At 62.7% G+C, this 52,644-nt stretch carries 51 protein-coding genes and 2 pseudogenes; 36 read left to right on the top strand and 17 right to left on the bottom strand.

What is annotated here, in order from left to right:
• Positions 1–100 precede the first annotated feature (100 nt).
• The 4 genes from ABIE33_RS32445 (at position 101) to ABIE33_RS32430 (ending at position 4,224) form a co-directional block, all read left to right on the top strand.
• Positions 101–1,381, top strand: coding sequence for an AMP-binding protein (locus ABIE33_RS32445; protein WP_429132707.1), 1,281 nt, complete (start codon positions 101–103; stop codon positions 1,379–1,381).
• The gene (locus ABIE33_RS32440; protein WP_429132705.1) at positions 1,378–2,703 is read left to right on the top strand and encodes a DUF6005 family protein; all 1,326 of its coding nucleotides are present in this window, start codon (positions 1,378–1,380) and stop codon (positions 2,701–2,703) included. Before ABIE33_RS32445 ends, ABIE33_RS32440 begins: the two co-directional genes overlap by 4 nt.
• Entirely contained in the window at positions 2,700–3,548 is an 849-nt protein-coding gene (locus tag ABIE33_RS32435; protein WP_429132703.1) for a sugar phosphate isomerase/epimerase family protein, read from the top strand. The genes ABIE33_RS32440 and ABIE33_RS32435 overlap by 4 nt, the downstream gene beginning before the upstream one ends.
• A 514-nt stretch (positions 3,549–4,062) precedes the next feature.
• Positions 4,063–4,224, top strand: a complete 162-nt coding sequence (locus ABIE33_RS32430) for a hypothetical protein (protein WP_202596151.1) — start codon at positions 4,063–4,065, stop codon at positions 4,222–4,224.
• A gap of 71 nt (positions 4,225–4,295) precedes the next feature.
• Here the strand turns inward: ABIE33_RS32430 and ABIE33_RS32425 are convergent, their stop codons facing one another.
• Positions 4,296–4,946: a YceH family protein gene (locus tag ABIE33_RS32425; RefSeq protein ID WP_429132700.1), complete on the bottom strand. Its 651-nt coding sequence runs from the start codon at positions 4,944–4,946 to the stop codon at positions 4,296–4,298.
• A gap of 446 nt (positions 4,947–5,392) precedes the next feature.
• Here ABIE33_RS32425 and ABIE33_RS32420 point away from each other — a divergent pair, with 446 nt between their 5' ends.
• Positions 5,393–6,544, top strand: coding sequence for a hypothetical protein (locus ABIE33_RS32420; protein WP_429132699.1), 1,152 nt, complete (start codon positions 5,393–5,395; stop codon positions 6,542–6,544).
• Positions 6,545–6,858: 314 nt separating this feature from the next.
• Here ABIE33_RS32420 and ABIE33_RS32415 read toward each other — a convergent pair whose 3' ends face one another.
• Positions 6,859–7,068 (bottom strand): hypothetical protein, encoded by a 210-nt coding sequence (locus ABIE33_RS32415; RefSeq protein ID WP_429132697.1) that lies wholly within the window; start codon positions 7,066–7,068, stop codon positions 6,859–6,861.
• Positions 7,069–7,195: 127 nt separating this feature from the next.
• On the opposite strand from ABIE33_RS32415, the gene ABIE33_RS32410 reads away from it, so the two are divergent.
• From ABIE33_RS32410 to ABIE33_RS32390, 5 genes and pseudogenes are all read left to right on the top strand, one after another.
• Positions 7,196–7,900, top strand: a complete 705-nt coding sequence (locus ABIE33_RS32410) for a GntR family transcriptional regulator (protein WP_429132695.1) — start codon at positions 7,196–7,198, stop codon at positions 7,898–7,900.
• Between the two features lie 128 nt (positions 7,901–8,028).
• A complete protein-coding gene (locus ABIE33_RS32405; protein WP_429132693.1) occupies positions 8,029–8,991 on the top strand; it encodes a dihydrodipicolinate synthase family protein in 963 nt (320 codons plus the stop codon).
• Between the two features lie 242 nt (positions 8,992–9,233).
• Positions 9,234–9,548, top strand: a complete 315-nt coding sequence (locus ABIE33_RS32400; RefSeq protein WP_429132691.1) for an ArsR/SmtB family transcription factor — start codon at positions 9,234–9,236, stop codon at positions 9,546–9,548.
• Entirely contained in the window at positions 9,545–9,892 is a 348-nt protein-coding gene (locus tag ABIE33_RS32395) for an SRPBCC family protein (RefSeq protein ID WP_429132689.1), read from the top strand. Before ABIE33_RS32400 ends, ABIE33_RS32395 begins: the two co-directional genes overlap by 4 nt.
• Positions 9,893–9,938: 46 nt before the next feature.
• Positions 9,939–10,549 (top strand): annotated as a pseudogene (locus ABIE33_RS32390) (ATP-dependent Clp protease proteolytic subunit).
• 93 nt (positions 10,550–10,642) lie between these two features.
• Here ABIE33_RS32390 and ABIE33_RS32385 read toward each other — a convergent pair.
• The gene (locus ABIE33_RS32385; protein ID WP_429132687.1) at positions 10,643–11,680 is read right to left on the bottom strand and encodes an Ldh family oxidoreductase; all 1,038 of its coding nucleotides are present in this window, start codon (positions 11,678–11,680) and stop codon (positions 10,643–10,645) included.
• 144 nt (positions 11,681–11,824) lie between these two features.
• Between ABIE33_RS32385 and ABIE33_RS32380 the strand changes: the two genes are divergently transcribed.
• From ABIE33_RS32380 to ABIE33_RS32345, 8 genes and pseudogenes are all read left to right on the top strand, one after another.
• Positions 11,825–13,342, top strand: a complete 1,518-nt coding sequence (locus ABIE33_RS32380; RefSeq protein ID WP_429132685.1) for an aldehyde dehydrogenase (NADP(+)) — start codon at positions 11,825–11,827, stop codon at positions 13,340–13,342.
• Between the two features lie 181 nt (positions 13,343–13,523).
• Positions 13,524–14,330 (top strand): transporter substrate-binding domain-containing protein, encoded by an 807-nt coding sequence (locus ABIE33_RS32375; protein ID WP_429132683.1) that lies wholly within the window; start codon positions 13,524–13,526, stop codon positions 14,328–14,330.
• A 178-nt stretch (positions 14,331–14,508) separates the two neighbouring features.
• A complete protein-coding gene (locus ABIE33_RS32370) occupies positions 14,509–15,174 on the top strand; it encodes an amino acid ABC transporter permease (protein ID WP_429132681.1) in 666 nt (221 codons plus the stop codon).
• A gap of 12 nt (positions 15,175–15,186) precedes the next feature.
• A complete protein-coding gene (locus ABIE33_RS32365; protein ID WP_429132680.1) occupies positions 15,187–15,840 on the top strand; it encodes an amino acid ABC transporter permease in 654 nt (217 codons plus the stop codon).
• On the top strand, positions 15,833–16,555 hold the full coding sequence (locus tag ABIE33_RS32360; protein ID WP_429132678.1) for an amino acid ABC transporter ATP-binding protein: 723 nt from the start codon (positions 15,833–15,835) through the stop codon (positions 16,553–16,555). Before ABIE33_RS32365 ends, ABIE33_RS32360 begins: the two co-directional genes overlap by 8 nt.
• 7 nt (positions 16,556–16,562) lie before the next feature.
• Positions 16,563–17,813 carry an NAD(P)/FAD-dependent oxidoreductase gene (locus ABIE33_RS32355; RefSeq protein ID WP_429132676.1) on the top strand — a complete coding sequence of 417 codons (1,251 nt, stop codon included), beginning with the start codon at positions 16,563–16,565 and terminating at the stop codon, positions 17,811–17,813.
• A gap of 14 nt (positions 17,814–17,827) precedes the next feature.
• The gene (locus tag ABIE33_RS32350) at positions 17,828–18,829 is read left to right on the top strand and encodes a 4-hydroxyproline epimerase (RefSeq protein WP_429132674.1); all 1,002 of its coding nucleotides are present in this window, start codon (positions 17,828–17,830) and stop codon (positions 18,827–18,829) included.
• Positions 18,826–20,524, top strand: a pseudogene (locus tag ABIE33_RS32345) (aconitase X). The gene ABIE33_RS32350 and the pseudogene ABIE33_RS32345 overlap by 4 nt, the downstream one beginning before the upstream one ends.
• An 18-nt stretch (positions 20,525–20,542) precedes the next feature.
• On the opposite strand, the gene ABIE33_RS32340 reads toward ABIE33_RS32345, so the two are convergent.
• The 4 genes from ABIE33_RS32340 to ABIE33_RS32325 all read right to left on the bottom strand — a co-directional run bounded on the left by ABIE33_RS32340 (position 20,543) and on the right by ABIE33_RS32325 (position 25,090).
• Positions 20,543–20,908: a hypothetical protein gene (locus ABIE33_RS32340; RefSeq protein WP_429132672.1), complete on the bottom strand. Its 366-nt coding sequence runs from the start codon at positions 20,906–20,908 to the stop codon at positions 20,543–20,545.
• A gap of 605 nt (positions 20,909–21,513) precedes the next feature.
• The gene (locus ABIE33_RS32335; protein WP_429132670.1) at positions 21,514–23,484 is read right to left on the bottom strand and encodes an iron ABC transporter permease; all 1,971 of its coding nucleotides are present in this window, start codon (positions 23,482–23,484) and stop codon (positions 21,514–21,516) included.
• A complete protein-coding gene (locus tag ABIE33_RS32330; protein WP_429132668.1) occupies positions 23,484–24,347 on the bottom strand; it encodes an ABC transporter ATP-binding protein in 864 nt (287 codons plus the stop codon). Before ABIE33_RS32330 ends, ABIE33_RS32335 begins: the two co-directional genes overlap by 1 nt.
• The gene (locus ABIE33_RS32325; protein ID WP_429132666.1) at positions 24,344–25,090 is read right to left on the bottom strand and encodes an AraC family transcriptional regulator; all 747 of its coding nucleotides are present in this window, start codon (positions 25,088–25,090) and stop codon (positions 24,344–24,346) included. The genes ABIE33_RS32330 and ABIE33_RS32325 overlap by 4 nt, the downstream gene beginning before the upstream one ends.
• Positions 25,091–25,435: 345 nt before the next feature.
• Here ABIE33_RS32325 and ABIE33_RS32320 point away from each other — a divergent pair, with 345 nt between their 5' ends.
• The 4 genes from ABIE33_RS32320 to ABIE33_RS32305 all read left to right on the top strand — a co-directional run bounded on the left by ABIE33_RS32320 (position 25,436) and on the right by ABIE33_RS32305 (position 29,403).
• A complete protein-coding gene (locus ABIE33_RS32320) occupies positions 25,436–27,661 on the top strand; it encodes a TonB-dependent siderophore receptor (RefSeq protein ID WP_429132664.1) in 2,226 nt (741 codons plus the stop codon).
• Positions 27,655–28,533 carry an ABC transporter substrate-binding protein gene (locus ABIE33_RS32315; RefSeq protein ID WP_429132662.1) on the top strand — a complete coding sequence of 293 codons (879 nt, stop codon included), beginning with the start codon at positions 27,655–27,657 and terminating at the stop codon, positions 28,531–28,533. The genes ABIE33_RS32320 and ABIE33_RS32315 overlap by 7 nt, the downstream gene beginning before the upstream one ends.
• Before the next feature lie 280 nt (positions 28,534–28,813).
• Positions 28,814–29,107: a type II toxin-antitoxin system CcdA family antitoxin gene (locus ABIE33_RS32310; protein ID WP_429132660.1), complete on the top strand. Its 294-nt coding sequence runs from the start codon at positions 28,814–28,816 to the stop codon at positions 29,105–29,107.
• Positions 29,107–29,403 carry a CcdB family protein gene (locus tag ABIE33_RS32305; protein ID WP_429132658.1) on the top strand — a complete coding sequence of 99 codons (297 nt, stop codon included), beginning with the start codon at positions 29,107–29,109 and terminating at the stop codon, positions 29,401–29,403. Before ABIE33_RS32310 ends, ABIE33_RS32305 begins: the two co-directional genes overlap by 1 nt.
• A 323-nt stretch (positions 29,404–29,726) precedes the next feature.
• On the opposite strand, the gene ABIE33_RS32300 is transcribed toward ABIE33_RS32305, so the two are convergent.
• The 6 genes from ABIE33_RS32300 to ABIE33_RS32275 form a co-directional block, all read right to left on the bottom strand.
• On the bottom strand, positions 29,727–30,119 hold the full coding sequence (locus ABIE33_RS32300; RefSeq protein WP_429132656.1) for a TPR end-of-group domain-containing protein: 393 nt from the start codon (positions 30,117–30,119) through the stop codon (positions 29,727–29,729).
• Between the two features lie 165 nt (positions 30,120–30,284).
• Positions 30,285–31,142, bottom strand: a complete 858-nt coding sequence (locus ABIE33_RS32295; RefSeq protein ID WP_429132654.1) for a transporter substrate-binding domain-containing protein — start codon at positions 31,140–31,142, stop codon at positions 30,285–30,287.
• Between the two features lie 39 nt (positions 31,143–31,181).
• Positions 31,182–31,964 (bottom strand): ABC transporter ATP-binding protein, encoded by a 783-nt coding sequence (locus ABIE33_RS32290; protein ID WP_429132653.1) that lies wholly within the window; start codon positions 31,962–31,964, stop codon positions 31,182–31,184.
• Positions 31,961–32,686, bottom strand: a complete 726-nt coding sequence (locus ABIE33_RS32285; protein ID WP_429132651.1) for an ABC transporter permease — start codon at positions 32,684–32,686, stop codon at positions 31,961–31,963. Before ABIE33_RS32285 ends, ABIE33_RS32290 begins: the two co-directional genes overlap by 4 nt.
• Entirely contained in the window at positions 32,686–33,405 is a 720-nt protein-coding gene (locus tag ABIE33_RS32280) for an ABC transporter permease (RefSeq protein ID WP_429132649.1), read from the bottom strand. The genes ABIE33_RS32285 and ABIE33_RS32280 overlap by 1 nt, the downstream gene beginning before the upstream one ends.
• A complete protein-coding gene (locus ABIE33_RS32275; RefSeq protein WP_429132647.1) occupies positions 33,402–34,853 on the bottom strand; it encodes a M20 family metallopeptidase in 1,452 nt (483 codons plus the stop codon). Before ABIE33_RS32275 ends, ABIE33_RS32280 begins: the two co-directional genes overlap by 4 nt.
• Before the next feature lie 180 nt (positions 34,854–35,033).
• On the opposite strand from ABIE33_RS32275, the gene ABIE33_RS32270 reads away from it, so the two are divergent.
• Both ABIE33_RS32270 and ABIE33_RS32265 read left to right on the top strand, forming a co-directional pair.
• Positions 35,034–35,711, top strand: a complete 678-nt coding sequence (locus tag ABIE33_RS32270) for a GntR family transcriptional regulator (protein WP_429132645.1) — start codon at positions 35,034–35,036, stop codon at positions 35,709–35,711.
• A 203-nt stretch (positions 35,712–35,914) separates the two neighbouring features.
• Positions 35,915–36,106 carry a hypothetical protein gene (locus tag ABIE33_RS32265; RefSeq protein WP_429132643.1) on the top strand — a complete coding sequence of 64 codons (192 nt, stop codon included), beginning with the start codon at positions 35,915–35,917 and terminating at the stop codon, positions 36,104–36,106.
• 49 nt (positions 36,107–36,155) lie between these two features.
• On the opposite strand, the gene ABIE33_RS32260 is transcribed toward ABIE33_RS32265, so the two are convergent.
• Positions 36,156–37,628: a PLP-dependent aminotransferase family protein gene (locus tag ABIE33_RS32260; protein ID WP_429132642.1), complete on the bottom strand. Its 1,473-nt coding sequence runs from the start codon at positions 37,626–37,628 to the stop codon at positions 36,156–36,158.
• 154 nt (positions 37,629–37,782) lie between these two features.
• Between ABIE33_RS32260 and tauA the strand changes: the two genes are divergently transcribed.
• The 11 genes from tauA to ABIE33_RS32205 all read left to right on the top strand — a co-directional run bounded on the left by tauA (position 37,783) and on the right by ABIE33_RS32205 (position 49,429).
• Complete coding sequence (gene tauA, locus ABIE33_RS32255) at positions 37,783–38,802, top strand: taurine ABC transporter substrate-binding protein (protein WP_429132641.1); 1,020 nt, start codon at positions 37,783–37,785, stop codon at positions 38,800–38,802.
• Between the two features lie 83 nt (positions 38,803–38,885).
• Positions 38,886–39,698 (top strand): taurine ABC transporter ATP-binding protein, encoded by an 813-nt coding sequence (locus ABIE33_RS32250; RefSeq protein WP_429132639.1) that lies wholly within the window; start codon positions 38,886–38,888, stop codon positions 39,696–39,698.
• The gene (locus tag ABIE33_RS32245) at positions 39,691–40,518 is read left to right on the top strand and encodes an ABC transporter permease subunit (protein WP_429132637.1); all 828 of its coding nucleotides are present in this window, start codon (positions 39,691–39,693) and stop codon (positions 40,516–40,518) included. Before ABIE33_RS32250 ends, ABIE33_RS32245 begins: the two co-directional genes overlap by 8 nt.
• 169 nt (positions 40,519–40,687) lie before the next feature.
• Complete coding sequence (locus ABIE33_RS32240; RefSeq protein WP_429132709.1) at positions 40,688–41,074, top strand: nuclear transport factor 2 family protein; 387 nt, start codon at positions 40,688–40,690, stop codon at positions 41,072–41,074.
• 25 nt (positions 41,075–41,099) lie between these two features.
• Complete coding sequence (locus tag ABIE33_RS32235; protein ID WP_429132635.1) at positions 41,100–42,497, top strand: NAD(P)/FAD-dependent oxidoreductase; 1,398 nt, start codon at positions 41,100–41,102, stop codon at positions 42,495–42,497.
• Positions 42,498–42,540: 43 nt separating this feature from the next.
• Positions 42,541–44,316: a sulfoacetaldehyde acetyltransferase gene (xsc, locus tag ABIE33_RS32230; protein ID WP_429132634.1), complete on the top strand. Its 1,776-nt coding sequence runs from the start codon at positions 42,541–42,543 to the stop codon at positions 44,314–44,316.
• A 76-nt stretch (positions 44,317–44,392) separates the two neighbouring features.
• Positions 44,393–45,430: a YeiH family protein gene (locus ABIE33_RS32225; RefSeq protein ID WP_429132632.1), complete on the top strand. Its 1,038-nt coding sequence runs from the start codon at positions 44,393–44,395 to the stop codon at positions 45,428–45,430.
• The gene (gene pta, locus ABIE33_RS32220; protein WP_429132630.1) at positions 45,430–46,428 is read left to right on the top strand and encodes a phosphate acetyltransferase; all 999 of its coding nucleotides are present in this window, start codon (positions 45,430–45,432) and stop codon (positions 46,426–46,428) included. Before ABIE33_RS32225 ends, pta begins: the two co-directional genes overlap by 1 nt.
• Positions 46,429–46,625: 197 nt before the next feature.
• Positions 46,626–48,113 (top strand): nucleobase:cation symporter-2 family protein, encoded by a 1,488-nt coding sequence (locus ABIE33_RS32215; protein ID WP_429132628.1) that lies wholly within the window; start codon positions 46,626–46,628, stop codon positions 48,111–48,113.
• Between the two features lie 214 nt (positions 48,114–48,327).
• On the top strand, positions 48,328–48,714 hold the full coding sequence (locus ABIE33_RS32210; RefSeq protein WP_429132626.1) for a CidA/LrgA family protein: 387 nt from the start codon (positions 48,328–48,330) through the stop codon (positions 48,712–48,714).
• Positions 48,704–49,429, top strand: a complete 726-nt coding sequence (locus ABIE33_RS32205; RefSeq protein ID WP_429132624.1) for an LrgB family protein — start codon at positions 48,704–48,706, stop codon at positions 49,427–49,429. Before ABIE33_RS32210 ends, ABIE33_RS32205 begins: the two co-directional genes overlap by 11 nt.
• A 25-nt stretch (positions 49,430–49,454) precedes the next feature.
• On the opposite strand, the gene ABIE33_RS32200 is transcribed toward ABIE33_RS32205, so the two are convergent.
• Positions 49,455–49,577: a hypothetical protein gene (locus ABIE33_RS32200; protein ID WP_280938650.1), complete on the bottom strand. Its 123-nt coding sequence runs from the start codon at positions 49,575–49,577 to the stop codon at positions 49,455–49,457.
• A 93-nt stretch (positions 49,578–49,670) separates the two neighbouring features.
• Entirely contained in the window at positions 49,671–49,910 is a 240-nt protein-coding gene (locus ABIE33_RS32195) for a hypothetical protein (RefSeq protein WP_429132622.1), read from the bottom strand.
• Positions 49,911–50,392: 482 nt separating this feature from the next.
• Between ABIE33_RS32195 and ABIE33_RS32190 the strand changes: the two genes are divergently transcribed.
• Positions 50,393–51,634 (top strand): alpha/beta hydrolase, encoded by a 1,242-nt coding sequence (locus ABIE33_RS32190; protein ID WP_429132620.1) that lies wholly within the window; start codon positions 50,393–50,395, stop codon positions 51,632–51,634.
• 191 nt (positions 51,635–51,825) lie between these two features.
• Here ABIE33_RS32190 and ABIE33_RS32185 read toward each other — a convergent pair.
• The coding region (locus ABIE33_RS32185) for a Gfo/Idh/MocA family protein (protein ID WP_429132618.1) at positions 51,826–52,644 on the bottom strand (819 nt) is incomplete at its 5' end.

Raw genomic sequence — 52,644 nt, 5'->3', positions numbered from 1 at the left:
GAGCCGATCGGCAAAAAAGCCGGTCAGAACAAAACCGAACCCAAGGAAAGCCGCCAACTCAAGGCGTTCTGCCCCTTGCGTTCTTTCATTGGAGAAAGCCATGATCCGTATCGACGACAGGCTCTATGATCGCGCCTATTTCGATGAGACATCCGCACGCCTGGCCGGGCAGATCGGTCTGAAAGACCGCGACGACGGACGCTATGCGGTTTGCTTTGCCGAAACCGTCGACTGGCTGGCTCTGTTTTTTGCGATCCACAAGGCCGGCGCCAGCGTGTTGCCGATCCATCCGGGAACGCCCTATGCCGCGGCGCGCAAGCTTGCGATCGGCGCCGGCTGCAACCGGTTATTCTACAACAGCCTGACGGCAGAAGTGCTGGAACGACCGGCGAACGCCTTGCCGGTCGGAACGCTGCTCCAGATGAGTTCGGGCACGACAGGGGCGCCGAAATGCGTGGCGCGAAGCTGGGAGGATATCGACGCCGAGATTGAAAGCTATATCGCCACCTTCCGCGAACCGGCGAACATGACCCCGGTCGTCGCCTGCCCGACGACCCATTCCTACGGCCTGATTTGCGGCATCCTCGTGGCGCTCAAGCGGGGCCAGACGCCTGTTGTCGTCAACACCGCCAATCCGAAATACCTCCTGAAGGTCCTGCGCGAAATCGAGCGGCCGCTGCTCTATTCGTCACCGGCGATCCTGCACACGCTTGCCCGGCTCCTGCCGGAAGGCGAGCAGATCCATGCGACGATGACGTCGGGCACGCTGCTGCCGGATCCCTGGTTTGCCCAGATCAGGGCCAAGAGCCGTCACATGTTCCAGCAGTACGGCTGCTCCGAAGCCGGATGCATCGCCATCAATCCGGATGTCACCGCCGCCGGCGACATGGGGTTTGTGCTACCGCATCTTCTCCCCCAAACCGGAAGCAGTGCCGAGGACACGGGCGAGATCGTCGTGACGAAGGACGACGGCATCGCCATCCACACCCGCGATCTCGGCTATCGCCGCGATGACGGCATGCTGGTCTTCGTGTCGCGGATGGACGACATGATCAATGTCTCCGGTCTCAACGTCTATCCCCGGGACGTCGAGGATGCGGTGATGGCCATGGCAGGCGTCAGCGATGCAGTTGCCTTCCGCATGGGCGACCGCTTTGCCGGCGAGCGCGTGGCGCTGCTGTTCAGCGCCAGCGAAACCGTCGCACCGCAGGCGATCCGCGAATGGTGCAGCCAGCACCTCGCCAGCCATCAGCTGCCGATGGATATCCGCCAGGTCGATGCCATCCCCCGCCAGGCCAACGGCAAGATCAGCCGCCGCGAGGTTGCCGCCCGCCACGCCGCCGGCGAGTTCAGCAAACCGATCGCCGGAGCAGCGTCATGACCAGCAACGAAACCCTGGAAGCAATCCACACGGTCCTCAGCGAGCACATGATGCATCCGCATCTCGACGGCTTTGGCCCGGAAGCACGCCTCAACGAGGATCTCTACCTGGATTCCGTCCTGATCCTGCAGATCTTTCTCAATCTGGAGCTGGAATACGGGCTGAGCGTTCCCGAAGAAGCAATCGCCCGGCAGGACGTCCAGACCGTTGCCGATCTCGTCGCACTCTATCAGCCGAAGGTTGCCGCGACAGTCATCCCGTCGTTCCCGTTGACCGGTGGCACGAGCGACGAAGGCGTACACGGCGAGGCCTATTACGACATCAAGGTCCATTGCTTCGTCAGTTGCGTTTGCGACGGGCTGAAGCGGCAGGGCTTGGATCACCGGCCGTTCTATTTCGGTGTCTGGGATGCGAAATTTGCCCTCAGCGACCGCTTTCAGCTCCTCTATCACGCACCCGAAATCAGCCAGGAGTTTTTCCGCAGCTGGTTTCAGCGCCTGTATGGCGTCACCGTTCGCGAATGGTACGACCCGGATATCAGCAAGAGCGACAATCTCGCCGTGATGTTCGATCTGGTCAGCCGGCGCGCAGAAACCGGTTCCGTCATGGTCATGCTCGACATGTTCCATCTGCCGGAGCGCGAGAACAAATTCAACCAGAACCCCTTCCCGCATTACCTCATGCTGCAGGAAACTGGCGATCCCGACACATGGTTCGTGCACGATCCCGATTACCGTTGGGAGGGCGAAATCGCGCGGGACAAGGTGATCCATGCGGTGATGCAGCCGACCGTCGGCGGCGGCTATGTCTTCGACAACGCGGAGGCGCGAGCCCCCGCCGCCGAAGACCTCAAGGCCTATTTCGAGGCTTGCTTCATCCGAGACAATAACCCGCTAGTGGACACCGTTCGCACAATCGTCATGGCTCATCTCGAGGGACGCGGAGGCATCGATCTCTCCGATCTGACGGAGGCCGTCCGCGAAGTGCCTGTCATCACGATCCGCAAATATGCCTACGAGCACGGCTTTGCCTTCTTCTGGCGGGCGCTGAAGCTGCCGGCGGCCGAGTTCGAAGGCTGGTGCGAAGAGATCGAGGCGCTCGTCCAGGCGCTGAAAACGCTGCACTACGATTGCATGAAGCTGAGCCAGACCGGCGACCGCGCATTGGCCGACCCGGTGTTCGGGCGGCTGGCGGAAGCCGACCGGATCGAGACGAAGCTGAAAGGCAAGCTCGCCGAGATCTTCGATCTCTGGTGCGAGCAGAACATTGCCGCTGACATTTCCATGCTGAAGAGGCCCATGCTGAAAAGGGTTGCGCGATGAATATCTCGCTGTGCACGATCACGTTTCGCCATCATCTGATTTCGCTCGGCGAGATCGCAGCCTGGGCGCAGTCCAACGATTTCCAGGGCATCGAGCTTTGGGGCGCGCATGCGCGCAATCTGGCGCAACAACCGGACCGCAATGCCGATTGGCTCGATACCTTTGGGCTGAAAGTGTCGATGATCAGCGACTATCTGCCGCTCGACGGCGATCCGGAGACGCTTAGGCACAAGACCGTCGAACTCTGCAGGCTCGCGCGCCGCTGGCGAACCCGCAAGATCCGCACCTTCGCCGGCAATTGCGGCAGTCTCTCCGTCTCCGACGACGAGCGGCAACGCATCGTCGACAGGCTGAAGGAGATATGCGCGATCACCGCCAGCTACGGCATTCAGCTGCTGGCGGAGACACATCCGAAAACGTTGGCCGATACTGCGGCCTCGACATTGCGTCTCATCGCGGAGGTCGACCACCCCGCCTTCGCGATCAACTTCGATACACTGCACGTCTGGGAGGGCGGCGACGACCCCATCGCCGTGCATCGGCAGATGAAACCGCACATCCGCCACTACCATCTGAAGAACATCCGCGACCGGTCTGACCTCTCGGTCTTCGAACCGGCGAACGTCTATGCCGCCGCCGGCCGACGCGACGGCATGACGCCGTTGTTCGAAGGCACTGTCGATTATGCCGGCTTTCTCCTGGAGATTGGGGGCAACGAACAACTCGATGCATCGCTGGAATGGTTCGGCAATGATTGCCTCGATATCCTGCGTCGCGATCGCAGGCAGGTTCGCCGCGTGATCGAGGGAACTGAACCAGTTCGCAGAACAGTCAAATTTTCGTGATCGCGCTCGACGTTGCCATCGACTCTTGCCGGTGCAGCGCATAAAAAAATGGCCCTGGCTGTACATGCCGGGGCCTATTTTTTGTTTTTGTTTTCGTCTTGCAAATGTCTATCGATATAGTTTCGGAACACTGAAATACTGCCTCGTTCGCATCTTAGTTCATTTTCGACTTGAAGCGGACGAGCTGTGCTCTACCTCGCTACTCTGGCGATCTTGCAGCCGAAAATCAATCAACTTTTATGGGTCTATTTTTCTCCGCGCGACACGGGCGCCTGGGAAATCGTCGCACCTGTTTCAGCACTCCCCAAGGCGGGCAGAAAAACCCAAACATAGCTTGCGCCGGCAGGGATACGGACGGCGTGCATGGCCGCAGCGTGTGCGCCCGATCGATACTCACGTACCGCCTTGCCACCAGCCAACGGTCGCGTCGATCGCTAAAGAATCTGACAGCGGCGCTGCCATGCAGATGGTCTTCTCTGACGGTCGAAACCACGACCAAGAGGAGACGAAGACAATGAGCCAGAAAACCTGTGCGGCCTGCGACTGCGAACTCGATCAGAACAGCATCAAGGTCAAGCTCGGCGGCAAGACGGTGGAAGTCTGCTGCGAAGAATGCGCCGCTGCCATCGGTGAAGCGGAGGCCGCAAGGACGGCTGCGGCATCGGCCGGAAAGTAAGCATGAGGCCGGCCGCCACGGCGGCCGGCCTCCAATCTTAAGGATCGAGGCTGTATTTTCGCAACGACCGTTCAGTGCCCCTTGAGCGCGGCAATTTCAGCTTGGAGCACAGCGACAGTCTCTTCCAGCGTTTGCACGCGTTGTTCCAGCTCGGACAGGTCTGACGTGGCGAAGGACGGCATGCTCGGGGCAGCGGCGACCGTCTGATCGACCTCGCCACACAAAAGATGCGCAAACCGGTCTTCGCGCTGGCCGGCGCCGCGGTTCAGCTGCACGATGAGCGGGGGCCGACGCCCGATCATCAGATCGAGGTTGTCCTTGAGATCCTCTACCGATTGAAACCGCGCCATGCGCTCGCTGCGAGACCAGAGCTCATAGGCCGTCTGCGGACCGCGCAGCAAAAGCAGCCCGAGCACGACGATTTGCGGCGACGTCAGCGAAAAGCGGTTGGCAGCCTGATGTTCATAACGCTCGACGCGCGATGCGAAGGCCTGCCGGACCAATCCCTTCTGGACCAGGGAGTTGAGCGCACGATGCACATCCACCTGTTCCAATGCCATCACCGGATCGCGCGCCGTCTTCTGGTTGGTGGCGGAGTGGAGGGAGTTGAGCGTCAGCGGGTAGACGTCAGGCGTGGTTTCCTTCTTCTCGATCAGGCAGCCAAGGACACGGGCTTCGATCGCATTGAGTTCGGGAAAATCGGTGTCTGGATTGGTGTTCATAAGCTCACTCTTCTCGGCAACGAGTTCAACGGCAACCCCAGGCTCTCCAACCGGATTGATCTGGACCCAGATTTTCCGCCCGTCTTTGGCAGAAAGCCTCGAAATCCCCGGCCGGCCGAACGGCATCCCTCGATAGACCGTTGCACGGCCAAGGCCAAGTTGCTTTCCGGTTTCGAAGTCCGAATATCACCCGCAACAAGCGACTGAAGGCAACCCACTCGACCCCAACCGTCGCCCTGAATTTATTTCATCAGACACGGCCGCAGTCGCTCGTTCGATCACGATTGCGCCGCAGTTCGCATCGATACGGTGCCGGTCAATTTCAAGCTGATTCCACTTCTGCCCTCCCTTGCCTTACGGGGCCAGATGCCCAGCGGTCACCCAATCGGGATCACCGCCGCGTCGCCTGACGGCAACTTTCGAAACCATCATCACAGAAGCCCCCCATGTCCCGTGTTAAAAAGAGGGTCGTACTGCATTTTCCGGGTTTTGAGCCCTTCGACGCGGAGGCGCACCGCCAGCGTTACGCCCGTTCGGCGCGGCAGAGCGCCGAGGTGTGGGGCTTCAAGTCCGATGCCGGTCCTTTGGTGAGCACGGGCGCGGCGACGCATTTCGACGTCGACTGTGCCGGACCAGACTGGCAGACTTCCAGCCGCATCTATGTTTTCGATCACGATGTGCTGGTCGACACCTTGAGCCGCCGAGCGTTCGTTCGCCGGCTGTTCGGGGGATTTGCCAGTGCGCTGGATGTAACGTTCAACGGCGGACTTTGGGGCTATTTTCGCCATGCCTGGCGGTTTGGCCTGTTTTTCCTGTTCCCCTTCCTGCTGGCCGGATTGATGACGGCAATCGCCCTTGTCGTCGCATTCATTCCACAGTGGCTGAGCCTTTCGAGGTGGAACCTGCTGTGGAGCGTGCCGCTGGCTGGCCTCCTGTTGCAACAGATCCTGCTGCCGTTGGCCACGAAGTTCCATACGCTGCATCTGTTTGCCGACTGGGAAATGGCCGTGGCCATGGCGCGACTGGATCGGCCCGATTTCAACCGTTGGCTCGAAAGCTGTGCGGATGCCGCGCGCGAGGCGTTCAGCGAGGAGGCGGATGAATATCTGATCAGTTCGCACAGCATGGGTTCGAGCACCGCCGCGCATGTCATCGGCATGCTGATCGAGCGGCAGCCGGATATTCTCGGGGGCAAACAGGTGGTGTTCGCAACACTTGGCGGCGCGATCCTGCAATGCGCGCTGATGGGGCCGGCACAGGCCCTGCGGGCCCGCGTCGGGACAATCGCCCGCGCCAAGGAGATCCTCTGGTTCGAGGTCCAATGCCTGACGGATGTCGTCAATTTCTACAAGACGCGCGTCGTCGCCCTCGCCGGACATCCGCAGGAAAAGCAGCCATCCATCGCCTATATCAAGGTCAAGCATATGCTGTCACCTGACCGCTACCGGAGGATCAGGCGCAACTTCCTGCGCGTTCATCGCCAGTATGTGCTCGGTCCGGACGTTCGCGCATCCTTCGATTTTACCTTGCTGACTGCAGGACCATTGCCGGCGGCGGCCTTCGCGGATTTTTCGCCAGGCAACATACCGGCGCTTTGACCAGCGACGAGCTATCGCTCGTGTGATGCCGCCGGGTTCAACAGTGCCCGCAAGCCGGCGAGCTGAAAGCGCCAGAAAGTTCGAAGCGGCGATCGAAGGCGCATAGCGTTGACTGGCGAGAATGTCGCCGATCGTGTCGATCGTCCTGTCGAGCGTAAAGAAGAGCAGCGGCGTCAGCGCCTCGTCGCTGTGCCGGTCGGTCACAGGGCGCGACGCAAGCCGCAGCATTTCCCTTGTCATCAGTGGCGGCACATGGGCGTAGCGCGTGCCCTGCGACCCGCGAAGCAGGATGAGAACAGCCAGCCGGTGTTGGGTCAGGAACTGCAGGAAAGCGGGCACGCTCCGATCCCGCTGCATTTGCCGAGGACCCATTGGCCGATACTGCCGAGTTCGCGCACGCGGGCGCGCATCAGCGTCAGCAGTCTTGCCGCCAGCGCCGGCGTGACGATGGCGTGAAACGGCGCATCCTTGTGCTCGACATATTTATGGATGTTGCTCGCGCTCGTTCCGGCCCGCTCAGCCACATCGGCAAGCCGCTGCCGAACGAGGCCAACGCTGGGGAAAGGGTCGCGATCTCGGTCCCCTACCTATGCAGAGTTGATCCCACGGGCGCGGAGAAGTATTTATCGTGTCGACAAAAGGATTCTTAAGATGACCGACACCGATTCCAGCCCCACACTCGAACGCAAGCGCGGTTCCGGCGTGAAGATGGTCTACGACCTTCTGCGCGACGAAATTCTCGATCTGGTGCTGCCGCCGGGCAGCCCGATCGACGAGGTCCAGCTCGCAGAACGCTTCAAGATGTCGCGCACGCCGATCCGCGAAGCGCTGGTGCGGCTGGCCGGCGAAGGTCTGATCGACACGCTGCCGAACCGCTCGACGATGGTTTCAAGCATCGACTTCCTCAATATGCACACGTTCTTCGACGCGCTCGTGCTGATGTACCGCGTCACAACCCGGCTGGCGGCACAGAACCACCGTCCCGAGGACTTGCCGATAATTCGCGGTTTCCACGAAGATTATGCAGCGGCCGTCCAGTCGCGCGACGCGCTGGCGATGATCGCCACCAATGCCGCCTTCCACGCGGCGATCGCAGACGCCGGGCGCAACCCCTATTTCACCGGCCTTTTCCGCCGGCTGCTGGACGAGGGGCGTCGGATCCTGCGGCTCTACTATTTGTCCTACGAGGAGCAGTTCCCACAGCGCTTTGTCGATGAGCACGCAGAAATCATCGCCGCGATCGCAGCGCGCGATCTCGAAGAGGCTGACCGCCTCGGCAAGGCCCATGCTGAGCAGATCGTCCAACAGGTGCAAAAACTGTTCGCCCGGAAAAATCAACTCGACATCGCGCTGTAGCAAGCACTGTATTTTTCTTGTCGACAAATAAAATACAAACAGCTATGTCTACACACAGAGGCACGAAGACGTGCGCCTTGGATGGCGCGTACGCCCGTGCCGAGTGACAAAGCCGAGAGGAGTTTCAGATGAAGGCACAGATTTTCACCGGCGTCATCCCGGCGCTGATGACCCCCTGCAAGGAAGACCGCAGCCCCGATTTCGACGCGCTGGTGCGCAAGGGCAAGGAACTGATCGCCCAGGGCATGTCCGCCGTCGTCTATTGCGGCTCGATGGGTGACTGGCCGCTCCTGACCGACGCGCAGCGCATGGAAGGCGTGGAGCGCCTGGTCAAGGCCGGCATCCCGGTCATCGTCGGCACCGGCGCCGTCAACACCGCGTCTGCCGTCGCCCATGCGGCCCACGCCCAGAAGGTCGGCGCCCAGGGCCTGATGGTCATCCCGCGCGTGCTATCGCGCGGCTCGGTCGTCACCGCCCAGAAGAACCACTTCAAGGCCATTCTTTCGGCCGCTCCGGACCTGCCGGCGGTTATCTACAACAGCCCCTACTATGGCTTTGCCACCCGCGCCGACCTGTTCTTCGCGCTGCGGGCCGAACATCCGAACCTCGTCGGCTTCAAGGAATTCGGCGGCGCTGCCGACATGCGCTATGCGGCCGAGAACATCACCAGCCGTGACGATGGCGTCTCGCTGATGATCGGCGTCGACACGGCGGTATTCCACGGCTTCGTCAACTGCGGCGCGACCGGCGCGATCACCGGCATCGGCTGCGTGCTGCCGAAGGAAGTCATCCACATGTGCAACCTGTCGCGGGCGGCCGCCGAAGGCGACGTCGATGCACGTCTGCGCGCGCTGGAGCTGGAACAGGCACTTGCCGTGCTCTCCTCCTTCGACGAAGGCCCGGATCTGGTTCTCTACTTCAAGCACATGATGGTGCTGAAGGGCGACAAGGAATACACGCTGCACTTCAACGAGAGCGATGCGCTCTCGGACAGCCAGCGCGGGTATGTCGAAGCACAGTTCAAGCTGTTCAACAGCTGGTACGCCGAGTGGAGCAAGCTCCCGGGTGCGGTACAGAAGTACAAGGGCTGATCCCAAGCCTGCCGCAGCATAAAAGGAAGGCCTTCCCGATCGGGAGGGCCTTTTCTTTTGACGAACACAAAAAGCGGCCCGGCGCCCATGAACTTCCATGGAGAATGCCAATACCTGCAGCCGCTCAAATCGGCCGAGACCATCCAAAGCGATCTGACTGACAGCGGCGGTAGAGCGCGGACGTGGTGCTTGCAAGCATGGATCGGCTTGCGAATCGCATAAGTCTATGCTTATGTGACTCCATGACCGAGAATGATATTTTCCGAGCTTTGGCCGACCCTACCCGCCGCGCGATCTTCGAGAAGCTGGCAACGCGCAGCATGAATGCCAGCGCCTTGCGTGAAGGTATGGAGATCAGCCAACCGGCTATGTCCCAGCACCTTTCGGTCTTGCGGAGCGCCGGGCTCGTCAGGGAAGAACGGCAGGGGCGGTTCGTGAATTACGAGGTCGATCCGGCGGGTCTTGCTCTCATTGCACAATGGTTCGCCAAGTATCGCGCCTACTGGCCCACACGCGTTGACGCTCTCAAGGCCTTGTTGAAGGATATGGACCAGTGAGCGACGGAACGACCAACGGCATCGAACTGGAATTTGACGTCGATGAGCCGCCGCACAAGGTCTGGCGAGCAATCAGCATTCCGGAGTTTCGGGAAAGCTGGCTGCCGCAGGGCGCGTTGGCCGATCCGGAGGCGATCACCATCACCCCCGGCCAACAAGTCCGCTATCGCTTGTCTGATGATGCTCCGCCATTCCTGGAAAGCACCGTGACGTTCACGATCGCCCCGAACGAAAGCGGCGGAACCTGCCTTCGGATTATCCACGAACTGACGGATATGCGGATCGATCGGATGACGAGGAATACCGCGAACAACAACGATCCGCCTCTGATGTCGGCCGCCTGACGGGGGCGAGCCTCCCCCCATATCTCTCGAAGACAGGAGTTCGCCAATGCGCGAAGCGATGCAACTCGTCCCTATGGTTATTGAGCAATCCAGCAGAGGGGAGCGATCTTTCGACATCTACTCCCGCCTTCTGCGCGAACGCATCATCTTCCTCAATGGCGAGGTGAACGATACCGTTTCGGCTCTCGTCTGCGCGCAGTTGCTGTTTCTTGAGGCTGAGAACCCGAAGAAGCCGATCAATCTCTACATCAATTCGCCGGGCGGTGTCGTGACAAGCGGCATTGCCATGTACGACACCATGCGCTTTATCCGCGCGCCGGTGCACACGCTTTGTATGGGAACAGCCCGCTCGATGGGGTCCTTCCTGTTGATGGCTGGCGAACCTGGGAGAGAGTTGCGCTGCCCAATGCCAGCATCCTGATCCACCAGCCATCCGGCGGCTTTCAAGGGCAGGCGTCGGACATGTTTATCCACGCCGAGGAAATCCTGAAAACCAAGCAGCGCATGACGCGACTCTACGCAGAGCACTGCGGACGCTCGTACGAAGAGTTTGAACGGGCCATGGATCGAGACCGCTTCATGACCGCGCAAGAGGCGTTGGATTGGGGTCTCATCGACCGCATCTTGCAGGGTCGCGAAGACGCGACGGAACTCTAGGATCGAAGCGCCCGCAACATCCTGTTGCGGGCGCCTGCAAAGGCTATCCACCTGAACCCGATGGGCAATGAGGAGCGATGCCCCCGCTGCATTTTATGCGACAGCATCAAGCCCGAGCGCGAGCAGCCGGTCGAGCTGCTCCATCTCCGCCTTGTTCAGAACAATGCCTTCGGATTCCGACTTGGCACGCGCTGTGAAACGGCGCTGCGAGGGAAGACGGGCGCCCTGCCCGACGATCGCCTCGAACAGCATTTCCGCGCGAGCGAAGGGATTGCCCGGCCGGCCGGCCGCGAATTTCTCCGGGGAGAAAGCAATGATCAGTTCGCCATGGAATGGTGCCAGTGTCGTTGTGCCGAGATAATCGAGCACCTCGGGGCTCGTCAGGTCGCCGATCATGATGCCGGCGAGGAGTTCGACCATCGTGCCGATCGCCGAGCCCTTGTGGCCGCCAAAGGGAAGCATGGCGCCGGCGAGCGCCGCTTCCGGATCGGTCGTCGGGTTGCCCTCAGCATCGATCGCCCAGCCCTCGGGCAAGGGCTTGCCGGCGCGGCGGTGCAGTTCGATCTCGCCGCGAGCAGCAACCGAGGTCGCAAAGTCGAAGACGTAGGGCGGCTTGTTCTCGCGCGGCCAGCCGAAGGCGAACGGGTTGGTGCCGAGCAGCGGCTTATTGCCGCCGGTCGGCGCCACGGTCGCATAGCTCGGGCACATGACAAGACCGGCGAGGCCCTCGCCGGTCAAACCTTCGACCTCCGGCCAGAGCGCCGAAAAATGCGTGCAGTCATTGATGACGAGGGCGGCAAGCCCCAGGGTCCGGGCACGTTCGGCGAGAACTGGCAGGCCAAGCTCGAAGGCCGGATTGGCAAAACCACCCTTGGCATTGACCTTGACGATGGCCGAGCCTTCCTGCGCCAGCAACTCGGGAACCGCGTCCGGCTTGACCTTGCCGGCCTTGACAGTGCGCAGCGCGCCTTCGATACGGTAGATGCCATGCGACTTGCAGGCGTCACGCTCGCCCGCGACGATCACCCGGGCAAGGGCGCCGGCCTGGACGGCATTGAGCCCGCCCTTGCGGAAGATCGCCTCGACCCGCTCCTGAACTGCGGCGATCGTCAGGGTGGTGGTCTCACTCATCTTGTACCTTTCTGGCTGCGTATGACCCTGTTGCGGGCGGTTGAAGTTCTGCATACATAGAGTATACAAAGATCCGACAAGTGCAAATCGGCTCCGAGCTATTCATGCCGAAAGACACCGGTGTTCTCAAGAAAGGATCCGCAGATGGTCTTCACCCCCAAAGGAAAACATCTCGTTGCCGGCGAATGGCTCGACGGCGCAGGCACTTTCGCCTCGACGCCGGCGCACGGCCCGTCGCATGATTTCGCCGTCGGCACCGTCGAACTGGTGAACCGCGCCTGCGAAGCAGCGGAAGAGGCGTTCTGGACCTATGGTTATTCGTCGCGGGCGGAGCGCGCGGCATTTCTGCGCGCCATCGCCGACGAGATCGAGGCGCGGGCCGAAGCGATCACCGCAATCGGCAGCCAGGAGACCGGCCTGCCGGAAGCGCGGCTGCAGGGCGAGCGCGGCCGCACCACCGGCCAGCTCCGGCTGTTTGCCGATCATATCGAGGCGGGCGACTATCTTGATCGCCGCTTCGATGCGGCCCTCCCCGAGCGCCAGCCGGCGCCCCGTCCGGAAATCCGGCTGATCCAGCGGCCGATCGGCCCGGTCGCCGTCTTTGGCGCTTCCAACTTCCCGCTCGCCTTCTCGACCGCTGGCGGCGATACCGCAGCGGCGCTCGCCGCCGGTTGCCCGGTGGTGGTCAAGGGCCATTCGGCCCATCCCGGCACCGGCGAGATCGTGGCCGAGGCCGTCGAAGCCGCCATTCGCAAGACCGGCATTCACCCGGGCGTCTTTTCGCTGATCCAGGGCGGCAGCCGCGACGTCGGCCATGCGCTCGTCAAGCACCCGCTGATCAAGGCTGTCGGCTTCACCGGCTCCCTCGCCGGCGGACGTGCGCTGTTCGATCTGTGCGCCGCCCGCCCCGAACCGATCCCGTTCTTCGGCGAACTCGGCTCGGTTAACCCGATGTTCCTGTTGCCGGAAGCCTTGAAGGCACGCGCCGAGGCGCTCGGACAGGGCTGGGCCGGTTCGCTGACCATGGGCGCCGGCCAGTTCTGCACCAATCCCGGCATTGCCGTGGTGATCGAAGGTGCCGACGCCGACCGCTTCACGGCGGCCGCCGTCGAAGCGCTCGGCAAGGTTGCGCCGCAGACCATGCTGACCGACGGCATCGCCAAGGCTTACCGTGACGGGCAGGAGCGTTTCACAACAAGGAACAGCGTCAAGCCGCTGCTCGAAACCAGCTCGGCGGACCGCGCCGCATCGCCCAATCTGTTCGAAACCACGGGCAGCCAGTTTCTGGCCGACCACGCACTGGGTGAAGAAGTCTTCGGCCCGCTCGGCCTCGTCGTCCGGGTGAATTCTGAGGACGAAATGGAGCAGCTCGCGCGTGGTCTGCAGGGACAGCTGACAGTCACCGTGCACATGGATGCCGGCGATATCGAGCCGGCCCGTCGCCTGCGCCCCATCCTTGAGCGCAAGGCGGGGCGCCTGCTCGTCAACGGCTTCCCGACCGGTGTCGAGGTCGTCGATTCCATGGTGCATGGCGGCCCCTATCCGGCCTCGACAAATTTCGGCGCGACCAGCGTCGGCACCATGTCGATCCGCCGTTTCCTGCGTCCCGTCTCCTATCAGAACCTGCCGGAAGCCCTGCTGCCGGAAGACTTCCTGAACTGATCCGCGACCGATCGCTGCGCGGGGACCCCATTTGGCGAAACAAATGGGATCCCCGCATGCATTTTGCGATAGGTTGATATACTTTTTGTATACTCTTTGTATTTTTAAGTTGATTTACGCTCTCCAACGCGGAATATTGCGCTCGCCGTCAAACGGCGCATCAATTCAGGGAGAGAGAAAAATGAAGACCTCGGTCCTAGCCTTCGGCCTCGTTGCCGCCACCGCTCTGACCAGCCCGGCCCATGCCGACAAGCTGGACGACATCATCGGCTCGGGTACACTGCGTTGCGCAGTGGTTCTCGACTTCCCGCCGATGGGTTCTCGCGACGAGAACAACAATCCGGTCGGCTTTGACGTCGACTACTGCAACGACCTTGCCAAGGCGCTTGGTGTCACGGCCGAGATCGTCGAAACCCCTTTCCCCGAGCGCATTCCCGCATTGATGTCCGGACGCGTTGACGTCGGCGTCGCTTCGACCTCCGACACGCTCGAGCGCGCCAAGACCGTCGGCATGACCGTTCCCTACTTCGCCTTCGAAATGGCCGTCACCGCCAACGACAAGACCGGCATCAAGTCCTTCGAAGACATGAAGGGCAAAGTTGTCGGCGCCACCGCCGGCACCTTCGAAGCCATCGCGCTGGAAAAGCAGGTCAAGGAATGGGGCGCGGGCGAATTCCGTCCTTACCAGACGCAGGCCGACGTGTTCCTGGCGCTCAGCCAGGGCCAGATCGACGCAACGGTGTCGACCTCGACCGTCGCGCAGGCCAACGTGAAGACCGGCAAGTTCGCCGGTATCTCGGTCGTCGGCAAGGCGCCGTTCGACACCGACTACGTGGCTCTCTTCACCAACCGCGAAGAATACGGCTTGATCAACTACCTCAACCTCTTCATCAACCAGCAGGTCCGCACCGGCCGCTATGCCGAGCTCTATGAGAAGTGGGTTGGCGGCGAGCTGCCTTCGCTGGCAGTGAACGGCGTGTACCGCTAATCTGTCCGTTTCTCTGGCGGCGCGAGGCAAACGTCTCGCGCCGTTATACCAACCTGCGCTGATATTGACCGATTGAGTGTGTCCGGCAGACGGCCACCCGAAAGGCCGGGCACTCCGGCGCAAACGGCCAATATCATTGCAGGTTGGTATCGCTCATTTTCGTAAAGGTGAGACGGCGATGTTCAATTACACCTTCCACTGGAACCAGGCGCTGAAAGCATTGCCGCAAATGCTCGACGGCGCGCTGATCACGCTGCAGATCGCGCTGCTGTCCATGCTCATCGGCGTGGTTTGCGCGCTCGCGCTGACGGGGTTCCGCCTGTCCGGCAACCGCTTCCTCAGCGGTTTTGCCACCGCCTGGATCGAGATCGCGCGCAACACGCCCGCGCTGTTCCAGATCTACATGGCCCATTTCGGCCTCGGCAATTTCGGGATCCATTTGAGCCCCTACACGGCGCTGCTCGTCGGGATCGCCTTCAACAATGCGGGCTATCTGGCTGAAAACTTCCGTGGCGCCCTGAAAGCGATACCGGATACCCAAACCCGTGCCGGCCGCTCGCTCGGCATGACGGCGCTGCAGGCGTTTCGGTTCATCGTTCTGCCGCAGATGCTGCGCGTCGCCTTCTTGCCGACCACCAACCAGATGGTCTGGGCAATCCTGATGACCTCTCTCGGCGTCACTGTCGGCATGAACACCGACCTTGCCGGCGTCACCCAGGAACTGAACGCCCGGTCTTTCCGCACCTTCGAATTCTTCGCCCTGGCCGCCGTGATCTACTACGTCATCGCCAAGGCCGTTACCCTCGCTGCCCGAGGCATCGCCTCGCGCATGTTCCGTTACTGAGAGAGGTGAGAGATGTTCAATACCGCCCTCACCTGGAGTGATCTCGCCTTCCTTGCACAGGGTGCGGCGATGACGCTCGCCGTCACCGCCGTCTCGGTCACCGCCGGTACGCTGCTCGGCATCCTCTTCGGGGTGATCCGCGTTCAGGCCGGCCCCTACTGGTCGGCACCGTTGACCTTCGTGCTCGACGTGTTTCGCTCCGTTCCGCTCCTGATCCAGCTGGTGCTCGCCAATGCCTTCCAGTCCATCGCCAAGATGGGTTGGGGTCCGTTTACGACCTCCTGCGTGGTGCTGTCGCTCTACACAGCCGCCTATTGCACCGAGATCGTGCGCGGCGGCATTTCCTCCGTGCCGGCAACCACGCGCCGCGCGTCGCGCTCGCTGGGCATGACGTGGTGGCAGGACATGCGCTACATCGTGGCGCCGCTTGCCACCCGCGTTTCGCTTCCGTCCTGGATCGGCCTCACGCTCGGCGTCATGAAGGACTCCGCACTCGTGCTCTGGCTCGGCCTGATCGAGCTTCTGCGCGCCTCGCAGATCCTCGTCACCCGCCTGCAGGAACCGCTGTTCATTCTCCTGATCTGCGGTGCAATCTATTTCCTCATCAGCTTCCCCATCGCCCGGCTTGGTGGGTATCTCGAAAAACGGTGGTCCCCCAATGATTGAGATTGAAAACGTCCGCAAATCCTTCGGTACGCTGGAAGTTCTGAAAGGCATCGACCTCACCGTGAAGAAGGGGGAAGTCGTCACAGTCATCGGCGGTTCCGGTTCCGGAAAATCGACCCTTCTCACCTGCATCAACGGCCTTGAGCCGATCGATGCCGGCAGGATCAAGATCGACGGCACCGAAGTCCACGCCAAGACCACTAACCTCAACAAGCTGCGTAGCAAGGTCGGCATCGTCTTCCAGCAGTGGAACGCCTTCCCGCATCTGACCGTGCTCGAAAACGTCATGCTTGCCCCGCGCAAGGTGCTGGGCCAGTCCAAGCAGGTAGCCGAGGAGATTGCGGTCAAGCAGCTGACGCATGTGGGCCTCGGCGAGAAGCTTTCGGTCTATCCCAACCGCATGTCGGGCGGCCAGCAGCAACGTATGGCGATCGCCCGCGCACTTGCCATGTCGCCGGAATACATGCTGTTCGACGAAGTGACCTCGGCGCTCGACCCACAGCTCGTCGGCGAAGTGCTCGACACGCTGCGCATGCTCGCCTCCGAAGGCATGACGATGATCTGCGTCACCCACGAGATGAAGTTCGCCCGCGAGGTGTCCGATCGGGTGGCCTTCTTCCACAAGGGCGTGATGGCAGAGATCGCTCCGCCGGAAGCGCTATTCGGCGCGCCGAAGGATCCCGAACTGCAGAAGTTCCTGGCAGCGACGCACTGAGCCGACCATGAAGGATGCAGCTCAGCCTGACGTCATCGTCATCGGTGCCGGCGTTGTCGGCCTTTCCGCCGCGATAGCGGCCCAGGCACGGGGGCTTTCGGTCACCGTGCTCGACCGGGAAGGCCCGGCAGCCGGTGCCTCGGCGGGAAACGCCGGGGCCTTCGCCTTCACCGACATTCTGCCGCTCGCCTCGCCCGGCATCCTCAAGAAGGCGCCAAAGTGGCTGCTGGACCCGCTCGGACCACTGAGCGTCCCGCCCGCCTACGCCGTGCAGATCGCGCCATGGATGTTCCGTTTCTGGCGCGCCTGCTCGCCGAAGCGGGTGGCGCATTCGACGGCTGCCCAGACTGCGATGATGGACCTCTCCAAGGCCGAGCTGGAGCCATTCCTTGCCGCAACCGGCACCCTGCCGATGCTGCGCAAGGAGGGCAATCTTCAGGTCTATGAGAGCGAAGCCGAACTCAGGGCTTCGCTGCCCGGATGGCAGGCACGTGCGAACCATGGCATCGAATTCCGCCATATGGGCGCGGCCGAAATGGCTGAGATCCAGCCGGGGCTGGCACCCCGCTTTACCCATGGCACGTTCACGCCGGGCTGGTACTCGATCGCCGACCCCAAGCTCTATACCCTGGCCTTGGCAGAGCATTTCCGCTCCAGAGGCGGCGTGATCGAGCGCGCCGAGGTCACAGTCCTTGCGCCTGTCGACGACGGCGTCGAAATCCGAACGACAAGCGGCAACACACGGCGGGCGGCACAAGTCGTGCTTGCGGCCGGCGCGTTCTCGCACCGGATTGCCAGATCTCTCGGCGAGACCATCCCGCTCGAAACCGAGCGCGGCTACAACACCACCCTGCCGGCTGACGCCTTCGACCTGCGCACGCAGGTCACCTTCGGCGGTCATGGCTTCGTCGTCACCCGGCTGTCGACCGGTATCCGTGTTGGCGGCGCGGTCGAGCTCGGCGGTTTGACACTGCCGCCGAACTACCGCCGGTCCGAGGCCATGCTGCAGAAGGCGCGAACCTTCCTGCCGGGTCTCAAGCCCGACGGCGGCGTGCAGTGGATGGGCTTTCGCCCGTCGCTGCCCGACAGCCTTCCGGCCATCGGCCGCGCCCGCGCGACGTCGCGGGTCGTCTATGCTTTCGGTCACGGCCATCTCGGCCTGACCCAATCGGCGGGCACCGCCCGGCTTGTCGCAGATTTGCTGACCAGCCAAGTGTCAACGATTGACATCGCCCCCTTCTCGCCTCAACGGTTCTGACAGAGGTTTCGACCATGGCCACCTACACCTTCTCCTGTATTGACGGGCACACCTGCGGCAATCCAGTCCGCCTCGTTTCCGGCGGCGGCCCTCGTCTGGAGGGCGCCAACATGCTGGAAAAACGCGCCCATTTTCTCAGGGAATTCGACTGGATCCGCACTGGCCTGATGTTCGAGCCGCGCGGCCATGACATGATGTCCGGCTCGATCCTCTATCCCCCGACCCGGCCCGATTGCGATGTCGCCGTGCTCTTCATCGAGACCTCCGGCTGCCTGCCGATGTGCGGCCACGGCACCATCGGCACGATCACCATGGCGATCGAGAACGGCCTGATCACACCGCGCGAGCCCGGCAAGTTGTCGATCGACGCGCCGGCCGGCAAGGTCGACATCAGCTATCGCCAGGAGGGTCGCTTCGTCGAGGAAGTGCGCCTGACCAACGTGCCCGGCTTTCTCTATGCGGAGGGCCTGACCGCCGAAGTCGAGGGCCTCGGCGAGATCGTCGTCGACGTCGCCTATGGCGGCAATTTCTACGCCATTGTCGAGCCGCAGAAGAACTTCCGCGACATGGCCGACCACACGGCCGGCGAACTGATCGGCTGGAGCCCGAAACTGCGCGCCGCCTTGAACGCGAAGTACGAGTTCGTCCATCCCGAGCATCCGGAGATCAAGGGGCTCAGCCACATCCAGTGGACGGGCAAGCCGACGCAGGCCGAGGCCCATGCCCGCAATGCCGTGTTCTACGGCGAGAAGGCCATCGACCGCTCGCCTTGCGGCACTGGCACTTCGGCGCGCATGGCGCAGCTTGCCGCCAAGGGCCAGCTGAAGGTGGGCGACGAATTCGTGCATGAATCGATCATCGGCTCGCTGTTCAAGGGCCGGGTCGAGGCGGCGACCAAGGTCGCCGACCGCGATGCCATCATCCCCTCCATCGCCGGATGGGCGCGCATGACCGGTATCAACACGATCTTCATCGACGATCGCGACCCCTTCGCCCACGGCTTCGTCGTAAAATGAAAAACTCGATCTCCGCTCGCAGCATCCTTGGCGGCACCGCCGAGGGACCCATCGTTGCCGCACCGGAAGCGCTGAGCTTCTGGGGTGGCGTCGACCCAGCTACCGGAGCGGTGATCGATGTTCACCACCCGCTGCACGGGACCTGTCTCACAGGCAGCATCCTGATGATGCCATCGAGCCGGGGTTCCTGCACCGGCTCGGGCGTGCTACTCGACCTCGCGCTGACCGGCCGCGCGCCGGCGGCGCTGGTCTTTTCCGAGCCCGAGGATGTGCTGACCCTCGGCGCGCTGATCGCAGCCGAGATGTTCGGCAAACGGCTGCCCGTCCTGCGCCTCTCGTCCGATGCCTTCGCAGCGCTCGCGCAAGCGAAGGACGCGCGCATCACCGATACGGCGCTCGAGGCCGATGGCCTGACGATCGCGATCGCACCGCTGGCGACCGCAGCACTCGACCTTGATGAAGCGGACCTCGCCATGCTGGATGGCCGCGACGGGGTTGCAGTGCAGGTCGCCATGCGCATCATTTGCGCCATGGCGGCGCAGCAGGGCGCCACACGGCTCCTGGACGTGACGCAGGGCCATATCGACGGTTGCATTTACGCCAGCCCCGCCAATCTGACCTTCGCCGAGAAAATGGCAGATATGGGCGCACGGGTCCGGCTGCCGACAACGATGAACGCCATCTCCGTCGACCGCGCCAACTGGCAGGCGCAGGGCGTGCCGACCTCCTTCGGCGACCCGGCCGCACGGCTCGCCGACGCCTATGTCCGCATGGGCTGCCGCCCGACGTTTACCTGTTCGCCCTATCTGCTCGACAGCGCGCCGCAGGCCGGGGAGGCAGTCGCGTGGGCGGAATCCAACGCCGTCATCTACGCCAATACGGTGCTCGGCGCCCGCACGGCGAAGCACCCGGATTTCCTCGACCTCTGCATCGCGCTCACCGGCCGCGCGCCGCGCTCAGGCGTCTATCTCGACGAACACCGCAAGGCGAGCCGCGTGATCGACGTGGATCTGCCTGACGGAGTGGACGACGCTTTCTGGCCGCTCATCGGCTATCTCGCCGGACATGCTGCGCCCGATTGCATCCCGCTTCTGCGTGGACTTGCCGCCGCAAAACCTTCGGCCGACGACCTGAAGGCACTCTGCGCTGCCTTCGGCACCACATCGGCAGCGCCGATGCTACATATCGAAGGCGTCACGCCGGAGGCCGAAGGTGCTGCGACAGGCGAAGTTGGCACTGTTGCAATCACCCGCGCCGAGATGGCTGCCGCCTGGACGCTGTTGAACAAAGGACCGGAGGACGTGGACCTGGTCGCCATCGGCAGCCCGCATGCCTCACTCAACGAATGTCGGGCCTTGGCGACAGCGCTTGCCGGTCGCACCCGGCAAAGGGATGTAGCGGTGATCGTCACGGCCGGCCATCAGGTGATTGCCGCCGCGCGTGCAGACGGAACCCTTGCCAACCTGGAGGCAAGCGGCGTGCAGGTCTTGCCCGACCTCTGTTGGTGCTCGATCTCGGAACCGGTGTTCCCGACGCGAACCCGCGCGTTAATGACCAATTCCGGCAAATATGCCCATTACGGCCCCGGCCTCTCCGGCCGTGCGGTCCGCCTCGGAAACCTTGCCGATTGCGTGACGGCGGCGCTGACCGGGCGAGGCACGGCTGCCGGCGTGGCTGTCGCCGGCAACTCGGTAACGGCAGCCGCAAACACGCCTACAGATCAGGGGCGCGGTCAACAAGAGTTTGAAACAGAACGTTTGCAGCCTCCTGCGGCGTCGAAGCGGCAAACCAGACCGGATCGGTCGTCAGGACGGCATGCTCCCTTCTGGAGGCAGTGTCGTATGCCTCGCACTCGTAGACACCGCAGGCACGGCGCTGCTTGCGGTTGAGGGCGATTTCGAGAATGCCCGAAGGCCGCGCGCCCGGGGTGTCGAAAATCTGCAGGACGTAACCGCGGAACCCGGTTCTGCCACCGTTGGAATCGATCTCGTCGAGAACGGACGGGCAGAGTTCCGCCTGTCCCACGGGAATGGGCCGTGTCCAGAACGGCCCCTGGTCGCCTTGATTTGCGCTTGGCATCTCACTCGCCTCCGTTCCCCGGGAGCCGCCAACTTAGCACCTGATCAACCCGGGTTCAGCCGACCCAAAATAGAATGTGGCCCAACGCTGTGACATGCTGGGTTGCAAAGCGTACCACTTTCGAGTGAGGATCGACTTTGGCGGGTTGTGCTGATCCTGGACCGGCTGCTGCGGGCAGTAGAGTTCGCGACAACCGTCACACCGCAGACGCGGGCCCATGCGATCATTTACCGTGGCCGGCAACATGAGGTTGGAACAATGCGCAGACTCAGCGGACTGTCGGTCGTTGCATTCATGGGATTCACGACATGCATCGGCGCCATGGATGCCGCCGCAGCCGGAACTACGCCCCGACAACGGTCCGCGCCCAATGCCGACGCATCGGGGAAAACCGCCGTTGCTCCAGCGAAAAGCAAACGCTCGACCGCTGTCGTCAACCACCCTCCTCCCAGGAACGGAGCCTACTACAAGGGCATTTTCCGCAACTGATGATGGGTTGCGGAAGGTGCTGGCTGACGAGCTGAACGGCGCTTTCCGACGGGGATAGGCGGCACACATCGGCGGAGCGCCTGCGACAGATGTCGCGCTTTGGCTCATCGCTGCCTTCACGCTCGACGTCGGTTCAGCAGGAGGGCGAACACCGGCGCTCCAACCAATGCCGTCACGATGCCGGCCGGCAATTCGCGCGGCGCAACGATGCTGCGCCCCACCATATCGGCGACGACAACGAGAATGGCGCCAAGTGCCAGCGAGACGGGCAGAAGCCGCGCATGTTTCGGACCGGCGAGGAGCCTTCCAGCGTGCGGCGCCAGAAGGCCGACGAAGCCGATGGCGCCAATGGACGATACCGCGCCGGCGACGAAGGCAGCTGCCATCGCCGCCGCAGCAAAACGGGTTCTGCCGGTCGAAAGCCCCAGGGAACGCGCCGTGTCGTCACCGAGTGCAAGCACGTCCAGCCGCGAGCAGAACGACACCGCCGCGACGAGCAGGAACAGGAGCCAGGGGACAAGTGCGACCGCATCGTCCATGCCGCGGGCATGGGTGGAACCCGCCAGCCAGGACAGGGCTTGCGTTGTCTGCAGCCGCGCTTCGACGACCACGATCGTCCCGCAGGCGCCAAGGCTCGCCGCCAGGGCGATACCGTAAAGCACCAGCCTTTCCGGTGTCCGATGGACCCCGAAGGCGAACAGGCAGAACAGGGCGGCAAAAGAACCCGTCGCCGCAACCAACTGGAAACCGAACGACCCGGGCAGCAAGCCGCCGAGAAGGGCGACGAGGCTGAACAGGGCGGCACCCTGCGCCAGACCCAGGGTTTCCGGCCCGCACAGCGGATTGCGCGTCGCCGCCTGAAGGAAGACGCCGGCGCCCGCAAGAAGCAGGCCTGCCCCCATGGCGACAAGCAGGCGCGGCGCCCGCAAATCGAACGCGGCAGCCAGCTCCGACATTTTCGTTGCGATACCGTCTCCAACAGCAAGCGCCGATGCGACAGCGACCGCCGATGCCGCCAGCAGGACGACGGCGAGGACGCCAGCCGGCAGGCGCGACGATGTTGAAAGCGACCTCGGCCGCTGCTCTTGGCCGATCCTGGCAAAGCGCAGCAGGATCAGCATCCCGGGAGCTCCGAGGCAGGCAACGATCGCTCCGGTCGGGATCGATGAGCCTTCGGCGCTTAGCCATTGTGCTGCGACATCGGCAAGCAGCACGACGACCGCGCCCCACAGCGCCGAAAGAGGGATGACGTGGCGATGCCGGGTAATGCCGATGCCACGGATCAGATTGGGAATGGCAAGGCCGACGAAACCGATGGGACCGCCGAGCGTGACGGCCGATCCGGCCAGCACCACGCTTGCGCAAAGGGCAAGCACGGTCACCGTTCTGGTGATCCCGAGACCCTTGGCCGAATCTTCGCCGAGCCCCAGAAGATCCAGCGATCGCGCCATCATGCCGACGACGAAAAGCCCGATGGCGACGGCGGGGCCGACGGTGGCAACCTTCGTCCAGCCCGTCTGGTCGAGGATGCCGGCGGACCAGAGGACGATGCCGGAGGCCCGATCGTCCGCCATGAGAACGATGGCCGACGATATCGCCGCGAACGAGAGCGAAACGGCAATGCCGGCAAGCGCCAGGCGCACCGGCGGTGCCCGAAGGCCGCCACCGAGCGCCAGGCAGGCGAGCCCACCAAAAACGCCGCCGATAACGGTTGCCGCAAGGCTAGGCACGTAGAACGGCAGAAGCAGCGTGGCGATAACCAGCGCAAGCTGCGCACCCGTCGTCACCGCCAGAATATCCGGTGCAGCAAGCGGGTTCCGCAGCACCGTCTGCATGACGGCGCCGGCGACAGCAAGACATATGCCGACCAGAATGGCTGCCGAAAGCCGGGGCGCCCGGATGGTCTCGATGATGGCCTGCGCCAACGTCTGCGGACGCGAAGGCGCCGCGACGATATCGCTCCAGGCGACAAGGCTGCCGCCCTGCATCAGCGCCAGGAACGAAAGTGCGATCAGCAGGGCCAGCCCCAACCCGAACATCAGCCTCGGCGAAACTGCCGGCGATGCCAGCATCGATGCGGAGCGCACTACAGATGCTCTCCAGCGCGAGCGCTACCGTCGCCGTTCCCGACCCAGTCGATCAGGCAGAAGGGCCGGCCGGTATGCGGATGCGGGACAACGTCGACCGTGCAGCCGAAGGCATGACTGAGGCGCTCTCGCCTGAAGATTTCAGCTGGTGCGCCGGTCGAAAGCACCTCTCCCTTTTTCATCAGGATGACGTCGTCGGCAAATTCGATCACCTGATTGAGATCGTGCAGCACCGCAATGATCGTCAACCCATCCTCGCGGTTGAGCCGACGCAACAGCGTCAGCAGCTCTGCCTGATGGCGCACGTCGAGGAAGCTCGTGGGCTCGTCGAGAAACAGAATTTGCGGCTCCTGGGCAAGGGCCATCGCCACCCAGGCCCGCTGCCGCTCGCCGCCGGATAGCGAGGAAAGCTGGCGCTGGCGCATGTCCTGCAGATCGACCGCATCGATCGCCCGCTCGATCGCCTCCCGGTCGTGCCCCCTCAGCCGTGTCAGCCATGGCCGATGCGGGTATCGTCCCTGCTCGACCAGTTCCTCGACGTTCAACCCCGCCGGTGTTTCCGGATTTTGTCCGAGCACCGCGACCTGCCTTGCAATCTGGCGTCGGCTCAGGCTGTTTAGGGCTTGCCCGGCGAGCAGGATATCGCCGCTGGTCGGCGCCTCGAGGCCCGAAAGGCATTTCAACAGCGTGCTCTTGCCCGATCCGTTGGCGCCGCAAATGGCAGTGATACGGCCGGCACTGATCGCGACGGAGGCACGATCGACGGCAGGCACGCCATTGAAGACGACACTGATACCCTTTGCCTCGATGATCGCCGCTTGCTTTGTTGCGGCGGTATCGTGCGCCATCGCCGCCACGGTCACGACAGCACCTCGCGCAGTGCATTGCGCAGTGCCGAAACGGAGCGGTATCCGACGTCGACCGCCGCCTCCTCCAGTCTTGCGCCTTCCGCCCGGCGACGCATGACATGGGCAATGCGTAGACGCCGCCGCCACTCGGCGAAGCTCATGCCGGTCTGCGTCCTGAATTTGCGGGTCATGGTCCGGCGGCTCATGCCCAGTATGTCGGACCAGCTATCGATATCGAGATCGATGGACGGCTTATCGGAAAGATCCATACAGAGTTTCTGCAGCCGCTTGTCCTGCGGCATCGGCAAGGCGAAAGGCCCCTCCTCGGCACGCGTGATCTCCTGCAGGATCAAGGCGACGAGATGCCCGCCCCGGCCTTGCTCGTCATAGAGGACGGGCTCCTCCAAAAGGGCCGAAACGGTCGCCGACAGCAAGGGCGACGTCGGGATGACACGAACGGGATCCCAGTCCAGCACCGGATCGGTGACAGGCTCGATGTAGAGCGATTGCATTCGCACCCGGCCGTGGCTGGTCACGGCATGCGGCAGGTTCGGCGCGATCAGCAGGCCATGCCCGCTCGGCACGATGAACGATGCATCCAGCGTTCGCGCGGTCATGAACCCTTCGACGCTTTGCAGCAGTTGCCCGCGCCGGTGGCTGTGCCACCCGAAATCGACGCTCGTCTCATAAAGGCGGGTCATCGCAGCCACCGGGCGCGGAACCGTCTGAAGATCGATGGCTTGCTGCGGGCGCTTCACTCCAACCTCGTTAATTGCTATCTGCGGAACGCGACCTTGCGTTGCGCCTCTCGCTCATGCCCGGCGGGATTGCTCTTCCGGCCCAACGTCGCGGTGAGCAATAGACACGAGGCCAGGCATTTTCAAAGCACTATTTGGCCCATGTTCTCGAAATGTGCGCCCTTGGATCAATCGGGCCATATATTGGCCCGACGGCGCTCGTTTTTGACCTGACAATGTTGACTTCAAAAGTCTAGTTAGTCGCCGAGAGCGGTTCGACAGACCCGCACAAGACGACAGGCAACGGCCTTGCCGCATGGGCGGACGGCTGAGCCTTCTGGAAATGCAAGGTCAGGAAAATTGGCAATGGCTCACAGGCATTCGAGTTTCGCGCGCTCATCCAACGGCGACTTGCAGACGCGCTGCGCACACAAAGCCCGCTCGACGACCTATGGCCTGCTGATTTCGAGCGTCGCAGGTTTCGCGATCCTGGCGCAGACATCTCCTGCCCATGCACAAGACGCCCAGCCGGCAACGGCGTTGGAAACGATCACCGTCGAGGGCAACCGTGCGACCACGAAGACGTCGCGCTCTGGCGGAACCGGCTACGTCGCCAAGGACAGCGCATCGGCGACCAAGACCCCGACACCGGTTGCCGAGACGCCGCAATCCATTTCCGTCATCACGCGGGCCAGCATGACGGACCGCGCCGTGCAGTCCGTCGCCGACAGCCTGGTCTACAGCGCCAACGTCAACGGCCAGCGCTACGGCAACGACACGCGCTCAGACTATTTCACCGTGCGCGGCTTCCCGGCCGATCTTTATCTCGACGGCCTGCGCATTCCGCAGATCGCCAACCAGACGGGTGGCTATGCCGGCTTTCGCGTGGAGCCGTATTTCCTCAACCGCGTTGAAGTTCTGCGCGGCCCAAGCTCGGCGCTTTTCGGCCAGACCAATGTCGGCGGCGTCGTCAACATGATCAGCAAGGACCCGTCCGATACGGCAAGCGGCGAAGTCTATGCGCGCTATGGCAGCTTCAGCCAGAAGGAGACGGGCTTCGACCTCACCGGCCCGCTCGGCAAGGACAGCGATCTCGCCTATCGCCTGACGGGCATCTACCGCGACAGCGAGACGGGCATCAAGCTCGGCAAGAACGACCGCTTCGCCATCAGTCCGACGATCTCCTGGACGCCGGACGAGGACACGAGCCTCACCGTCTACGGCGCCTCCATGAAGGACGACGCCGGACAGGCCGGCGCCATCATCCCCGCGCGCGGCAGCGTCCTGCCCAATGGCCTGGGGCTGACGATCCCCCGGGACTTCACCGATGGCGACCCGCGCTACGACACCTATGAAAAGGAAACGGCCTATGTCGGCTATCGCCTGGAGCATGCGCTCAGCGACGACCTGACGCTGCGGCAGAACTTCCGCTACTCCCGCCTCGACGCAAACTACCAGAACCTCTTTACGAGCGGTCTGCTCCCCGACAACCGAACCATCACGCGCACGGTCTACAATGCGCAGCCGGTGCTCGACGCCTATGCGCTCGACACCAACCTGGAGTACAAGTTCGATACGGGCCCCGTGCAGCATACGATGCTGGCCGGCGTCGACTTCCAATGGCAGCGGCTGATCAACAACACCGGCTCCAGGGCCGGCCCGACCCAGGATCTGTTCGATCCGACCTATGACAAGCCACTGACGGCGGCACCGATCACCAACCGGCTGGACCAGATCCAGCGGCAGGTCGGCATCTATGTCCAGGACCAGATCGAGCTCGGCGGGCTGCGCCTGACCGCCGGCGGGCGCCAGGATTTCGTCAACATCAGCTCTCAGTCCAAGTCGTTGATATCAGGCGCGGCGACGCCTTACACACAGGACCCGAGCCGGTTTACCGGCCGCGTCGGTGCCGCCTATGTGTTCGACAACGGCGTCGTGCCCTATGCGCTTTATTCGACGTCGTTCCTGCCTGTTCTGACGCTGGCCAGCACGCCATTGAAGCCGACGACCGGAACGCTGAAGGAAGTCGGCGTCAAGTATGCGCCTGATGACGCAGACTTCGACGTGACGCTGTCGGCGTTTGAGGCGACCCAGCAGAATGTGGTCAACCGCATTGCCACCGTCTACTATCAGACTGACGAAGTCCGGGTGCGCGGCGTCGAGATCGAAGCCAACGCCAGTCTGTGGGACGGCCTTAACCTGACGGCTGCGGCCAGCTTCCAGAACCCGGAAGTCACCGAAAGCCGAACCGCAACGCAGATCGGAAAGCTGCCCTACACCGTGCCGAAGCAACAGCAATCGCTGTTGGTCAGCTATGACATGCCTCTGCCGGATGCATGGGAAGGCAATCTGGTGGTCGGCGGCGGCGTTCGCCACATCGGCAAGACAGCGGGCGATACGGCCAACTCGTTCTTCGTCCCCGGATACACGCTCGTCGACGCTTTCGTTCGCTATGAACACGACCGTTACCGCCTGCAACTCAACGGCTACAATCTCGGCGACAAGACCTATGTTGCGGGATGCAACACGATGACCCAGTGCTACTACGGCCAGGGCCGGTCGGTCGTCGCAACCGCGAGCATCAAATGGTGATCAGACAGACGCGACGGGGTTTCCTTTGCGGCGCCCTGTCGCTTCTCGCAGCCCCTCGCCTTGATGCCGGCGAGCCCCGCCGGCTCGTGACGCTCGAATGGCTGGCAACCGAGATCGCCCTCTTGCTGGGCGAACGACCCGTCGGCGTTGCCGATCTCGATGGCTATCGCCGCTGGGTATCGATCGAGAATCACAGACTGGATGGCGCGGTCGATGTCGGCGGCCGCCAGCAGCCGAGCATGGAGGCGCTGAACCGCCTTCAGCCTGATCTCATCCTGTCTTCCGCCCTGCGTCACCGGGCGCTCGAACACCGGCTCTTGGAAATTGCCCCGACGCAGCTTCTCGACGACCAGCCGGAAAACGGCGATCTTCTGACTGCAGTCTACACCTGCACGAAAGTCGCGGGCGAAACGTTAGGGCGCAGTGCCGAGGCCACGGCGTTGCTTGCGGATTTCGACACGAAGCTGGCTGTCATCGCGGCCGATATCGCCGGCAGCAAGCTTGACGGGCAGCCGGTGCTTGTCGCCCAGCCATTGCCCGGCGTGCCGCGCCTGCGCATCTTCACCGCCAATTCGGCAGTGATGCAGGTTCTCGTCCGGGCCGGTTTTAGCGCAGCGCTCGATCTGGCACCGGAACCGTTCGGTTTCAGCACCATAGGGCTCGAGGGCCTCGCCTCGCTCGACGGTAAATCCAAGCTCGTCCTGCTCTCCGACGAAGTGCCGGCGGAATTGCAGACCAGTGCACTATGGCCGATGTTGCCCGTGGTTGCTTCCGGCGGCGTGGTTCCAGTCGGCCTGCCAAGCTGGCCCTTCGGCGGTCCCGCTTCGCTGCTCGGACTAGTAACAAATACGGTTGCAAAACTGCGGGCCTGACTCAAAATCGGCTTGCGACTTTCCAACGAGTCCTCAATCCTTGCAGCTATGTAGGCGTCGGATTGGAGGACGGTCGTTGTTATCCCGACTGCCCCGAACTTTGGCATGCCAAACCGACGAGGCTGCCGTCGATGCCAGCTTCCGGATCGCCGGCGCGGCAACTGCCGAATGCCACTAAGAGGATAGCACGGACAGCTCGGCATTTTCGAGCTTGATGTCCTTGCGCTGCCAGTTCGGTGATTTTAAAAAAGCGGAGCCTCGCCAACGATCGGATATTTGCATGCGCATCAAGATGCGCATATACTCGGCTCATCAAATGGAGAACACCATGCCCGAGCATGCGAGAGCTGCCACCTCAAAGCGCGCCGCCAATTTAACAATTGATGCCGACCTTCTTGCTGAAGCACGACACTTTGACATCAATATTTCGCGCGCTGCCGAGGCCGGTATCGCCAGGGCGGTGTCCGATGCCAAGGCTACCCGCTGGAAGAAAGAAAATAGCGAAGCCTTGCAGAGTTCGAATGCTTTCGTCGATGCAAATGGCCTACCACTGGCGCAGTTTCGTCAATTCTAATGCCGCATTATGATGTTTATGGCAATCCGGGCGGTGGCCTTGTGCTTGATGTACAAGCTGACGTGCTGGACGAATTGAAGACGCGTGTCGTCGTCCCCCTTTTACCAGTCGAAGCGGCCCCTCAACCGGCCAAACGCCTCAACCCCGTGTTTGAAATCTCCGGCGTTCGATATGCCTTGGTTACTCAGTTCCTGGCTGCGGTACCCGTATCGGCACTTTCAGAGCCGATCGCCAATCTATCGGAGCGGCACGACGAGATCGTCGCCGCTCTCGATATGGTTTTTCACGGCTTTTAGCGACGGGCTGAGGACAGGCGAGTAGCTTGCAGACAATCGCCCGACCTCGGTTACTCGAGGCGTGGGGACAACCGGCGCTCCCTTCACCTGGCCCGCACCAGCGGTCGTTGCCCAAGTCGATTGGGCAAGCGGCTCGCTATTACGACGATGCAGAGCGAAAACAGGGACGAGCGGCGCGGCTCGTTGCCTACAGCGCCGCGCGTCTTATTAGACGCGCAAAGGTCGCTGTAGCACTTTGAACCGCTGCATGTTTTTATCCTTAAATCGAATACGATTTAAGGAAACATGCAGCAATACGACCGGCCGCACTTTTGGACGCTGCTCTACTTTCCAGGCTCGCATCCAGGTAAGGACTGCCCCCCGAAACGGGCCCTTGTCGCGCGCATTATTTCAGTGAAACGCGGCAGCGAGCGCAAGCTGTCCAGGTCGTTGTCGTTTTCCATCCACACCAGCAGTTCGGCGCTCATCTTTGGCGCGATGCGCTCGAGCGCATCCAGTGCCGCAACGGTGTCGTCGGTCACCGCCCACGCACAAACAAGATTTGCTTGGAGTTGAATGTTGTCGGGCTCCAGCAGGCTGGCGCGGGATGCCCATTCGTGAGCCCGATGGCGGTCGCCAAGGAGCGCAAGGATACCGTCACCATGACCGATCGCGCCACTATGGTCTGGCTCGGCCGCGAACCATTGCACGTCTTGAACGGAGCCTTTTTGAAGCAAGTATAAACCACGCCCCTGACGCCGTCGTCGCGGCTAGTGATCTGGGACCCAGCATCGCCGTTTCCTGAAAATTCGCGCGTGCTCACCCGAGCCGGATAATACTGAAATTCACCGCCGCGATCACGCGCGGCGGCGTCCATTAAAGAAGCGAAATCGTCTTGTGTTTTATCGCGGCGTGACGTCGAAGCCGAACCACTTTTCCGAAAGCGTCTTGATCGTGCCGTCCGCCTTGGCGGCTGCGATCGCCTCGTTGAACAGTGCCTTCAGCTCCGGATCGGTCTTGCGCAGGCCGACGGAACTGCCGCGACCGAGAAAGCCACCCTGGAACCGGGGGCCCGTGGTCGTCATATCCTCATTGCCCGGCTTTTCGGAAGCCGTCGTCAGATAGGCCATCGAGGCCATCACCAGGTCGACGCGGCCCGCGGCGAGATCGAGATCGTGCTCCTCGGTCGTCTTGTATTCGCGCACGTCGACGACGCCCTTCAGATACTTGTCGACGAAGGCGGCACCCGTCGAGGCGATCTGGACGCCGATCGTCTTGCCTTCGAGCAGCGGCTTCAGCTTCTCGATCTCGGCGAGAGCGCCGGCCTCGTTCGATGCGAGCGAGAAGACCACGCCCTTTTCAGGCAGAGACGCGAGCGGGCCGGACTTCGAGGTCGCAAAAGCCTGGCCGGTTGAGCCATAGGAGTCGCTGAAGTCGATGACCTGTTCACGCTTGGCCGTTGCCGACATGCCGGAAATGATCGCATCGAACTTGCCGGCATTGAGCGCCGGGATCATGCCGTCGAAGTTCTGGACGTTGATCTCGCATTCGACCTTCATGTGAGCGCAGAGATATTTGCTGAGCTCGATCTCGTAGCCGTCAAGCGTGCCGTCTGGCTTGGTGAAATTGTAAGGCTTGAAGCCGCCTTCGGTAGCGACCGACACGCGCGTCCACGTCTTGTTTTCCGCATGCGCACCATTGGCGGAAAACATTATCGTCGCGATGCACAGGGCCTTCATTGCCGTTTTCGTGTAGTTCATTGGTAGTTCCCCTTTTTTTGAGTGGTTAAAGCCGCCGGTTCACGCCTTGATGAACCGCCGGAAGCGTTCGGATTTGGCATTGCCAAATACCTCGTCCGGTCGACCGTCTTCCTCGATCTGACCTTGGTGAAGAAAGATGACCCGGCTTGAGACATCGCGGGCGAAACCCATCTCATGGGTCACCACCAGCATCGTGCGTCCCTCTTCGGCGAGCGCACGCATGACGCGCAGCACCTCGCCGACGAGTTCCGGATCGAGAGCCGATGTCGGCTCGTCGAACAGCATCACGGCCGGACGCATGGCGAGCGCCCGGGCAATTGCCGCGCGCTGCTGCTGGCCGCCGGACAGGTGTGCCGGATAGTGATTGCGCTTGGCGGCGATCCCGACCTTGGCAAGAAGCGCTTCGGCTTCCTCGATGCACTCGGCGCGAGGGCGCTTCTGCACGTGGATCGGCGCCTCGATGACGTTTTCCAGCACCGTCTTGTGGGACCAGAGGTTGAAGCTCTGGAACACCATGCCGAGGCGCGAGCGGATGCGGTCCACCTGGGCGCGGTCCCTCGGACGGCTCTTGCCGTTTGCGGCAGCAAGCATCTCGATGGTTTCGCCCGCAACCGTAACCTCGCCACGGTCAGGCGTTTCGAGCATGTTGATGCAGCGAAGCAGGGTCGACTTGCCCGAACCGGACGAGCCGAGAATGGAGACGACCTCGCCTTCGCGCGCATCGAGCGAGATGCCCTTCAAGACCTCGATCGGGCCGAAGCTCTTGTGGATGTCCCGAACGCTGATGGCGACGGGCGCAATGGACGACGCGGGCGAACTCAATGCGCTTCTCCTTCGATGATGGCGGGCAACACCGCGGCCGGCTGCCTGAGATGCGGGCTCAGCCGGAACTCGACGATCTGCACCAGGCGTGTGAGCAGGAAATTGATGGTGAGATAGATGGCGCCGGCAACGACGAACACTTCGATCGCCCGATAGCTCTCGGAGATGATACGCGCCGCAACGCCGGTCACTTCCATGAGCGTAATGATCGATGCGAGCGACGTCGCCTTGACCATCGAGATCATCTCGTTGCCGTAGCCGGGCAACGCCTGCCTGACGCCGAGCGGCAGCGTGATGCGCCGGAAGATCATGAAGCGCGACATGCCACATGCCCTTGCCGCTTCGACCTGTCCGAAGGGTACGGAGAGCAGGCCGCCGCGAATGATCTCGCTGGCATAGGCGGCAGTGTTGAGCGCTAGCGCCAGGACCGCACACCAGTATGGCTCCCTGAGCACGGGCCAAAGCAGGCTGTGGCGAATGGCCGGAAACTGGCTGAGACCGTAGTAGATGATGAAGATCTGCACGAGCAATGGCGTGCCGCGGAAGACGAAGACATAGGTCTGCGCCAACCAGCGCAGCGGAGCGATGGCCGAAAATCGGGCGACAGCAATGCCGACCGCCAGGATCGCGCCGAGGACGATCGAGTTTGCCGCCAGCAACAACGTCAGGGGAACAGCCGAAACGAGGCTGACGAAGGTCTCCTGAAGGAAGGTCCAGTCCATCAGCTTCTCCTCACGCCGCGGCTGAAGTGCCGCTCGGCCCGATGCAGGATGGTGCTCGATACCGTCGAGATCGCGAGATAGATGCCGCCGGCAATCAGGTAGAAGTCGAAGGGCAGCCCGGTGGAGCCGGCGGCGATCTGCGCCTGGCGCAGCAGTTCGGCCACACCCGTAATCGAGACGAGCGCGCTCTCCTTGAGCACCACCTGCCAGACGTTGCCGAGGCCCGGCAACGCATGCCTGAGCGTCAGCGGCGCGACGATGCGCCTGAACCGGAGCCACCGCGGCATGCCGCAGGCGATCGCCGCCTCGATTTCTCCGGGATGAACCGCCCTGAATGCGCCACGGAAGACCTCCGTATGCTGCGCGCCCGATGTGATCCCGACCGCAAGCATGCCGGCAAGGAAACCCGGAAAGCCGATGAAGCCTTCCGCGCCGAACAGTTGTCCAACCGCTGAGATTGCCGCGGAGCCGCCGAAATAGAGAAGGTAGATCACCAAGAGATCAGGAATACCGCGCAGCACCGTCGTGTAGACGTCGGCGACGAGACGCGTTCCTGGCCCGCCCCTCACCTTGGACCAGGCGCCGAGGACGCCGATGACGGCACCGGTCGCATAGCCCGACAGCGCGATAAGGATTGTCATCGTTGCGCCGGCAAGCAGGATATTCCCCCAGCCACCGGGACCGAAACTGAGGAGTTCGAGGATACCGGGTTGGGTCACAATGCCTGAGCTCCCTTTTCGGCGGAACCCGCCGCACGCGAGGGAAGAGGCGGGTTGACGTCATCGGGGATCGGATTGACGAAGGGCGTTCCGTCGAGGCGGCTGCGATGGTCTGCCTTGGCGGCCGCCACCAGCTCCGGATCCGACATCAGGTCGATGGCAAGGCTTGCCATGGCCTTGGCAGCATGTGCCATGCCCTTGTGTGCGGCCGGCAGCTTCCCTTGCGCGACCAACTGCCAGGAATGGCCCGGCGTGCCGATCGCATAGGTCGCGCCGCGCATCTGCACCGTTGGCACGACCCAGCTCACGGTTCCGACATCGGTGGAGCCGACGATGCTGCCGTCGCCACCATAGAGCGGGTAGATCATGTCGCACAGCGGCTGGCCCTTGCGCGGCGACAGGCCAAAGCGCGCATAGGACGCGGCGATATCGTCGGGGGAGTAAGTCGCCTGAAACTTTCGCGCCGTATCGAGGTCGTCAGCATCGAAGGCTGCAGGACCGAGATGCTCAAGGCAGGTGTGGAGCCGTGCTTCCAGCGGACCATTGCCTACAAGATTGGCATCGCCGCTGACGACATCATGGCGCACGGTCGTCTCCGTCATCAAAGCCGCACCTTCGGCAATCTTCTTGACGCGCTCGATCAGCCCCAACAGCTCCGGCAATGTGCGGGCACGGATAAGATAGCGCACCGTTGCACGGGCCTGCACGACATTGGGCGCATCGCCACCGGCATCGGTGATCGCATAGTGGATGCGGGCGCTCGATGGCATGTGCTCGCGCATGTAGTTGACGCCGACATTCATTAGCTCGACGGCGTCGAGCGCGCTGCGGCCGAGATGCGGTGTCGCCGAGGCGTGGGAAGCGCGGCCGGAGAAGTGGAAATTGATCTCGTTGCAGGCAAGTGAGATCGGATTGTTGACACCGGAAAAGGCGGCCGGATGCCAGGAGATGGCGATATCGACATCGTCGAAGGCTCCGGCCCGCACCATGAAGCCCTTCGACGACCCGCCCTCTTCGGCCGGGCAGCCATAGTAGCGCACGCGCCCTTTCAGGCCGTTGGCCTTGAGGTAATCCTTGACCGCGGCGGCTGCAAGCATAGAGCCGGAGCCAAGCAGATTGTGGCCGCAGCCGTGGCCGTTGCCGCCGGGAACGACCGCTCGCTCTTCGGCAACGCCCGCGACCTGACTGAGGCCCGGGAGCGCATCGAACTCGCCGAGAATGGCGATCACCGGACCGCCTTCGCCCGCTTCGCCGATCAGCGCCGTCGGCAGGCCGGCGACATCGCGCTCAATGCGAAATCCTTCCGCTTCAAGCAGGCGGGCATGCTCGCTGGAGGATTGAAACTCCTCGTAGTTGGTCTCGGGACTGTCCCAAACGCGATCGCTGAGCTCGAAGAATGCCGGGCTCTTTTCCTCGACGATCGACCATACGAGTTCCGTATTCTTCATTGGCGTTTAGCATCCCATATGTCATAGTTACCAAAATTGGCGCCAATTTAGGATACAAAAATAAATTGCGCAATGGGCGGCGATGGATATTTTCGGTATCGGTCGCAGGCGCAAAAACAGACCATCGCAAGTGCGAACCAGGCGAGCCCGCGCGGCCCGCCGGCAATCGAGCAAACAGGAATGTCCATGACCGAAATGCAAAGCGTGACCGAGACTGCGGCCAAGGAGCGGGACGTCACCGATCTCGTTCTTGAGGACATTTTGACCGGCGTGCTGCCGGCCGGCACCTGGCTCAAGCAAATCGACCTCGAAAAGCGTTACGATTGCACCCGGCCGGAGGTTCGCCGTGCTCTTGACCGCCTGTCGCAGAAGCGGCTGGTCGAGCATGTGCCCAACCGCGGCTATCATGTTTACCTGCCGGACGGCCGGCGCGCCCAGGAAGTCAGCGATATCCGCGTCATCCTCGAAACCGCGGTTGCCGACCTGATGGTGGAACGTGCCACGCCCGAAAGCATCGCCAGACTGCGCCAGCTCGCCAGCCATTTCGACCAGATGACGATGGTCGGCACAGTGCTGGAGCATTACGAGGCCAACCTCGCCTTCCATCGCGAACTGCTGCTTCTGTCAGGCAACCACGAGCTTGTGGACCTCGTTTCCGAAATCCGTCAACGCACCTCATCGGCACCGGTCTCGCAGTGGCGCACAAGAGCCCGCGTCGAACGGTCCGCACGCGAACATCACATGATGGTCGATGCGCTCGAAGCCCGAGACGTGGCCGACCTCAAACGCCTGATCGAGGCGCATATCCGTCAGACCGGCGATGCCGCTCCAGCCGAAAGCGCTGCGCGTCAGGCGTGATGTAGCGTGCCTTCGACTGCATAGTTCCTTAAATCGGCTCGATTGAAGGAGAAAACTATGCAGCAAGTCTAAAGAGTTGCAGCGGCGCGCGTCATATTTGGCGCGCGACGCTGTAGTGGAAAAACGGCCGAATTCCCCTGCTTTTTCAGAGTTGTGGCGGTCTCGCGCAGAACCTAAGCTTCGGTCCAAAGTGAGGTTCTGCCATGTCAAACACCCGCAATCCCCCAGCAACCGACATCCTGGAGATGCGCGAAGCTCTGGCTGAGTGGTGCACCCAAAACAACTGCACCCAATCCGACCCGCCCGCCAACAAGATCGCGCTTCGGATTTTCGACGTCGCAAGCGGAAAAAAGCTCAATCGCGCCGAGATCCTGGCTCTGCTGTCGAACGGCTAGCAGGCGTTCGCCGGGTTGCCGGCAACGGCGAGCGAGATGGGCCGGTTTCTCAAGACAGTGCCATTCTGCTTGCCGCCAGCCTCACGCCTTCGGCGATCCGGTCTCTGCCGATCGACGAGTATCCCATGCGGAAAAAACGGCAGCTTTCTTCCTCGGTCGGGAAGAACGGCGATCCGGACTCGATCAGAACCCCGTCTTCGCGCAGATCGGTCATCAGCCTATCCGCATCCAGACCCTCGGGGCCTTCGATCCAGAAGGAGGTTCCGCCGAACGCCGCCGATCCCGCGATCTTCAGCCCATTGGCGTTGAGTGCCTCTGCCATCACCCGATGGCGCAGGTGATACTCTTCTCGCATCCTGTGAAGCACGGCGTCGTAGTGACCGAGTGCCAGAAAATAAGCGGCCGTCCGCTGCAGGTGCCCCGGTGGATGGCGCAGCATCAGGGCGCGCAGCGCCCGCGCCTCGCGGATGACCGGCGCCGGCGCGACGAGATAGCCAAGCCGCAGACCGGGGAAAAGCGACTTCGAGAAACTGCCGATGTAAAAGACCCGCCCGTTCCGGTCGAAGGCCTTCAGCGCCGGTGACGGCGGGGCGAGAAAGCTCATCTCGAACTCGTAATCGTCCTCGATGATGACGAAGTCCCTAGTTGACGCGGCTTCGAGCAGCGCGACGCGCCGATCCATGGGCATGGTCGCACCCGTCGGGGAATGATGACTCGGGGTCACGAACACGGCGTCGACCTCACGCGGCAAGTTGGCCGGCGGCAGCCCGCCGTCATCGACATCGAGCACCGTGACCTTTGCGCCGCTCAGTTGCAGCGAGGCACTCATATCCGGATGGCAAGGATTTTCGCAGACTGCATGGGAGCCACGCCGCAGCAACAGCTGGATGACGATCCAGAGCGCATTTTGCGCGCCCACCGTCACCAGGATCTCGTCCGGGTTGGCCCGGATGCCGCGGCCCGGCAACGTGCGCGAACAGATATAGTTGACCAGTTGCACATCGTCCGACGCGGCGAAATCGCCAGCCATGAGCTCGAAATCTTCACGCGCCAGCGCGCGTCGGGCGCAATCTCGCCAGGCGGTGAGATCGAACAGCGACGGATCCATCTGGCCATAGAGGAAAGGGTAGGGATACCGCCGCCAATCGAGCGGCTTGCGCATCTGCTTGGCGACGCGAAAGGTCGAACGCAGCTTGGACGACCAGTCCACGGCATCTGCATCCGGCGACGCCACATCCGTATCGAGCACGTTGAACGGCGGCTTGTCGGCGACGCGGTAGCTGCTCCGGTCGGCCGCATCGAGATAGCCCTGGGCTGCCAGCTCCTGATAGGCGAGCGTGACCGTCAGCCGGGAGATGTTGAGATAGGTTGCAAGCTTGCGTGTCGACGGAAGCTGAGCGCCGGGCGGCAGCCGCCCTGACAAAACGGCGGAGACGACCGTCTCGCGGATTTGCGCCTGCAGGCTCGTGCGGCTCGCCCGGTCGATGAAGAAGATGGTTTCCGGAACAGAAATGCGGGCCATGTCCGATCCCACAACGAACGAAACTGGACTTATCTAACTTTCAATCTGGCTATAAAGCAAACGAGAAAGCTGCTTTATCCCTTATGGTCGAAAATGAGATCGACATATCAGTCGACAGATCCCGAGAAACGGGGTCGGAACCAGAGGGAAACACATGTTCTATTCCAACGCCCTGAAAACCATGGCGGGGGCAGCCGCGATTGCGGCCGGCCTCCTGACCTCCAGCCTCGCCCGCGCCGAGACCAATGTGATCATCGGCTACCAGCAGATCGTCGGCCCGTTCATTGCGGCCATCGCCGACGGCCGCTTCGACGCCGCCGCGAAGGAAGCCGGCTACCTCGTCGACTGGCGCCAGTTCAGCTCCGGCGGCGACATCTCGACGGCGCTTGCATCGGGCAACGTGCCGATCGGCGTCATCGGCTCGACCGGCACTACGGCCGCGGCGACCCGTGGCGTCGAACTCGAACTGTTCTGGATCCTCGACAACATCGGCAAGTCGGAAGCCCTCGTCGCCCGCGAAGGCTCTGGTATCGAGAAACCGGAGGACCTGGTCGGCCGCTCCGTCGGCGTGCCGTTCGTCTCGACCTCGCATTTCCATCTGCTTGTCGGCCTCGAGCAGGTATGGAAGGTCGATCCACGCGAAGTCAACATCCTCAACATGAAGCCGCCGCAGATCGTCGCCGCCTGGCAGCGCGGCGATATCGATGCCGCTTACGTCTGGCCGCCGGCCTTGTCGGAACTCTTAAAGACCGGCAAGGTGATCTCCGATTCCGAAGCGATCGGCGCGGCAAGCGTGCCGACCTTCGACGGGCTTGTGGTCGACAAGAAATGGGCGGCCGAAAACCCGAAGTTCATGGCCGCCTTCACCAAGGTGCTGGCCGAAGCCTACGCCGACTACAAGGCAAACGGCGCAAGCTGGACGGCGGACTCCGCACCGGTCCAGAACATCGTCAAGCTCATCGGCGGCGATGGCGCCGGCACCGTCGAGGCGCTGAACCTGTTGTCGTTCCCGACCGCGCAGGAACAGGCGTCCGAGACCTGGCTCGGCGGCGGCGCGGTGCGCGCACTGTCGGAAAGCGCGAAATTCCTTGCCGACCAGAAGCAGATCGACAAGGCGCTCGACGACTACGCGGCTTATGTCAACAGCGCCTACGCGAAAGAGGCTGCGAAGTAGCCGACGCCCGCTCCTGACCCCCAAAACGGTCAGGAGCGCCGCCAACGCAACTCAACAGCCGTTTTTTTCGAAAGGCCTGCACAATGGAAACTCTCAATGTCAGCAATGTGAGCCTGACCTATCCTGGTCTCTATACGGACGAGGCGGTCATTGCGCTCAAGGGGGTCAACCTCGAGATCAAGAGCGGCGATTTTGTCGTCGCGCTCGGTGCCTCGGGCTGCGGCAAGACCACGCTCCTCAATCTGATGGCGGGCTTCATGGCCCCGAGCGCCGGTGAAATCACGCTGGGAAGCCGTCGCGTCTCAGGTCCCGGCGCCGACCGCGGGGTCGTGTTCCAGAAGCATGCGCTGCTGCCCTGGCTCAATGTCATCGACAACACCGAATTCGGGCTGAAACTGCGTGGGCTCGACAAGGCGAAACGCCACGAGGTGGCTGCCAAGAACCTGGCCCTCGTCGGCCTGCAGGATTTTCACCGGCACATGATCTACCACCTGTCCGGCGGCATGCAGCAGCGCGTCGGCATCGCCCGGGCCTTAAGCTGCGATCCTTCGATGCTGCTGATGGACGAGCCGATGGCAGCGCTCGATGCGCTGACCCGCGAGACCATCCAGGAGCTGCTGCTCAAGGTCTGGCAACTGACCAACAAGATGTTCTTTTTCATCACCCACAGCGTCGAGGAGGCGTTGTTCCTGGGGTCGCGCCTGATCGTGATGTCGCCGCGGCCCGGACGGATCACCCACACCTACGAGCTCGATTTCAACAAACGGTTCCTGGAAGAAGGCAATGCCCGTGCAATCAAATCCAGTCGCGACTTCATCGACATGCGTGAACAGATCCTCAGCATCATCTACGGCGACGAACGCCAGTCCGGAAACCCGGAGCTCCTCCATGCTTGAGCGCGTGACGAAAGCCAAGCCGGTACGGCCGGGCCGGATCTACGGCGCACCCGGCGAAGGCATGAGCGGGCATATCAGCCTCTTGACCGCGCTGACCCTGGTGGCGCTCTGGCTGCTGGTCACCGAGATGCAATGGGTGCGGCCGCTTTTCCTGCCGTCGCCACTTTCGGTCTGGGACAAGTTCGTGATCGCGCTGACGGAGGGCGTCTCCAACTCGACGCTTGCCCAGCATACGCTCGCAAGTCTTGGTCGCGTGCTCGGCGCCTTTGCGCTCGCCCTTGTCACCGCGGTTCCGATCGGCATTCTCATGGGCGTGAACCGGGTGATGCGCGGGCTGTTTGATCCGATCATCGAGTTCTACCGTCCGTTGCCGCCACTTGCCTATCTGCCGCTGATCATCATCTGGCTCGGCATCGGCGAGTTCCCGAAAGTGTTCCTGATCTTCCTCGCGATCTTCGCGCCGATGGCGATCGCCGCCCGTGCCGGTGTCCGGTCCGTCTCGATCGAACAGATCCATGCGGCCTATGCGATGGGCGCAAGCCGCCGCCAGGTCATCAGCCACGTCATTCTCAAAGCGGCGCTGCCCGAAATCTTCACCGGGATGCGCATCGGCATCGGCGTCGGCTGGACGACGTTGGTCGCGGCCGAAATGGTCGCTGCCCATCGCGGCCTCGGCTTCATGGTTTTGAACGCCGCCGAGTTTCTGGCCAGCGATACCGTGATCATGGGCATCATCGTCATCGGCGTCTTCGCCTTCGCCTTCGATCTCCTGATCCGGCACCTCGAAAAGATGCTTATTCCCTGGAAGGGCAAGGTGTGACGATGCACCGTTCAACAGGGTCGCGGCCACCGAGCTGATGGCCGCCCCGTCCTAACCGGACCCATACCGCACATGCAAAGCCGATCCGGCCGGTTCATCCGTCCACGGCGAAGCCATGCCCGCAAACACCGCCTGCAACGCTTAGGAATCACAAGCCATGACCGCCCCCATGACCGCGACCGACCTCTCCAATCTCTTCGACGCCTTCAACCGGCACGACATCGACGGCGTCATGTCCTTCTTCGCCGACGACTGCGTCTTCAACACGGTGGCCGGCAGCGAAGCGCATGGCACACGGGTCGAGGGTGCCGGGCAGATCGCGACCGCCTTCAGCGGCGTGTGGCAGACGATGCCGGACGCCCATTGGGCCCACCACAGCCACTTCGTTCATGGAGACCGGGCCGTTTCCGAATGGACCTTCTCCGGCACGAACGCCGACGGCAGCCGCATCGAGGCCGAAGGCTGCGACCTCTTCACGCTGAGTGACGGCAAGATCGTCCGCAAGCAGGCCTTTCGCAAGAACCGGCCGCTGATTGCGGCCCCCTTCCGCTACTGAGCTCGAGCCAGGCCAGGAAACCGACATGGAACAGCTTGTCAGAACAGCACGGCCGGATAAGCCCTTCGACCCGGCATACGATCCCAATCGCGCCGCCAATCCCGGCGACGGCAAGGACTATGCGCCGACCTACTGGATCGCGACGGCCGGGCCTCCGCCGGCCGACGATGGCCCGATCGTCAGGGATATCGACGTCGATGTTGCAATTGTCGGCTCGGGATACACCGGCCTCTCCTGCGCCATCCATCTCGCCAAGGAGCACGGCATCAAGGCGACAGTGCTCGAGGCCAATGGCGTCGCCTGGGGCTGCAGCACCCGCAACGGCGGCCAGGCCCAGATTTCGGCCGGGCGGCTCAAGCGCTCGCAGTGGATCGAGCGCTGGGGCGTCGATGTCGCCAAGAAACTGCACGTCGAGATCAGCGAAGCTTTCGATCTCTTCCGCGACCTCATCCGCTCGCCGGAGATCGCCTGCGACCCGCAGGACGGCGGACATCTCTACATCGCCCATCGCAACAAGGTGATGCCGTCGCTGGAGGCGGAATCCCGGGTGCTCAACGATGTCTTCGGATATCGCACGCGCATCCTTGGCCGGGACGAAATCCATCGCGACTTCGTACGAGACAACGAGGCGGTGGGCGCACTCTACGAGCCAGACGGCATGGGCATCCATGCGGCCAAACTCGCCTTCGGCTATCTCACTCTGGCACGCAAGCTCGGTGCCCGCGTTCATACCTCCAGCCCGGTTCTGAGCTGCGATCGGAAAGGTGGCGCCTTTCACCTTCGCACCCCCGGCGGCATCGTGCGGGCAAGGGCGGTGTGTTTCGCGACCGCCGGCTATACCTCGCCCGGCCTGCATCGACTGACCAAGCACCGGCTGATGCCGATCCTCTCCAACTCGATCGTCACCCGCGTCCTCACCGACGATGAGCGCGCCGCCCTGAACTTTCAGACGCATATCCCGCTCACCGACACCCGCACGCTGCGCCACTACTACCGGCTGCTGCCCGATGGGCGTGTGCAGATCGGCAGCCGGAGCGCAATCACCGGCAGGGACGCGGTCAACCCCAAGCACCTCGACCGCCTGCTCGAAGGCCTCTACCGCAAGTTCCCGGTGCTTGCCGGCATCAAGGTCGACTACTCCTGGTGGGGCTGGGTCGATGTCAGCCACGACATGATGCCGCGCATCTTTCGCCCGGATCCGAAACAGGCGCTGTTCTACGCCATGGGCTATGGCGGCAACGGCGTCATGTATTCGGCCCAGGCCGGACGGCGCATGGCGCAGATGGTTGCCGGCAAGGGCAGCACCCTCGACCTGCCGATCTTCACCTCCCCTCTTCCCAGCCACGGGCTGCTGACACCGTTCAGGCGCATCGGCCAGTGGGGGATGTACCGCTGGTACTACCTCAAGGACGAGATCCTCTAGCCGCGCGGTCGGCCCCCAAACCCAACATGAAAGGAAACAGACAATGAAAATGACGACCGAAGAGGCTTTCATCAAAGTCCTCCAGATGCACGGCATCGAACACGCCTTCGGCATCATCGGCTCGGCGATGATGCCGGTCTCCGACCTCTTCCCGAAAGCCGGCATCACCTTCTGGGACTGCGCCCATGAAACCAACGCCGCATTGATCGCCGACGGATACACCCGCGTCACCGGCAACATGTCGATGGCGATCGCCCAGAACGGACCCGGTGTCACCGGCTTCGTGACCGCGGTCAAGACCGCTTACTGGAACCATACGCCGATGCTTCTGGTCACGCCGCAGGCGGCGAACAAGACGATCGGCCAGGGCGGTTTCCAGGAAGTCGACCAGATGGCGCTGTTCGAGGAAATGGTCTGCTACCAGGAAGAGGTGCGCGACGCGAGCCGCGTTCCCGAGGTTCTCAACCGGGTGATCGAGAAAGCTTGGCGCGGCTGCGCCCCGGCGCAGATCAACATCCCGCGCGATTACTGGACACAGGTGATCGATGTCGAACTGCCGAGCATCGTTCGGCTGGAGCGCCCCTCCGGCGGCAAGCAGGCGATTTCCGAGGCAGCAAGATTGCTGTCCGAGGCGAAGTTCCCGGTGATCCTCAACGGCGCCGGTGTGGTCATCGGCGGCGCGATCGCCGAATCGATCGCCCTTGCAGAGCGGCTCGACGCCCCGGTCTGCTGTGGCTACCAGCACAACGATGCCTTCCCCGGCGGCCATCGCCTGGCGGCTGGTCCGCTCGGTTACAACGGCTCCAAAGCAGCGATGGAACTGATCGCCAAGGCCGATGTGGTGCTGGCTCTCGGCACCCGCCTCAACCCGTTCTCGACGCTTCCGGGCTATGGCATCGACTATTGGCCGAAGAATGCCGCGATCATCCAGGTCGACATCAATTCCGATCGCATCGGCCTGACGAAGAAGGTGACGGTCGGCATCTGCGGCGACGCCAAACAGGTGGCAAGTCAGATCCTCGAACAGCTTTCGCCGTCGGCCGGCGATATCGGCCGCGAGGAGCGGAAGGCGCTGATCCACACGACCCGCTCCGCCTGGCTGCAGCAACTGTCGTCGATGGACCACGAGGACGACGATCCAGGCACCGAATGGAATGCAGAAGCGCGCCGCCGGGAGACGGACCGCATGTCGCCGCGCCAGGCATGGCGGGCGATCCAGGCGGCCTTGCCCAAGGACGCCATCATCTCGACCGACATCGGCAACAACTGCGCCATCGGCAACGCCTATCCGAGCTTCGAGCAGGGCCGGAAATACCTGGCACCCGGCATGTTTGGCCCCTGCGGCTACGGCTTCCCGTCGATCGTCGGCGCCAAGATCGGCTGCCCCGACGTGCCGGTGGTCGGCTTTGCCGGCGATGGCGCCTTCGGCATTTCGATGAACGAGATGACTTCCATCGGCCGTGCGGGCTGGCCGCCGATCACCATGGTGATCTTCCGCAACTTCCAGTGGGGAGCCGAGAAGCGCAACACGACGCTCTGGTACGACAACAATTTCGTCGGCACCGAACTCAACCCCAACCTCAGCTACGCCAAGGTGGCCGACGGCTGCGGCCTGAAGGGCGTGACGGTCGACACCCAGGCGGACCTGACGGCCGCCCTGCAGCAGGCGCTTGAGGACCAGGCAAAGGGCGTGACCACCTTCGTCGAAGTCATCCTCAACCAGGAGCTCGGCGAACCCTTCCGCCGCGACGCGATGAAGAAACCGGTGCAGGTCGCCGGCATCGAGCGCTCGGACATGCGGCCGCAGCGGCACATCTGACGTGCAGCCCATACCCGGCGACACCTGTCGCCGGGTATGGGCTTCCGACTTGGCGTTCTCAGACGGGAAATTTCAAATGAATGCGGTATCCGAAACGACGCGGCGGTTTCAATGGCTGCCCTCGGCCCTGTCGACCTATGGTCCTGGCCTGCTGGTGACGGCGGCCGTCGCCATGGCGGCGCAGTTCCTGTCGGATCATTATGGCGCCCCCGCCATGCTGATGGCGCTGCTGCTCGGCATCGCGTTCCATTTTCTCTCCGAGGAAGGCCGGTGCGTCGCCGGCATCGAGCTATCGGCAAAGAGGATCCTCAGGATCGGCGTTGCTCTGCTCGGCATGCGCATCAGCGTCGACCTTTTGATCGGGCTCGGCAGCGGCACCATTCTCTTGCTGGTCGCTGCGATCGCCGCGACGATCCTGTTCGGGCTGGCAGCTGCCAAGGTCCTTGGCAGGGGCTGGCGGCTCGCCCTTCTGACCAGCGGCGCGGTTGCGATCTGCGGGGCCTCCGCCGCCATGGCGATCGCCGCCGTTCTCCCAAAAAACGAATTCTCCGAGCGCAACCTGATCTTCACCGTGCTGTCGGTGACGGTTCTCAGCACCCTGGCGATGATCGGCTATCCCATTCTCGCCCAGTCGCTTGGGCTTGATGCCCGCGCCACCGGCATCTTCTTCGGCGGCACGATCCATGACGTCGCGCAGGTTGTCGGCGCCGGTTTCTCGGTGTCGCCCGAGGCTGGCGAAACGGCGACGCTGGTCAAGCTCATCCGCGTGACGATGCTGGCGCCCGTCGTCCTCATCTTCTCGATCGCGCTCAGGAACGTTCCGCAGGAAGGGGTGGAGGCCGGCAAGCGCCCGCCCTTGCTGCCCGGTTTTGTCGTCGCGTTCCTGATCCTTGCCGCCATGAACTCCGGCGGGATGGTACCGGCTGCCGTCGCCGAACTCGGCATGGAGGCATCACGCTGGGCACTGCTGGCTGGCATCGTCGCCGTCGGCATGAAGACGTCGCTACGACGCGTGCTCGATGTCGGCGGCGACGCGGTTGCGCTCATTGTCGCCGAAACGATCTTCCTCGGCATCTTCATCCTCGGCGGCATGCATTATCTGGGGCATCTCTAATGAAACCACTCGATAAGATCATCGAAACCGCAAGAGAAGCGCCGCGCCACGTCGTGCTTGCCGAGGGCGAAGATGCGCGGGTGATCGCTGCAGCCGTGCGTGCGCGCGCCGAGGGCCTGGCCGAAATCACGCTCGTCGGCCGGCGCGAGATCATCGCCGAGGGCCTGCGCGACCATGGCGGCAATGTGCATGCCTTCCGGATCGAAGACCCGGCGACGTCACCGCTGACGCAGCGGTTCGCGGCCCGATATCATCAACTGCGCCAGAGCAAGGGCGTCGACCGAGAGGCAGCCGAGAAGGCGGTGCGCGAAGACCTCGTCTTTGCCGCCATGATGGTGCGCGAAGACGAGGCGGACGGCACCATTGGTGGAGCGGTGGCGACCACGGCCGATACGGTGCGCACTGCCCTGCAGATCATCGGCCGCGCGCCGAATGCCGGCCTCGTCTCCAGTTTCTTCCTGATGATGCTGTGCCAGCCGCACCACGCCAAGAAGGGTGCCTTCGTCTTTTCCGATTGCGGTCTCGTCGTCGACCCGGATGCCGCCGGTCTCGCCGATATCGCCCGCATGTCGGCGCAATCCTATCAGTCGCTGCTGGGTGATCGGGCGAAGGTGGCGATGCTCTCCTTCTCGACCAATGGCAGTGCCGCCCACGATCGCGTCTCCAAGGTAGTCGAGGCAACGCACATTGCCCGCGCCGCCAATCCCGATCTGCTGATCGACGGGGAACTGCAGTTCGACAGCGCCTTCGTCGAGGCCGTCTCGTCCTCCAAGGCGCCCAATTCAGCGCTGCACGGTCAGGCAAACGTCTTCGTGTTTCCCAATCTCGATGCCGCCAATATCGGCTACAAGATCGCCCAGCGCATCGGCGGCGCGACCGCCATCGGCCCGGTGCTTCAGGGTCTCGCCAAACCCGCCAACGATCTTTCGCGTGGCTGCACGGCCGATGACGTCTTCCACATGATTGCCGTCACCGTGGTGCAGGCAGCGCCGCAATAGCGGCGGCGCCTGTCCCGCAGCGATGTCCGCTTCAGCGGCGATCCGCCCGATTCAGGACGCGCTCATTACCGCTCCCAAACCGAAAACAACTTCAAATCACCCGCATGCAATGATGCCGAAGATCTCGGCCTATAGTTCGAGGATCGCGTTTGAGGAGACGCAAAGATCCAATAGCACACGCATCTGGGAGGAGGCGCATGGATGTTTCGCATCGAAACGATCATATCGAACAGACGGTCGAGCGGCCGGAAGACAAGCGCCTGGGCGCTGGCGCAAACCTCGTTTACGGCCTCCAACATGTGCTCACCATGTATGGCGGCATCGTCGCCGTCCCGCTGATCATCGGTCAGGCGGCCGGCCTGTCGCCGGCAGATATCGGCCTTTTGATCACCGCGTCGCTGTTTGCCGGTGGCCTCGCGACAATCCTGGAGACCATCGGCATCCCGTTCTTTGGCTGTCAGCTACCGCTGGTGCAGGGCGTTTCATTCGCCGGTGTCGCGACCATGGTCGCCATCGTTACCAGCCGCGAAGGCGGAGGGTTGCCGGCGGTCATGGGCGCCGTGATGGTGGCGTCGCTGGTCGGCCTGGCGATCACCCCGATCTTCTCACGCATCACACGGTTCTTCCCACCGCTTGTCACCGGCATCGTCATCACCACGATCGGCCTGACCCTGATGCCGGTCGCGGCGCGCTGGGCCATGGGCGGCAATCCGAACGCGCCCGATTTCGGTAGCGTCAGCAACATCGGCCTGGCGGCGGTAACCTTGCTGACCGTCCTGCTCCTCAGCAAGGTTGGCAGCTCCGGCATCTCCCGCCTATCGATCCTGCTTGCCATGGTCATCGGCACACTGATCGCCTTAGTCTTCGGGATGACCGATTTTTCCAAGGTCGCCGAAAGTCCGATGCTGGCCGTCCCCTCGCCCTTTCATTTCGGGGCACCGGTGTTCACGGCTGCGGCGATCGTCTCGATGTTCATCGTTCTCCTGGTCATCCTGGTCGAGACGTCGGCAGACATCCTGGCCGTCGGCGAGATCATCGGCACCAAGGTCGACTCCAAGCGGCTCGGCGACGGCCTGCGCGCCGACATGATATCGAGCCTGTTTGCCCCGATCTTCGGCTCGTTCACCCAAAGCGCCTTTGCCCAGAACGTCGGCCTTGTGGCAGTGACCGGTATCAAGAGCCGCTATGCGGTTGCCACCGGCGGCCTCATTCTGGTGACGCTCGGCATTCTTCCAGTGATGGGGCGTGTGATTGCCGCCGTTCCGCCGGCCGTGCTCGGCGGTGCTGGCATCGTGCTGTTCGGCACGGTGGCGGCGAGCGGCATCCGCTCGCTTTCCAAGGTCGACTATCACAACAACATGAATCTGGTCATCGTCGCCACCTCGATCGGCTTCGGCATGATCCCGATCGCGGCGCCGCATTTCTACGATCACTTCCCCGCCTGGTTCGAAACCATCTTCCACTCCGGCATCAGCTCGTCCGCAATCATGGCGATCGCGCTGAACCTGCTGTTCAATCATTTCAAGGCCGGCAATTCCGACCAGCAGTCCGTATTCGTGGCCGGCACGGAACGCATCATCCGGTATCAGGATATATCCGCATTGCGCGATGGCGATCAATATCGCGACGGAAAGCTCTTTGACCGCGACGGCAATGAAGTCCCGGTCACGGTGCCGCAGCACTAACGCATGTCGCCCAAAATGTTCCGCGGTTTTGCTATCACGACATGCGAAAGAACAAGGGCTTAAAGCGCAGCAGGCGAATCTCAAAGGTCGCAACGCGCCTTGAGCCATTGCGCAAATTATGCAGTAGGCGTGGGCGAAGGATTTCGGCTACGGATGCGGCTGCGTTGCGGAATGCGCCGTGGGGGCATCCCCACGGACCATGCGGGAGACGGCGATGGAAGGACTGTTTGTCATACTGGTCTGCCAACTGATCGGCGAGATCGTTGTCAGGACGCTCGACCTGAGCATGCCGGCTCCCGCGCTCGGCATCGTGCTTCTGCTCGCCTATCTCTGGTTTGCCGACAGGAGAGCCGGGTCGGAAGATGGCGCCGCCCACACCCGCGTCAGCGGCGTGGCCGACACTCTGCTCAAGAACCTCGGCGTGCTGTTCGTGCCCCTTGGCGTCGGGGTGATGCAGAACTATCGGCTGATATACGACTATGCCGGCACGATCGTCATCGCCGTCATGGTGTCGACCATTGTGACATTGATGGTGACCGTGGGAGCGTTCCTGCTCGCAAGCCGACTGTTCGGCGCGGAAGGGGCTGGCGATGGACACTAGCGGTCGCGTCTTCGAGCTCTGGGTCTATCTCTCGACCAGCCCCCTGCTGTGGCTGACCGTGACGATTGGAGCCTATATCGCCGCTCAGCGGCTTGCGGCGCTCAGCGGTTTCGACCCCATCGTCAATCCCGTGCTGATCTCCGTCGTCCTCGTGGTCTCGATCCTGACGGTGACCGGGACATCCTATTCGACCTATTTCGACGGGGCCCAGTTCGTGCATTTTGCCCTCGGACCTGCGACGGTGGCACTTGCTGTTCCTCTTTACCGGAACCGGACACTGATCAGGCAGATCCTCGTGCCCGTCGTCGTCGCGCTTGTCGCAGGCAGCCTGACGGCGATCGTTTGCGCGACCGGTGTCGCCATCCTGCTCGGCGCACCTGACAGTGTTGCCATATCGCTGGCGCCGAAGTCGGCAACGGCAGGCATCGCCGTCGGCATCTCGCAGCAACTCGGCGGCGACCCGACCCTGACCGCGCTTCTCGTCATCTTCACCGGCGTGCTCGGAGCAATCATCGTCACGCCGCTGATGAATCTTCTGCGCATTCGGAATTATGCGGCACGCGGGTTCGCGGCCGGCCTGACATCGCACGGCATCGGCACGGCGCGCGCCTTCCAGGTCAACGAAATTGCCGGGACGTTTTCGGGCCTTGCCATGGCGCTCAACGGCATATTGACCTCAGCCATCGCCGCTGTCGTCCTCGGCCTGCTGGTCTAAGCGCCAGCCTTCCGAGGACAATCCGCTACCAGAAGGCGCCGTAGAAGGTGACACAGCCGACGACACCGAGCACGATTGCCAGCGACGATCGGACCGTGAAATCGAGCAGCCTGAACTGATATCCGAAGCTTCCGACAGATGGCTTCATGGTTTTCTCCCGTGGTTGTTTCTGAACGACTGCGTCCCGGGGTGCCCGGGTTGGTGGAGAGGACGTCTAGACGACGCCTATAGGCTTGCGGCCTCAGGCCCACTTTGCGAATTCGCCGCCGTGGTGACGGTAGAAAGTCTCGGCTGCGGCGAGCAGCGCTTCTTCGTCCAGCGGACGGCGAAACTCGTGCATGAGAAATCGGGCGAGATGCTGGATCTGCTCGCCCTCTCGCGGAATGTCGTACTCGATACAGACAGTCTCAAAGACGCGCCAAAGCATGGCCACTTCCGCCTTGCTCAAGGCGGCAAGCATCTCGTCGGGAATTCCGCGCATAAGAACCTCGCTCCGCATTCGCGCCGTTCTGCCGGTGAGCAGGGACCGAATTGCCTATGGAGGGATCGATAAACGGGCGCGTCGGCGGACCTGCGGTCGCCGCCGCAGCGAAAAGCCGGATGAGCCTGAGAATGACAATTGATCGGTAGCCGGTGATTGGGGCTTTACTGAGGTGATCAACAGGATCGTCGGAGTGCGACGATAGATCCACCTGACAAGTGCGAAGAACGGTCACGGCGCCCTGGTCGAACCCCGTCAAAAGCGCACAAGCTCGTCGCCGATGCCGGACAAGGTTCGCCCGAAAGGCAGCGCGCTCTATTGCATTGTAACTGCTCCGTGCATTAGCATCCCAGGAATAAGACAGGAAGCCGGCTGGGGACTGCTTGCACTGCGCTTTGACAGGGGGATGAATGAGCAGGAAAACTGGCGGCGTGAGGTGCAATGCGCCTATCGAGCGAATTCGGAGGGGCGCAGTAGTCGCCATGCTTGTCTTTGTGCTAGCCGCGTGCGGCGGGCATCCGAAGGGCGTGCTGACGCCGGTTGCAGATACCGCGCCGGACTCAAGCCGGGTCAACATGCTGATCACGACGACGCGCAGCCGGTCGGCAAATCCCGGAGAAATGTACAGCGGAGAACGCGCCCTGGCGCCCACCTTCGTCGACATGACCGTTTCCATTCCGCCGGACACCGTGCGCAAGGCTGGCGAGGTCGCTTGGCCAAAGCGGCTGCCGCCCAATCCAGCAACGGATTTTGCGACGCTGAAGGCAGACGGGCTCGACATGGCCGGTGCCAAATCATGGTTGAGCGCAAGTGTGCGGAAAAGTCCCGACAAAAGCGTTTTTGTATTCATTCACGGCTTCAACAACCGCTTCGAAGACTCCGTCTATCGTTTCGCCCAGATCGTTCATGATTCTGGCGTCCGCAGCGCGCCCATTCTCATCACCTGGCCGTCACGTGGGAGCCTGCTTGCATACGGTTATGATCGCGAGAGCGCGAACTACACGCGCAATGCGTTGGAGAACTTGTTCCAGTACCTTTACCGCGATCCGGAAGTGAAGGAGGTGTCGATCCTGGCCCACTCCATGGGTAACTGGCTGGCACTGGAGGCGCTGCGCCAGATGGCGATCCGCAATGGCGAGCTGCCCGCAAAGTTCAAGAACGTCATGCTGGCGGCACCCGATGTCGACGTCGATGTCTTCCGCCAGCAGATCGAGGACATGGGCGAGAAACATCCGAACTTCACACTGTTCGTCTCCCGTGACGACCGTGCGCTCGCCGTCTCGCGCCGGGTCTGGGGCGACGTGTCCCGGCTCGGGGCCATAGACCCGGAGCAGGAGCCCTACAAGAAGGAGCTCGAAGACAACAAGATCATGGTGATCGACCTGACGAAGATAAAGGCGGGCGATCGCCTCAATCACGGCAAGTTCGCGGAATCGCCCGAGATCGTTCGGCTCATCGGTTCGCGCATCTCCGATGGCCAGACTCTGACAGACAGCCGCGTCGGCCTCGGCGACCAGATCCTGGTGGCAACGACCGGAACGGCCGCGGCCGTCGGCAACGCGGCGGGCCTGGTTCTTGCAGCACCCGTCGCCGTCGTCGATCAGAACACCCGCGACAACTATGCCGACCATCTCGGCGGTTCGGCTGCGAGAAACAGCGGCCGCGCGGCAACCGCCGTCAGATGTGACCGAACGCGCCCGACGGTACCGGGGTGCACCCCGTAGATATACGCCCTTGAACCAATACGCCGCAGTCAGAAACAATTCTGCTGCGGCGTACCTCGCATCGGTCAAGGTAGCCCGCAAAACGGCGAAAAGCGCCTATTGCCTGCGACTCGGTCATCCGTTGCTCCGAAGTGCCTGGCTTTCGGCGTTCCTGGCCACCCCCGCCCTTGCCCCACCGGCAAGCTTGTCGGCTACACCTTTACCCAGGCACCGTTTCGTTTTGACGACTGCACGCAGGCGTCGACGAAGGCCATGCCCTTCATACCGTCGTCGATGGTCGGATAGCTGACGGCGGGGTCGATGGCCTCGCCCTTGCGTTTGGCAAAGATCGCCCGTGCCGCCTCGGTGTAGATATTGGCAAAGCCCTCGAGATAACCTTCGGGATGGCCCGAGGGAATGCGGCTGACGCGGGCGGCGGCCGGACCCGAGCCGGCGCCCGCCCGGGTGATCAGCCGCTTCGGCTCGCCGAACGGCGTATACCAGAGATAGTTCGGATCCTTCTGCGTCCATTCCAGTCCGCCCTTGGTGCCGTAGACCCGCACCATCAGGCCGTTCTCATGGCCGGGCGCCACCTGGCTGCACCACAACAGCCCCTTGGCGCGCTGACCGTCCTTGGTCTTGAAGCGCATCATCACATGGGCATTGTCGTCGAGCTTGCGGCCGGCTACGAAACTGTCGAGATCGGCAGCGAGCTCTTCCAGTTCCAGCCCGGAGACAAAGGCGCCGAGATTATAGGCATGGGTGCCGATATCGCCGGTCGAGCCGCCGGCGCCGGAGCGGGCCGGATCGGTGCGCCAGGCCGCCTGCTTCTGGCCCGACTGCTCGATATTCTCCGTCAGCCAGTCCTGCGGATATTCCATCTGCACCAGACGCACCGCGCCGATGTCGCCGTTTTGAACCATCTCGCGCGCCTGACGCACCATCGGATAGCCGGTGTAATTGTGGGTGAGCACGAACAGCGCATCGCTGTCGTCGGCCGCCTTCTTCAGCTTTTTGGCGTCTGATAGCGT

It is taken from the genome of Ensifer sp. 4252 (assembly GCF_050434565.1).
Classification (GTDB): domain Bacteria; phylum Pseudomonadota; class Alphaproteobacteria; order Rhizobiales; family Rhizobiaceae; genus Ensifer.
The sequence above is the reverse complement of the archived record's forward strand: the minus strand, read 5'-3'. Positions and strand labels throughout refer to the sequence as shown.

Excerpts from the sequence above, each read along its gene's own strand:
- xsc (WP_429132634.1), top strand. The coding sequence starts at position 42,541 with ATGAAAATGACGACCGAAGAGGCTTTCATCAAAGTCCTCCAGATGCAC.
- ABIE33_RS32265 (WP_429132643.1), top strand. The coding sequence starts at position 35,915 with ATGTCAAACACCCGCAATCCCCCAGCAACCGACATCCTGGAGATGCGC.
- ABIE33_RS32320 (WP_429132664.1), top strand. The coding sequence starts at position 25,436 with ATGGCTCACAGGCATTCGAGTTTCGCGCGCTCATCCAACGGCGACTTG.
- ABIE33_RS32425 (WP_429132700.1), bottom strand. The coding sequence starts at position 4,946 with ATGAACACCAATCCAGACACCGATTTTCCCGAACTCAATGCGATCGAA.
- ABIE33_RS32275 (WP_429132647.1), bottom strand. The coding sequence starts at position 34,853 with ATGAAGAATACGGAACTCGTATGGTCGATCGTCGAGGAAAAGAGCCCG.
- ABIE33_RS32240 (WP_429132709.1), top strand. The coding sequence starts at position 40,688 with ATGACCGCGACCGACCTCTCCAATCTCTTCGACGCCTTCAACCGGCAC.
- ABIE33_RS32355 (WP_429132676.1), top strand. The coding sequence starts at position 16,563 with ATGAAGGATGCAGCTCAGCCTGACGTCATCGTCATCGGTGCCGGCGTT.
- ABIE33_RS32380 (WP_429132685.1), top strand. The coding sequence starts at position 11,825 with ATGGTCTTCACCCCCAAAGGAAAACATCTCGTTGCCGGCGAATGGCTC.
- ABIE33_RS32295 (WP_429132654.1), bottom strand. The coding sequence starts at position 31,142 with ATGAACTACACGAAAACGGCAATGAAGGCCCTGTGCATCGCGACGATA.
- ABIE33_RS32365 (WP_429132680.1), top strand. The coding sequence starts at position 15,187 with ATGTTCAATACCGCCCTCACCTGGAGTGATCTCGCCTTCCTTGCACAG.
- ABIE33_RS32260 (WP_429132642.1), bottom strand. The coding sequence starts at position 37,628 with ATGGCCCGCATTTCTGTTCCGGAAACCATCTTCTTCATCGACCGGGCG.
- pta (WP_429132630.1), top strand. The coding sequence starts at position 45,430 with ATGAAACCACTCGATAAGATCATCGAAACCGCAAGAGAAGCGCCGCGC.
- ABIE33_RS32285 (WP_429132651.1), bottom strand. The coding sequence starts at position 32,686 with ATGGACTGGACCTTCCTTCAGGAGACCTTCGTCAGCCTCGTTTCGGCT.
- ABIE33_RS32360 (WP_429132678.1), top strand. The coding sequence starts at position 15,833 with ATGATTGAGATTGAAAACGTCCGCAAATCCTTCGGTACGCTGGAAGTT.
- ABIE33_RS32310 (WP_429132660.1), top strand. The coding sequence starts at position 28,814 with ATGCGCATCAAGATGCGCATATACTCGGCTCATCAAATGGAGAACACC.
- ABIE33_RS32215 (WP_429132628.1), top strand. The coding sequence starts at position 46,626 with ATGGATGTTTCGCATCGAAACGATCATATCGAACAGACGGTCGAGCGG.
- ABIE33_RS32405 (WP_429132693.1), top strand. The coding sequence starts at position 8,029 with ATGAAGGCACAGATTTTCACCGGCGTCATCCCGGCGCTGATGACCCCC.
- tauA (WP_429132641.1), top strand. The coding sequence starts at position 37,783 with ATGTTCTATTCCAACGCCCTGAAAACCATGGCGGGGGCAGCCGCGATT.
- ABIE33_RS32250 (WP_429132639.1), top strand. The coding sequence starts at position 38,886 with ATGGAAACTCTCAATGTCAGCAATGTGAGCCTGACCTATCCTGGTCTC.
- ABIE33_RS32340 (WP_429132672.1), bottom strand. The coding sequence starts at position 20,908 with ATGCCAAGCGCAAATCAAGGCGACCAGGGGCCGTTCTGGACACGGCCC.
- ABIE33_RS32270 (WP_429132645.1), top strand. The coding sequence starts at position 35,034 with ATGTCCATGACCGAAATGCAAAGCGTGACCGAGACTGCGGCCAAGGAG.
- ABIE33_RS32410 (WP_429132695.1), top strand. The coding sequence starts at position 7,196 with ATGACCGACACCGATTCCAGCCCCACACTCGAACGCAAGCGCGGTTCC.
- ABIE33_RS32200 (WP_280938650.1), bottom strand. The coding sequence starts at position 49,577 with ATGAAGCCATCTGTCGGAAGCTTCGGATATCAGTTCAGGCTGCTCGAT.
- ABIE33_RS32315 (WP_429132662.1), top strand. The coding sequence starts at position 27,655 with ATGGTGATCAGACAGACGCGACGGGGTTTCCTTTGCGGCGCCCTGTCG.
- ABIE33_RS32430 (WP_202596151.1), top strand. The coding sequence starts at position 4,063 with ATGAGCCAGAAAACCTGTGCGGCCTGCGACTGCGAACTCGATCAGAAC.
- ABIE33_RS32370 (WP_429132681.1), top strand. The coding sequence starts at position 14,509 with ATGTTCAATTACACCTTCCACTGGAACCAGGCGCTGAAAGCATTGCCG.
- ABIE33_RS32420 (WP_429132699.1), top strand. The coding sequence starts at position 5,393 with ATGTCCCGTGTTAAAAAGAGGGTCGTACTGCATTTTCCGGGTTTTGAG.
- ABIE33_RS32245 (WP_429132637.1), top strand. The coding sequence starts at position 39,691 with ATGCTTGAGCGCGTGACGAAAGCCAAGCCGGTACGGCCGGGCCGGATC.
- ABIE33_RS32350 (WP_429132674.1), top strand. The coding sequence starts at position 17,828 with ATGGCCACCTACACCTTCTCCTGTATTGACGGGCACACCTGCGGCAAT.
- ABIE33_RS32205 (WP_429132624.1), top strand. The coding sequence starts at position 48,704 with ATGGACACTAGCGGTCGCGTCTTCGAGCTCTGGGTCTATCTCTCGACC.
- ABIE33_RS32400 (WP_429132691.1), top strand. The coding sequence starts at position 9,234 with ATGACCGAGAATGATATTTTCCGAGCTTTGGCCGACCCTACCCGCCGC.
- ABIE33_RS32375 (WP_429132683.1), top strand. The coding sequence starts at position 13,524 with ATGAAGACCTCGGTCCTAGCCTTCGGCCTCGTTGCCGCCACCGCTCTG.
- ABIE33_RS32440 (WP_429132705.1), top strand. The coding sequence starts at position 1,378 with ATGACCAGCAACGAAACCCTGGAAGCAATCCACACGGTCCTCAGCGAG.
- ABIE33_RS32210 (WP_429132626.1), top strand. The coding sequence starts at position 48,328 with ATGGAAGGACTGTTTGTCATACTGGTCTGCCAACTGATCGGCGAGATC.
- ABIE33_RS32225 (WP_429132632.1), top strand. The coding sequence starts at position 44,393 with ATGAATGCGGTATCCGAAACGACGCGGCGGTTTCAATGGCTGCCCTCG.
- ABIE33_RS32190 (WP_429132620.1), top strand. The coding sequence starts at position 50,393 with ATGCTTGTCTTTGTGCTAGCCGCGTGCGGCGGGCATCCGAAGGGCGTG.
- ABIE33_RS32195 (WP_429132622.1), bottom strand. The coding sequence starts at position 49,910 with ATGCGCGGAATTCCCGACGAGATGCTTGCCGCCTTGAGCAAGGCGGAA.
- ABIE33_RS32435 (WP_429132703.1), top strand. The coding sequence starts at position 2,700 with ATGAATATCTCGCTGTGCACGATCACGTTTCGCCATCATCTGATTTCG.
- ABIE33_RS32305 (WP_429132658.1), top strand. The coding sequence starts at position 29,107 with ATGCCGCATTATGATGTTTATGGCAATCCGGGCGGTGGCCTTGTGCTT.
- ABIE33_RS32445 (WP_429132707.1), top strand. The coding sequence starts at position 101 with ATGATCCGTATCGACGACAGGCTCTATGATCGCGCCTATTTCGATGAG.
- ABIE33_RS32385 (WP_429132687.1), bottom strand. The coding sequence starts at position 11,680 with ATGAGTGAGACCACCACCCTGACGATCGCCGCAGTTCAGGAGCGGGTC.
- ABIE33_RS32235 (WP_429132635.1), top strand. The coding sequence starts at position 41,100 with ATGGAACAGCTTGTCAGAACAGCACGGCCGGATAAGCCCTTCGACCCG.